This window comes from Bacteroides sp. GM023, assembly GCF_014750685.1.
Taxonomy (GTDB): Bacteria; Bacteroidota; Bacteroidia; order Bacteroidales; family Bacteroidaceae; genus Bacteroides.
The window spans coordinates 1-57,671 of the sequence record NZ_JAAXGE010000019.1; the positions used below are offsets into that span (position 1 = coordinate 1).

General features: G+C 40.5%; 30 protein-coding genes (1 of these 30 running past the window's edge). 28 read left to right on the forward strand and 2 right to left on the reverse strand.

From position 1 onward, the window contains the following. From HC965_RS24985 to HC965_RS25120, 28 genes are all read left to right on the forward strand, one after another. A partial coding sequence (locus HC965_RS24985; RefSeq protein ID WP_223855021.1) for a SusC/RagA family TonB-linked outer membrane protein occupies positions 1-2,791 on the forward strand: 2,791 nt, incomplete at its 5' end. 18 nt (positions 2,792-2,809) lie between these two features. Next, entirely contained in the window at positions 2,810-4,447 is a 1,638-nt protein-coding gene (locus HC965_RS24990) for a SusD/RagB family nutrient-binding outer membrane lipoprotein (protein ID WP_191034006.1), read from the forward strand. A 46-nt stretch (positions 4,448-4,493) separates the two neighbouring features. Then, positions 4,494-5,591 (forward strand): endo-beta-N-acetylglucosaminidase family protein, encoded by a 1,098-nt coding sequence (locus tag HC965_RS24995; RefSeq protein ID WP_191034007.1) that lies wholly within the window; start codon positions 4,494-4,496, stop codon positions 5,589-5,591. 20 nt (positions 5,592-5,611) lie between these two features. Further along, the gene (locus tag HC965_RS25000; RefSeq protein WP_191034008.1) at positions 5,612-6,796 is read left to right on the forward strand and encodes a BT_3987 domain-containing protein; all 1,185 of its coding nucleotides are present in this window, start codon (positions 5,612-5,614) and stop codon (positions 6,794-6,796) included. A 248-nt stretch (positions 6,797-7,044) separates the two neighbouring features. Further along, positions 7,045-9,843 (forward strand): SusC/RagA family TonB-linked outer membrane protein, encoded by a 2,799-nt coding sequence (locus HC965_RS25005; RefSeq protein WP_370539998.1) that lies wholly within the window; start codon positions 7,045-7,047, stop codon positions 9,841-9,843. 23 nt (positions 9,844-9,866) lie between these two features. Further along, entirely contained in the window at positions 9,867-11,429 is a 1,563-nt protein-coding gene (locus HC965_RS25010; protein ID WP_223855022.1) for a SusD/RagB family nutrient-binding outer membrane lipoprotein, read from the forward strand. Positions 11,430-11,453: 24 nt separating this feature from the next. Continuing rightward, positions 11,454-12,476, forward strand: coding sequence for a glycoside hydrolase family 18 (locus HC965_RS25015; protein ID WP_191034011.1), 1,023 nt, complete (start codon positions 11,454-11,456; stop codon positions 12,474-12,476). Positions 12,477-12,496: 20 nt separating this feature from the next. After that, positions 12,497-13,678, forward strand: coding sequence for a DUF1735 and LamG domain-containing protein (locus HC965_RS25020; protein ID WP_223855023.1), 1,182 nt, complete (start codon positions 12,497-12,499; stop codon positions 13,676-13,678). A gap of 16 nt (positions 13,679-13,694) precedes the next feature. Continuing rightward, positions 13,695-15,083, forward strand: a complete 1,389-nt coding sequence (locus HC965_RS25025) for a DUF1735 domain-containing protein (protein ID WP_191034012.1) — start codon at positions 13,695-13,697, stop codon at positions 15,081-15,083. A gap of 195 nt (positions 15,084-15,278) precedes the next feature. Continuing rightward, complete coding sequence (locus tag HC965_RS25030) at positions 15,279-17,477, forward strand: DUF4838 domain-containing protein (RefSeq protein ID WP_191034013.1); 2,199 nt, start codon at positions 15,279-15,281, stop codon at positions 17,475-17,477. 98 nt (positions 17,478-17,575) lie between these two features. Next, positions 17,576-18,904: an MFS transporter gene (locus HC965_RS25035; RefSeq protein WP_191034014.1), complete on the forward strand. Its 1,329-nt coding sequence runs from the start codon at positions 17,576-17,578 to the stop codon at positions 18,902-18,904. A 17-nt stretch (positions 18,905-18,921) separates the two neighbouring features. Further along, entirely contained in the window at positions 18,922-19,890 is a 969-nt protein-coding gene (locus HC965_RS25040) for a 1,4-beta-mannosyl-N-acetylglucosamine phosphorylase (protein ID WP_191034015.1), read from the forward strand. A 7-nt stretch (positions 19,891-19,897) separates the two neighbouring features. Further along, on the forward strand, positions 19,898-22,162 hold the full coding sequence (locus tag HC965_RS25045; RefSeq protein WP_191034016.1) for a GH92 family glycosyl hydrolase: 2,265 nt from the start codon (positions 19,898-19,900) through the stop codon (positions 22,160-22,162). Between the two features lie 302 nt (positions 22,163-22,464). Further along, on the forward strand, positions 22,465-23,352 hold the full coding sequence (locus HC965_RS25050) for a sugar phosphate isomerase/epimerase family protein (RefSeq protein ID WP_191034017.1): 888 nt from the start codon (positions 22,465-22,467) through the stop codon (positions 23,350-23,352). Between the two features lie 311 nt (positions 23,353-23,663). After that, positions 23,664-25,136, forward strand: a complete 1,473-nt coding sequence (locus HC965_RS25055) for a DUF4992 family lipoprotein (protein WP_191034018.1) — start codon at positions 23,664-23,666, stop codon at positions 25,134-25,136. 30 nt (positions 25,137-25,166) lie between these two features. Continuing rightward, positions 25,167-28,475 (forward strand): TonB-dependent receptor, encoded by a 3,309-nt coding sequence (locus tag HC965_RS25060; protein ID WP_191034019.1) that lies wholly within the window; start codon positions 25,167-25,169, stop codon positions 28,473-28,475. Between the two features lie 15 nt (positions 28,476-28,490). Further along, positions 28,491-30,710 (forward strand): RagB/SusD family nutrient uptake outer membrane protein, encoded by a 2,220-nt coding sequence (locus HC965_RS25065; protein WP_191034020.1) that lies wholly within the window; start codon positions 28,491-28,493, stop codon positions 30,708-30,710. A 783-nt stretch (positions 30,711-31,493) separates the two neighbouring features. Beyond that, a complete protein-coding gene (locus tag HC965_RS25070; protein ID WP_191034021.1) occupies positions 31,494-32,909 on the forward strand; it encodes a DUF4992 family lipoprotein in 1,416 nt (471 codons plus the stop codon). A 24-nt stretch (positions 32,910-32,933) separates the two neighbouring features. Beyond that, on the forward strand, positions 32,934-36,257 hold the full coding sequence (locus HC965_RS25075) for a TonB-dependent receptor (RefSeq protein ID WP_191034022.1): 3,324 nt from the start codon (positions 32,934-32,936) through the stop codon (positions 36,255-36,257). Between the two features lie 30 nt (positions 36,258-36,287). After that, a complete protein-coding gene (locus HC965_RS25080; protein WP_191034023.1) occupies positions 36,288-38,471 on the forward strand; it encodes a RagB/SusD family nutrient uptake outer membrane protein in 2,184 nt (727 codons plus the stop codon). A 239-nt stretch (positions 38,472-38,710) separates the two neighbouring features. After that, positions 38,711-40,450, forward strand: a complete 1,740-nt coding sequence (locus tag HC965_RS25085; RefSeq protein WP_191034024.1) for a thrombospondin type 3 repeat-containing protein — start codon at positions 38,711-38,713, stop codon at positions 40,448-40,450. Positions 40,451-40,516: 66 nt separating this feature from the next. Then, entirely contained in the window at positions 40,517-41,185 is a 669-nt protein-coding gene (locus tag HC965_RS25090; RefSeq protein ID WP_191034025.1) for a DUF3826 domain-containing protein, read from the forward strand. 218 nt (positions 41,186-41,403) lie between these two features. Continuing rightward, positions 41,404-42,333: a glycoside hydrolase family 43 protein gene (locus HC965_RS25095; protein ID WP_191034026.1), complete on the forward strand. Its 930-nt coding sequence runs from the start codon at positions 41,404-41,406 to the stop codon at positions 42,331-42,333. Positions 42,334-42,354: 21 nt separating this feature from the next. Further along, positions 42,355-45,675: a glycosyl hydrolase family 65 protein gene (locus HC965_RS25100; RefSeq protein WP_191034027.1), complete on the forward strand. Its 3,321-nt coding sequence runs from the start codon at positions 42,355-42,357 to the stop codon at positions 45,673-45,675. Between the two features lie 179 nt (positions 45,676-45,854). Beyond that, positions 45,855-48,674 carry a glycoside hydrolase family 78 protein gene (locus HC965_RS25105; RefSeq protein ID WP_191034028.1) on the forward strand — a complete coding sequence of 940 codons (2,820 nt, stop codon included), beginning with the start codon at positions 45,855-45,857 and terminating at the stop codon, positions 48,672-48,674. A 175-nt stretch (positions 48,675-48,849) separates the two neighbouring features. Further along, positions 48,850-50,184, forward strand: coding sequence for a glycoside hydrolase family 28 protein (locus HC965_RS25110; protein ID WP_191034029.1), 1,335 nt, complete (start codon positions 48,850-48,852; stop codon positions 50,182-50,184). A 28-nt stretch (positions 50,185-50,212) separates the two neighbouring features. Continuing rightward, entirely contained in the window at positions 50,213-52,177 is a 1,965-nt protein-coding gene (locus HC965_RS25115) for a DUF3826 domain-containing protein (RefSeq protein WP_191034030.1), read from the forward strand. Positions 52,178-52,362: 185 nt separating this feature from the next. Beyond that, positions 52,363-53,154 (forward strand): patatin-like phospholipase family protein, encoded by a 792-nt coding sequence (locus HC965_RS25120; protein WP_191034031.1) that lies wholly within the window; start codon positions 52,363-52,365, stop codon positions 53,152-53,154. Here HC965_RS25120 and HC965_RS25125 read toward each other — a convergent pair. Together HC965_RS25125 and HC965_RS25130 are read right to left on the reverse strand one after the other, a co-directional pair. Continuing rightward, positions 53,129-54,016 (reverse strand): SDR family NAD(P)-dependent oxidoreductase, encoded by an 888-nt coding sequence (locus HC965_RS25125; protein ID WP_191034032.1) that lies wholly within the window; start codon positions 54,014-54,016, stop codon positions 53,129-53,131. The two genes, HC965_RS25120 and HC965_RS25125, sit on opposite strands and share 26 nt — an antisense overlap. 200 nt (positions 54,017-54,216) lie before the next feature. Then, positions 54,217-57,671, reverse strand: the 3' portion of a protein-coding gene (locus HC965_RS25130; RefSeq protein WP_191034033.1) for a family 78 glycoside hydrolase catalytic domain. Its footprint extends 412 nt past the window's final position; only the last 3,455 of its 3,867 coding nucleotides appear in the window; the start codon falls outside the window, past its right edge; the stop codon is at positions 54,217-54,219.

Sequence of the window (57,671 nt, forward strand, 5' to 3'; positions counted from 1 at the left end):
CTCCCAAGCAATCACACTAACCAATGCACAACCTTTAAAAATTAGCATGGGAGAAGATGCCCAAGCTTTGGATGAAGTTGTTGTAACAGCTTTGGGTATCAAGCGTTCTGAAAAAGCATTGAGTTATAATGTACAACAAGTAAAAGGTGATGAGTTGACAACAGTGAAGGACGCTAACTTTATGAATAGCCTGAATGGTAAAGTTGCCGGTGTAAACATCCAACGTAGCGCATCCGGTGTGGGTGGCGGTACTCGTGTTGTGATGCGTGGTAATAAATCCATTGCAGGACAGAACAACGTACTATACGTAGTAGACGGAATTCCAATCGGAAATAAAGCCGATCGTGCAGGAGATGGTACAGGTTTCGGTGGAGCAACTTCTGGCGAAGGTATAGCCAATTTCAATCCGGATGATATCGAAAGCCTATCTGTATTAACAGGCCCGTCGGCTGCCGCATTATACGGTGCAAATGCGGCTAATGGTGTTATCCTGATTAATACAAAGAAAGGCGCCGAAGGTACAATGCGGTTGAACGTATCATCCTCCGTTGAATTTGCCAATCCATTTATAATGCCTGAATTCCAGAACACCTATGGAAATGTTTCAGGTAATTATTTCTCTTGGGGCGATAAAATGGAAAAGCCATCTTCATGGGAACCCAAAGACTTCTTTAATACAGGAGCCACATTCAATAATTCATTCAACCTTTCAATGGGAACGGAAAAGAATCAGACATATATTTCTGCTTCTGCAGTTAATTCTACTGGTATGGTTGAAAACAACAAATATCATCGTTATAATGTAACATTCCGCAATACAGCAAAATTCTTGAATGATAAGTTAACTTTAGATGTATCTGCCAGCTATATTCGTGAATTCTACAATAACATGGTATCTTTCGGTACATATTTTAACCCTATTGTAGGAGCTTACCTATATCCTAGAGGAATGAACTTTGAAAGTGAAAAATATTTCGAACGTTATAATAACGAATTAGGATACAATGCACAGAACTGGCAACCAGGTGGTATGGGTATGGATGTACAAAACCCATATTGGATTGCTTACCGCAATTTGCGTCCTGAAGCAAAAGATCGTTATATGCTATATGCGAGTTTGAAATATGACATCACAAACTATTTGAATGTCGTCGGTCGTGCCCGCATGGACAACACATACTCCGAATCGGAAGACAAACGTTACGCATCTACCATCAGTACTTTCGCTGGAGAAAACGGTCGCTACAAGTACTCAAATGAGTTCTACAAACAGAAATATGCCGATATTATGGTCAACTTTGACAAACAGTTTGCCCAGATATATCATGCTACAGTGAATGCCGGCGTATCTTTTGAGGAGTATGATACGAAAGGACATGGATATGGTGGTGACCTGTTGTTGGTGCCCAATAAATTCACCTATGGAAATGTAAATTCAGCCGTTGCCAATGTTTTCGAAACCGGTGGTGATTCCCGTACACAAAATTTCGCTGCTTTCGCTTCTGCTGAATTTTCATGGAACTCGGCCTTGTATCTGACTCTGACCGGCCGTGCAGATAAACCATCACAATTAGTGAATAGTAAAGAAGAATGGATTTTCTATCCGTCAGTAGGTCTATCAGCTATCGTCACCGAACTTTTGCCAAATAGTCTTCGCGAAAGTATCCAGCCTGTATTAGGTTATTTAAAGGTCAGAGGTTCTTATACAGAAGTAGGCTCTCCAATTCCATTTACAGGCTTGACTCCGGGCACTATTAGCCATAAGCTGGAAGATGGGACTGTAGCTCCTTTCGAATATTATCCATTAAGCGACCTGAAAGCAGAACGTACCCGTTCATATGAATTAGGCCTCGACTCCAGATGGTTTAATAACACCATTACTTTAGGAGTTACAATATATCAATCTAACACTTACAACCAGTTATTGAAAGCCGATATGCCGGGAACCAGTGGATATAAATATATGTATGTTCAGGCCGGTAATGTACAGAATAGGGGTATCGAATTGACATTAGGTTACGACCAGACGTTTGGCGAATTTAATTACAATACAACTTTCACTGCTACTTCCAACAAAAACAAGATCAAGAAACTGGCTTCTAATGTAAAGAATCCTGTTAGCGGTGAATTGATGGATTTAAGTGATATCAAACTAGGTCGTTTCCGTCTCCGTGAAGGTGGTGAAGTAGGTGCTCTGTATGCTGATCGTCGGGTAGAGAAGAATGAAGAGGGATACATTCCCTACAATCCCGGACAGACAATAGCTACGGAAAATACGACACCGTTTAAAATCGGTACAGTCAATCCGAAATGGAATCTGGGCTGGAGACATGGATTCAGCTACAAAGGAATTAATGCTAACGTAATGTTTACTGCAAGAATCGGTGGTAATGTTATTTCCAAAACACAAGCTACCCTTGACCGTTTTGGTGTATCTAAAGCATCCGCTGATGCCCGCGACGCAGGTTACGCTATGTTGGGTAATATTAAGATGCAACCAGAAGATTATTATGGAACTATCTACGATTTGGATTCATATTATGTATATTCTGCCACAAACGTTCGTTTACAAGAAGCCAGCATTGGCTATACCTTACCCAACAAATGGTTTGGTAATGTTGTGAAAAACGTCAATATTTCTGTATATGGTACCAATTTATGGATGATTTACAACAAAGCTCCATATGATCCTGAATTAACAGCTTCAACAGGCACATTTGGTCAAGGTTATGACTATTTCATGTTGCCCAGCAGCCGCACTTACGGGTTTAGTTTGAAATTTGGATTCTAATTATTGATAATTGAAATTATGAAAATTAAGAAATACTTATTATTAATCTTCTCGCTAAGTTTACTAACCGCTTGCGAAGATTATGTGGATATAAATAAAAGTACCACCGGTGTGACGGACGAAGAGCTGGAAGCAGGCGGATTAATTTATGGTACCCAACTAATGGATATGCAGCAGCGTGTTATCCCTATCGGTTCACCGAGTAAGACAACTGGACCAGGTAATGACCTGGCTGTTACAGATATTATGTCTTCTGGAAATTACATTGGTTATTTCGGAATGAATAATAATTGGAAATTTGGTACTGAAGCTACTTGGGATTTTGCCGACAACCGAATGAACTATGCTTATGAACAGCTATATATGAAAGCATATCAACCTTGGGTACAAATATATCAAAAAATAGGAACCAGCGAAGAACCCGAGAAACAAGAGATTATGTCTATATTCAATGTCGTAAAAGTTGCCGGTTGGTTAAGAGCTACTGACTGCTTCGGCCCCATCGTATATTCCAACGCCGGAAATGGTGACATCGCTCCAGCATTAGACAAGCAGGAAGATGTCTATAAAGCTATGCTAAAAGATTTAGAGACTTGTGCAGACATTCTAAACAAAGCGACTTCAAAGATTATGCCGAAATACGATTTGATTTATGATGGAGATCCCATAAAGTGGACAAAATTAGCAAATTCATTAATGTTAAGAATAGCGGTTCGTGTTCACTTTGTCAATGAAGATTTGTCTAAAGAATATATTGAGAAAGCGTTAAATCCTAAGAACGGAGGGGTGATTGAAAGCAAAACTGATGAAGCTAAAATCGGTAACACAAGTAAATACCCATTACTTAATTCTTTAATCGCAACAATTGATTACAAAGAAAATCGTATGGGTGCTACAGCATGGTCTTACCTGACAGGATATGGCGATCCACGTTTGGAAATGTACTACACACAGGGTACATATAACAAAATAGATGGATACTATTGTATAGCTCCGGGTAATACTCAAGGCCAAGGTACAAAAGAAAACAGTGCAGAGTTTGCATCTTGCCCGAAAGCGGAGAATGCAGATCCATTATATTGGTTCAGAGCTTCCGAAACATTCTTCTTAAAAGCCGAAGCAGTATTATATAATCTGACAGAAGGAGATGTGAAAAGTCTGTACGAAGCTGGAGTTAAAATGTCTATGGATGAATGGGGTATCACAGATGCCGTAGCCACTAGCTATTTAAACAAAGGTAATGTGAAACCTGCGATATTAACAACGAGTAATTATCATTATGCTGGTTATTATTCTTACGGTTTTGATATCACCACGGGTAATGTTGCTCCTAAATGGGATGATACAGCTTCTGAAGAAGGCCAACTACAACAGATCATTACTCAAAAATATTTGGCTCTCTATCCTAATGGAGTAGAAGCTTGGACAGAGTATCGTAGAACAGGTTTCCCTTATCTGGCAGATCTTTTCGATGACAATCTACCTAATAAGATTGGTGCAGATGCAAAATCCAGAACGCCTGAACGTTTCAGCTTTTCCACAAAAGAGTATGACGGTAACCCTAATATGTCTTCCATCTCAACTTTGTTAAATGGTCCGGATAAAGGTGGTACTAAACTTTGGTGGGTACGTCCTAACAGACCTGTCCAAAATTAAGAAAATAATCTATTGTTTTAATAATCAATAAACAACAATTAATATTATGAAGTTACGTAATTATTTATACATTGGCATTGCAGCTCTGGGATTCGCAGCATGTTCTGACTGGACAGAAACAGAGCGTGAGATGTTCCCGGAACAGGAGGAAATAACACGTTATATCCCCTTTATTGAGGCTCAGGGCGAAGAGGATTTAATGCCATCGCAACGTGAATATTATCGGGAGCTTAGAGAATATCGTAAAACTCCTCATGTGAAAGGTTTCGGTTGGTATGGCAACTGGACTGGTAAAGGGACAAATGCCCAAAACTATCTGAAGATGTTACCTGATAGTGTAGATTTTGTTTCACTTTGGGGGGCAAGAGGATATTTGTCAAAAGAACAAAAAGCAGATCTGAAATTCTTCCAAGAGGTAAAAGGAGGTAAAGCCTTACTTTGCTGGATTATCCAGGATATTGGTTCCGCCATCACTCCGGAAGGAAAAAATGCACAGCAATATTGGGTAGAAGAGCTAGGAAAGGGAGATCCAGTGCAAGGAAGTATTGCATATGCAAATGCCATCTGCGATACTATTGAGAAATATAATATTGATGGTTTTGATATTGACTACGAACCGGGATATGGGCATTCGGGGACATTGGCTAACGGTCAGACAATTAGCCCAACCGGCAATAAAAAAATGCAAGCCTTTATTGAAACCCTGAGCACCCGTTTACGTCCTGCCGGAAGAATGTTGGTAATGGATGGTCAGCCGGATCTATTGTCTACTGAAACATCCAAGATGATAGACCATTATATTTACCAAGCCTATTGGGAAAGTAGTACAAATTCGGTAATTAACAAAATCAATAATCCACATTTGGATGATTGGGAACGCAAAACGATTATCACTGTTGAATTTGAGCAGGGTTGGAGAACCGGTGGAGTTACCTATTATTCCAGTTCGGTGCGTCCCGAATTCAGATATAGTAACGGAGCTCAGATTTTCGACTATGCAACTATGGATCTGCCTAGTGGTAAACGAATTGGTGGCGTAGGTAGTTATCACATGGAATACGACTTTGCCAACAACCCCTCGTATAAGTGGCTTAGAACCGCACTTTATTATGGTAACCAGGTATATCCGGGTAAATTTGAATAAACATTTTAATCTGAAAGAAAATGAAAAAAATAGTTATGACTCTGTTCGGTACATTGCTTCTAGCAAGCTGCCAGAACGAATTGTATACAGATCCTCAAAAAGATTATGGAAGTGAACAAGGTGCATATATCGCCGCTGACGGCCCTATCCAGATTTTTGTGGAAGAAGGTAGAGAATATTTCATCAAAGACGTCAAAGTTGGATTAACGGTAAAGGAGGATAAAGCATGCGATATACCTCTAATTGTCGGTGACCAGGCACAACTTGACGAATACAATAGAAAGAATAACACATCGTATCTGATGTTGCCAGCCGAAATGTACGAAATACCAACTGTTATGAACTTTAAGCCTAATCTGGCTATGCAGTCCATTCCGGTTTCATTGAAAGACCTGAAATTTTCTTTGAAAGGAGATTATGCATTACCGATTCGTTTGTCTAAGGGATCTGTTGCTCCTATTCCGGGGGAAGAAGATGCATTAATTATCTTGGAAAAACGTACACGTACCAAAGCACTTCTTATGAATAATGCCGGAAGTGAGAGGAGTGATATGTTTCCACAAGACTTTAAAGTTAAACAGTGGACTATGGAAATTATGATTAAACGTTCTGCATATTCAGCTAACAACAGATCTATTGGTGGAACAAAACTGGTTGCCAATGCGGGTCCGCACGATGAGATTTTCACTCGTTTCGGAGACGTAACTATCGACCCGAATCAGTTGCAAATAAAAACGGGCTCTGCACAAATTGATGTACCAAAGAATAAATTTGCGGCGAAAGCCAATGAATGGTATATGCTTACATTCGTTTATGACGGCAAAGATACTTCAGTATTTGTAAACGGTGATTTAGTGGCATCGAGTGAAATCAGAGACGGAGAATATGGTTTGATTGGCTTCTGGTTGGGCGGTGCTAATGAATATGTCCGTGAAGTTCGTTTCTGGGATATCGCTCGTACTGCACAACAAATCAAAGCATATACCTGGAAAATGGTGAATCCTGATGAGAAAGGTTTATTACTTTACTATCCATGTAATGGAAAGAAGCGTAATCTGGAAACAGGTGAAATTACAGAAGATGCAACGAAAATCTGGAACTGGGCTACCTATTATAACGGAGATAAGGATAATCTGAACCTTCCGATGACGGGAAGATTCGATGATAATGGTGGAGAAATGTTTGTCTTCCCTGCTGAGAAATAAAGACAGATAATATAAACTCTGTGAGAAGTGCCCCTGAAAACCAAAATTAAGTTTTCAGGGGCAAATTATTTTTATACATGTTTAAATAGAGTAGAATGTAACTATATCGGAATGTTATTGCTCTTTTATAACATCGCTATAGATAATATTTGTTTTAACAAAAAAACTACATGAAAATTTGAAAGTAGAGATAATTTTTTGAATTAGAATTTAGTCCTCTATTTTCATTCTCACATTTCTCCCAAGCAATCACGCTAGCCAATGCACAACCTTTAAAAGTAGTGATGGGAGAAGATACTCAAACACTGGATGAAGTTGTTGTTACTGCATTGGGTATCAAGCGTGAGCAAAAGGCTTTAAGTTATAATGTTCAGCAAGTGAAAGGAGATGAGTTAACTACTGTGAGAGATGCTAATTTTATAAATGCCCTATCTGGAAAAGTTGCAGGTGTTACTATTAATGCTTCTTCAGCAGGTGCGGGAGCAGCAGCACGTGTGGTGATGCGTGGTACGAAATCGTTGGAAAAAGATGACAATGCTCTCTATGTGATTGATGGTATTCCGATGTTCAATGTCAATGCTGGCGATAATGCTGGTGGTACAATGAATAAACAGCCGGGAACTAATAGTGTAGCTGATATTAATCCTGAAGATATTGAGAGCATGACAATATTGACAGGGCCTTCTGCTGCTGCATTATATGGCTCGGATGCTTCCAATGGCGTTGTTTTAATTACAACGAAAAAAGGAATAGCTGGTAAGGTTAAGATTACATATAGTAATAGCACTAGTTTCTCTTCTCCATTAATGATGCCCAAGTTCCAGAACCTTTATGGTAACCGTGAAGGAGAATCAATGAGTTGGGGTAGATTATTAGATACACCCACTAATTTTGATCCTTCGGATTTCTTCAATACAGGTGTGAATGAGATGAATGGATTCACCATGACAACGGGGACGGAACAAAATCAGACCTATGCTTCCATATCAACTACTAATTCTACTGGTATTTTACCTAATAATGCTTACAATCGATATAATTTTTCTATTCGTAATACTAGTAAGTTCTGCAATGATAAACTAAGTCTTGATTTAGGAGCACAATACATTATTCAGAATAATAAGAACATGGTAGGTAGTGGACAGTATTTCAATCCGTTGGTTTCTCTTTATCTTTTCCCTAGAGGTGAAAATTTTCAGGAAGTACAGATGTATGAACGTTATAGTGAAGCTCGTAATATCATGACCCAATATTGGCCGGAAGCTATTTTTGGTACGGCTTTAGATATGCAAAATCCGTATTGGATAATGAATCGTATGCAAAACCGACTATCAAAACGTCGTTATATGTTTAATGCCAATTTGAAATGGGATATAACAGACTGGATTAATGTTGTGGGACGTGTACGGGTAGATAACTCCGATCAGGATATGTTTGAAGAATATTATGCAAGTACTAGAGGAACTTTTACAGAAAGTAGTTCAAAGGGATTTTATGGACATACAAAACAAAATGACCGTTCCGTATATGCGGATGCAATGGCAAGTATAAATAAGACATTTTGGGATGATAAGATTTCGTTAAATGCTACTGTGGGGGCTTCCATTAATGATATACAGGAAGATGCCATGTATGTAAAAGGTGGTTTGGCGCAAGTTACCAATAAGTTCCATGTTGGTAATATCAATATGAATACTTCAAAACGTAATGAAAGTAAATGGCATGATCAGGTGCAAAGTATCTTTGCCAGTGCTGAGGTAGGTTGGAATCACCAATTGTATCTGACGTTGACCGGACGTAATGATTGGGCTTCGCAATTGGCTTTCACCAGTAAAGATTCTTATTTTTATCCATCAGTAGGTCTGTCATGGGTGATTAGTGAGTCGCTTAAGTTACCGGAAGCTATTTCTTACTTAAAAGTACGTGGCTCATGGGCGGAAGTAGCCTCTTCACCGAGTCGATATTTGACACAGATGCAGTACACGTATAATGAGCAGACTAACACTTATGAATATCCTGCTAACCATTACAACACGGACTTAAAGCCCGAAAATACAAAGTCATGGGAGTTTGGCTTGAATGCCAAGTTCTTGAGAAATCGGATTAATTTCGATATGACGTTATATCGTTCTAACACTTACAATCAAACATTTTATGTAGATGCCTCCGCTTCATCAGGATATAAGAAAAATATAGTTCAAACCGGAAATATTCAGAACCGGGGTATTGAACTGGCAGTCGGTTACTCAGATACATTTAATAAAGTGAAGGTTTCTACCAACTTTACTTATACAATCAATGAAAATGAAATCATTAGTCTGGCCAATGGAGCAATTAATCAGGATACAGGTGAAACCATTCATATGGATTATTATTCAAAAGGTACGTTGGGTATTAGTGGTGGTCCTACTTTGCGGCTATATGAAGGTGGAACAATGGGAGATATCTGTATAAATCAACGTTTACGTCAATCTCCTAACGGATATATATGGAGAGACCCTGCCGATGGAACTGTTGCCATTGAGAATACAGAGTATCGTAAAATAGGCTCGGTGCTTCCTAAGTATCATTTGGGTTGGAATGGAAATGTTGCGTGGAACGGCTTAAGTCTGGGCTTTGCATTTATAGCCCGTGTCGGCGGTCTGGTTGTTTCTGATACACAGGCTATGTTAGATAATTATGGCGTTTCTGAAACGTCTGCAATCGCCCGTCAGAATGGTGGTGTTTGGGTTGGTGACACTCAGGTTGATGCCGAAGATTATTATAAGAAGGTTTCTACTGCTATCGGTACTTATTATACTTATAGTGCTACGAACGTACGTCTTTCTGAATTGAGTTTGAGCTATCAACTGCCTAATAAGTGGTTTCAGAATAAACTGAACATGACAGTAGGTTTGACTGGGAAGAATTTGTGGATGATTTATTGCAAAGCTCCTTTTGATCCGGAAAGCACTTCATCTATTACTAGCAACTTCTATCAGGGAGTGGATTATTTTCAGCAACCAAGTTTGAAGAGCTTTGGATTTAATGTGAGACTTTCATTCTAAATGTAATTATAAGTATGAAAAATATGATGAGAAAGTACGTTAAACTGTCAGCATGTGTTTTGATGGCTTTGCTGATGACCGGATGTACCGGTAAGTTTGAAGAATATAATACGAATCCTTTTGGACCGACCCCGCAAGATATGTTGGGTGATAATGCTGCAACAGGTTCGCTGATTCGAAGTATGTTTCCCGCATTGGTGCAGGGACAACAGAATAATTCGCAAATGCTGGACCAGATGACCGGGTCGGAGTATGGTGGAGAAATAACTTGTATCGCTACGTGGAAGAATGGTGGTAACTATTATACCTATAATCCACGTATCGGATGGTACGGCAATATGTTCGATACGACAATGCCCCAAATCTATACCGGATTTTTCCAGATTAGAGATTTATCAGAAGGAAAAGGTTTGGCATATCAATGGGCGCAAATATTGCGTGTTGCTGCTTCGGTAAGAATCAGTGATTGTTATGGGCCAATTCCTTATTCAAAAATCACAGGTTCTGCTTTTACTGTAGCTTATGATTCGATGGAGGATTTATACAAGAGTATGTTTGCAGACCTGGATGAGGCTATTGTTGCTTTCAAAACTGCTGTTCTTGGTGGTGAGGATATGTCTTCATTAACAGAATATGACCTTGTATATGGTGGCGATTTTAATAAGTGGGTGAAATTTGCCAATACGTTAAAATTGCGTATGGCAATGCGTATTTCTAATGTAGCCCCGGAACTAGCCAGACAGAAGGCGGAAGAAGCGGTTTCTGATGTGATAGGAGTTATGACTACCTCTGCTGATGCTGCATACAGTAGCTTCAATGATGGTATGAATCCTTATTATCGTGTCGCTTTCTCCTGGAATGAAATACGTGTAAGTGCCAATATAACCTCTTATCTAGGCGGATATGCCGATCCCCGTTTGCCTGCTTATGTGAATGACGCACAACTTGATGGTGCTGGTCGCATCGGAGTACGCAATGGTATTTATCAAAGCGATGCTACACAGGCTAAATATGCAACTTTTTCCCGTCCTAATATAGGAGAAACAGACAATTTGCTGATTATGTCGGCTTCTGAAGCCTATTTCTTGCGTGCCGAGGGTGCATTGAAAGGTTGGACCATGAATGGAAAGGCAAAAGATCTCTATGAACAGGGAGTACAAGTTTCTATGGAAGAACGCAAGGTAACTATCGGTGATTATTTGGCGAGTACCAAAAAACCTAATGATTACGTAGATCCGACTGACTCTGGTAAGAATAAAACAGCAGTGTCTGAAGTCACTCCGAAATATGATGAAACAGCAGATCCGTCAGTTAATTTAGAACGCATTCTCGTTCAGAAATGGATTGCTAATTTTCCTAATGGTTGGGAAACATGGGCTGATATTCGTCGTACAGGTTATCCGAAACATTTTCCTGTTGTCAATAATCTGAATACAGATGGCGTGACAGTTGAACGTGGTATGCGTCGTTTGCCTTTCCCGCAGTCGGAGTATAATACAAACAATGCCAATGTGCGGGCGGCTGTATCCATCATGGGTGGTTCGGATAATTCCGCTACTGACATTTGGTGGGCAAAAAAGAATTAATAAATACTATAAAATTGATTATTTATGAAAATGAGTAAATTGAAAAAAATAATATATGGAATAGGCATTAGCTTATTCTTTTCGCAGGGATTCCTGAACTCGGCCTGTAGTGATTGGACGGAGATTGAGGCGAAAGATTATTTTGTACCCGTATCAGACGGATATAAGAATAACCTGAAGGATTATTTTAATTCTCCTCATAAAGTTATGTTTGGCTGGTTTGGTAACTGGACAGGAGTTACCATGTCATCTTCTCTGTGTGGGCTTCCTGACAGTGTGGATTTTGTGAGTCTTTGGCTGTGTTGGGGGAATTTAACAGCAGAACAGCAGAAAGACTTGAAGAAATTTCAGGAAAAAGGTTCAAAAGCCGTACTTTGCTGGCGTGCTGGTGATATTGGAGACAATTTAACTCCGGGTGGTAATGCAACTGATGTAAAGAATGCTTTTTGGGGGATTGACCCAAATGATGAAGATACTTATATAGAAGCGGCTAAAAAATATGCTCTCGCTATTGTTGATACATGCAATAAATATAATGTGGATGGATTCGATTATGATATTGAAGACAATGGAACATTAATGTCTTCAGCTTACCCGGAAAGAGCTAATACATTTATGCGCACTTTACGTGAAGAGTTTAATAAGACGGGAAAGATGCTTGTTGCCGATATCCCAGGTGGTAAATCATGGCTCCGTTTTTACGATATTCTAGCTGATGATGTAGTACAAAGTCTGGACTATATTGCTTGGCAAACTTATGAACTGGGACATTCCGGGCTAGACGATTTCTTTACTGGTTATGGGGGAGTCAGCAGTTATCATCCGGAAATATTTGAAGAGGTACTGAAAAAATCTATTGTTACGGCTACTTTTGAAAGAGCCATAGATAAACATTATTTTTCTGAACAGCAAGATTATCATCCTTCATGTGGAATAGAACATGGAGGTATGGGAGCTTATCATATTGAATATGATTATCCTGGAAATCCGGATTATCCAACTGTACGAGCAGCTATTAGTGCCCAAAATCCTCCTATCAATAATTAAAAGAAGAAAGGAAGTATGATATGAATAGAAAAACATTATTAAAACTGATGGTACTAGGGATGCTCCCCATTGTACAAACTGCTTGTGAAAATGCGCAAAATGCAGCTATTGAGAATTTGGTGTATATCAATGAAGCCGTTAGTGCTAAAACTAAAGAGGTAACTATGCAAGATGAGATGACTCGTACATCTGTAACTATTCGTTTGGCTAGGGCTATGAATCAAGACGTGACTGCTGAATTGTTTTTAGACAAGGATGCATTGGAATCTTATAATAGGAAGAACGAAACAAGTTATAAACTACCTGAGGCGGAATATGTTAGTTTTCCTGAAAAGGTAACAATAGCGGCTGGTTCTGTCAGTGCTGATCCTGTTAATATTGATATTAAATCTTTTGAGACGGAAGGTGCTCAGTATGCTATTCCTATCAGTATAAAGAAAGCTGATGGAATAGACAAAGCAGAAGGTTCTTCGAACTTTATGGTTGTTTTAGTGAAGCCGTTAAAACAATTAGTTCCCAAATTTCACCGTTATAATGCTATGCAGGCTGCACCGGAAGGAAGTTGGGGAATGAGTTTACCCAATTATACATTGGAATGGTGGTGCAAAATGAGTGCTTTTTCTACCAATAATCAGGCTATCTTTAACTCTGGTGGTAGTACGGAACTATATATACGTTTTGGTGATTTAGTTTATTCCAGTGGTGGACGATATGTGTATAATTTCTTGCAGATTAAAACAATGGGGTCACAGTTTGATACAGGTGATCCGACTGCTGGAAATGGATTAGAAGCAAATGAATGGTATCATTTTGCTATTACTTATGACGCTGCCACAGGTACTTCATTACTTTACAAAAATGGAATGCAAATAGCTTCTTTAGTTGGTGCTACTGGACAGCCAATGATTATCGACAAGCTTCAAATGCTTTCTTCTGCTGAGTTTATAGATGCTTGTGAAATGTGTCAGGTTCGATTGTGGAAAGTAACTCGTTCGGCTAATCAGATAAAGAAAGGTATGTATTCTGAAGTAGAATATACAAATCAAGATTTGATATTGTATTTACCGATGAATGATGGTGAAGGGGCTACTACTTTGCATGATGTAACAGGCAATGGGCATGATGTAGAAATAGGTAATTTGAAGCCTAGTTCTCCGAACCATGCCGATGTGACTTGGGAAACTTATACGTTTGCTCAATAATTAAATTTGAAAATTTATGAAAACATTGTTTAAATATTTATTGATGTGTATGCCGTTAGCAGTATCACTTCTGCTTATAACTGCTTGTAGCGACGATGAATCGGTAGATCCTTATGATATTAATTATGTGTATATTTATTCTCCGGTAAGTACAGAGAATACGTTAGAATATAAAGGAAACGGGACATTCTTAGTTGACATTGCACCGGAATGTATTGTAAATCCGGTGAGATGTACGAAGCCTGCTCCAACCGACTTGACAATTCATTTTGATGTCAATCCGTCTTTGGTGGATAGTTATAATCAAGCCAATGGCACTAATTATGCTTTATTGAAAAGTGTTCAGTTAGAGAATGCAACTTTACATATAAAGAAAGGAGAGTATATATCGGCAGATTCACTAAAAGTACATTACACTGATATGACAGAGTTTCAAAGTGGAGCGGAAAATTATCTTCTTCCTATTGCTGTCACTTCTATTGAAGGCTCAGGAGCCTCAATTAGTGAGAATAGCAAAATATATCTAACTTTTAGCTCTATTTATAAAGTAAATACTGTTACTATGGGCGCTTCTAAAAGCATGAACTTAGAGTATGAGAATGGCGGATTTACGAATTTGACAGAACGACTGGAGTTAGAGAATATGTTGACTGCTGACTGGGCTGCCGACGATGATGTCAACATATCACTGGAGATAGATCCTAGTTTAATAGGAGCATATAATGCAGTAAATGGAACAAATTATGTGCTTATGCCTAATACGGCTTTTGAGCACTCTACGGTAACTATTAAAAAAGGCGCCCGGACACCGGAGGAGAAAGTGGTATTAACATTTTCGGATGTTATGGCAGCCGTGAATTTAGGTGAGAACTATGTTTTGCCGATTGTTATCAGTGAGGTGAACGGAGGTGGTGCGGAGATAGGAGAAGTATCAACAACATATATCATATTCAATACTGTAAGAAAATTGACACTATCTGTTGAAAAAGCTCCTATCGGCATCCCTATTAATGATTTCACGGATTGGATTATGACTGTGGATGGAGAAAGTGAAAGTCGTTATGGAATCAGTTGGATGAATTTATTTAAGGAACCCGGCCGAGGGATAGATACTTTGACACCTACTAATGTGATTGACATTAATATGGGTAAGTTAGTAAATCTTTCTTCCATCCGAATAGGATATAATATGGGGAAATATAATTCAGCTTTATTAGCTTCTGTGGCAATTAGCATGGATGGCATGAATTACAGTATAGGAGAATGTGCATTGACGGCTGGAAATACACACAATTTGGTATTAAAACATCCTACAGAAACACAATACATAAGACTAATGTTCCCAAAGAGTGTTAGTCCCGGTGGATCATTCCCTTCTGCTTTATATATTTATACGAATGATTGACCAGTAATAATATACCTCAAGAACACATTTTTCATAAAGTGATAAAGTGAATTTAGTCCCGTCTTTTTCGTTACTACGGATAAGACGGGATTCCTTCTATAAGTTAATAAATAACAAAAGAGAAAGTTTGAATGCTTAATAATATCGTATTGATTGTATTACTAATAAATAATAACTTTAAATGGAAAGGAAAACATGAAACGAACTATCTTGAAATTCTGTTTATTTTTTATTGGAATATGTGTAACGATTCCATGTGTTTCTCAAATAGTATTAGTCACAAATGGAAATACAAAATCTAAAATCATTATAGAATCGGATGAGCAAATATCATGGACAGCTGCTAATTTATTGCAAACTTTTATTCAAAAAGTAAGTGGCTGTAAACTGCCTATTATTATCAATCAGTTTCCTAAAAAGGGGGATATTTTGATTGGTGGAGAAGCTCCTTATGAAGTGACAGAAGATGGATTCTCCATTTCTACTACAGACGGAATCTTAAGAATCTCAGGAAAAGATAATGGAGTTGTTTATGGAGTTGTAACTCTGCTGGAACAATACTTAGGTATTGACTACTGGGGAGAGAATGAATACTCTTTTATACCGCAGAAAACGATAAATTTGCCCTTAATCAATATGATAGATAATCCGGCTTTCCGTTATCGTCAAACACAGTGCTATGCCATTCGAACGGATTCTATCTATAAATGGTGGAATCGGCTGGAAGAACCCAATGAAGTGTTTGCTGCCGGTTATTGGGTACATACTTTTGATAAATTGTTGCCTTCTTCTGTTTACGGGAAAGAACATCCTGAATATTATTCTTATTTTAAAGGCAAACGTCATCCGGGGAAAGCCAGTCAGTGGTGTTTGAGTAATCCTGAAGTTTTTGAAATTGTAGCACAGCGTGTTGATTCTATATTTAGAGCCAATCCTGATAAACATATTATGTCTGTTAGTCAGAATGATGGTAATTATACGAATTGTACATGTGATGCTTGTAAGGCAATTGATGATCGGGAAGGGGCATTGTCGGGAAGTATAATAACCTTTTTGAATAAATTGGCTGCCCGTTTCCCGGATAAAGAGTTTTCTACATTGGCTTATTTATATACAATGAATCCACCAAAGCATGTGAAACCTTTGCCTAATGTGAATATAATGCTTTGTGATATTGATTGTGATCGTGAAGTGACTTTAACAGAAAATGCTTCAGGCAAACAATTTGTGAAAGCAATGGAAGGATGGTCTGCTATAACTGATAATATCTTTGTTTGGGATTATGGTATTAACTTTGATAATTATCTGGCTCCATTCCCTAACTTTCATATTTTGCAGGACAATATCCGTCTTTTTAAAAAGAATCATGCCACTATGCATTTCTCTCAGATTGCGGGAAGCAGGGGAGGTGACTTTGCAGAATTGCGTGCTTACTTGGTATCGAAGTTGATGTGGAACCCGGAAGCTAATGTAGATTCATTAATGCAACATTTTCTGCATGGGTATTATGGTGAAGCTGCCCCTTATCTTTATCAATATATAAAAGTGATGGAGGGAGCATTGATTGGCAGTGGACAAAGACTATGGATTTATGATTCACCTGTATCTCATAAATATGGAATGTTGAAACCGGCTTTGATGCGTCGTTATAATGATTTATTTGATCGGGCAGAGAAAGCGGCTGAAGCAGATGATCTATTTTTGAAAAGAGTTCAACGTGCCCGTTTGCCGCTTCAATATTCTGAATTGGAAATAGCACGTACAGAAACAGTAAAAGACCTGTCTGATATAGATAATAAGTTAACACTTTTTGCGGAGAGGGTAAAAGAGTTTAATGTTCCTACTTTGAATGAACGTGCAAATTCACCGATAGAATACTGTGAATTGTATCGTAAACGCTATATGCCACAGGCTGAACAAAGTTTGGCATTGGGAGCCAAAGTTTCTTATATTATTCCGCCTACGGGGAAATATGTAGAAATAGGAAAGACAGCATTAGTGGATGGTCTATTTGGCGGAGCTACTTTTGTAGATAGCTGGGTCGGTTGGGAAGGAACCGATGGTGCATTCATCATAGATTTGGGAGAAGAAAAAGATATTCATAGTATAGAAACTGATTTTTTACATCAGATAGGGGCTTGGATTCTCTTTCCTTTGAAAGTCACTTATTCTTATTCGGCGGATGGAGAACAATATACACTTTGGGGAACGACAGATTTACCCGAAGAACGTTCCGGTAAGGTCGGATTTCGTGGAGTAAAGACGGAATCTGCAACACCTATAAAGACGCGTTATGTAAAAGTTGAGGTCACAGGAACAAAAGAATGTCCAACTTGGCATTATGGTTTAGGGCATCCTTCATGGTTTTTCATAGACGAAGTGATAATAAAATAAAAAAAGTAGGGGGGAGACGTTAGTAGTTTCCCCCTTTTAGTTGTATTATATATAGATGGGTTAGAAAAATGAATTTTTTCATCTATATACTATGATTTATGCAACAGAATAAAACTGCTTCTCAACGAAACACTATTAATCCGGCTCGCTGGGTTCCTACCGCTTATTTTGCAATGGGGCTTCCCTTTATTGCTATTAACTTGGTTTCCGTATTCATGTTTAAGGATTTGGGGATTTCAGATACGCAAATTGCGTTTTGGACTTCTCTTATTATGATGCCTTGGACTTTGAAATTCTTGTGGAGTCCTTTCCTTGAAATGTACCGGACAAAGAAGTTCTTTGTATTGTTCACAGAATTGCTGAGTGGAGTCTTGTTTGGAGTAGTAGCTTTTTCTTTATTCTTTGATTACTTTTTTGCCATTAGTATTTCCACAATGGCAGTAATTGCCTTTAGTGGAGCGACACACGATATTGCTTGTGACGGTGTGTATATGGCAGAACTGAATAAAGAAGACCAAGCAAAATATATTGGAGTGCAAGGTGCTTTCTATAATGTTGCCAAATTAGTTGCTAATGGTGGATTGGTTGCTATGGCGGGTGCGTTGGCCGAGCATTTTGGAGCAATAGAAGGAGCTTCTATCGAAGCGAATAAAGGAGCTTATTCGTCTGCATGGATGATAATTTTTGCGGTGATTGCAGCGATTATGGTGCTGATAGGTATTTACCATATAAAAGCTTTACCTTCTTCGCAAGTACCATCGACAACGAAAAAGACAGCATCAGAAGTTGAAAAGGAATTAATGGCGGTAATTGCTGATTTCTTTACCAAGAAACATATTTTCTATTATATCTGCTTTATTATTTTATATCGCCTGGCAGAAGGATTTATCATGAAGATTGCTCCGTTGTTTTTACGTGCTTCGAGAGATGTCGGTGGTTTAGGATTGTCCTTGACTGAGATTGGTACGTTAAATGGAGTTTTTGGGTCTGCAGCTTTTGTGCTAGGCTCTTTGTTGGCAGGTATTTATGTGTCCAGGTTTGGATTGAAAAGGACACTTTTTACTCTTTGTTGCATATTTAATCTTCCATTTGTCGCCTACACTTTCCTGGCGGTCGTACAGCCTACTAATGTGTATTTGATAGGAACATGCATAACAATGGAATATTTCGGTTATGGTTTTGGTTTTGTCGGATTGACACTGTTTATGATGCAGCAGATTGCTCCGGGAAAACATCAGATGTCGCATTATGCATTTGCATCGGGAATCATGAACCTGGGAGTAATGCTTCCGGGAATGGCTAGTGGTTACCTTAGTGATTTATTGGGATATGAGAATTTCTTTATTTATGTCCTGATTGCGACTATTCCGGCTCTTCTGATTACATATTTCATACCTTTTACGTATGATGATTCAAAAAATAAATAATATAAAAAAGATTGATTATGAATAAGATTCAAATTCCTTGGGAAGATCGTCCTGTCGGATGTGCGGACGTTATGTGGCGTTATTCACAAAATCCTGTTATCGGACGTTATCATATTCCTTCATCCAATAGTATTTTCAATAGTGCTGTTGTTCCTTTCGGAGATGGTTTTGCAGGTGTATTTCGCTGTGATAATAAAGCAGTGCAGATGAATATCTTTGTAGGGTTCAGTAAAGACGGTATTAATTGGGATATAAATCACGAGCCTATTCAGTTCAAAGCCGGTAACACAGAGATGATTGAATCGGAATATAAATATGACCCTCGTGTTACATGGATTGAAGACCGCTATTGGGTAACCTGGTGTAATGGCTATCATGGTCCTACTATTGGTATCGCTTATACTTTTGATTTTAAAGAATTCTTCCAATGTGAAAATGCTTTCCTGCCATTCAATCGTAACGGTGTACTTTTCCCACAGAAGATAGATGGCAAATATGCTATGTTGAGCCGTCCTAGTGATAATGGTCATACACCATTTGGTGATATATATATCAGCTACAGTCCGGACATGAAATATTGGGGTGAACATCGTTGTGTAATGAAAGTGACTCCATTTCCGGAAAGTGCATGGCAGTGCACTAAGATTGGTGCAGGTTCAGTACCTTTCCTGACAGATGAAGGTTGGTTGCTTTTCTATCACGGTGTTATCACTACTTGTAATGGTTTCCGCTATGCAATGGGATCTGCTATACTCGATAAAGATCATCCGGAAAAGGTTCTTTACCGTACCCGCGAATATTTGATAGGTCCGGCTGCTCCTTATGAACTTCAAGGCGATGTGCCCAATGTAGTATTCCCCTGTGCTGCTTTGCAAGATGGCGAACGTGTAGCTGTTTATTATGGTGCGGCAGACACAGTTGTAGGCATGGCCTTTGGATATATTAAAGAGATTATCGACTTTACTAAACGAACAAGTATCATTTAATAAAGGTATGAGACGTATTTTATTAACTTACACACTTGCTTTCGCTCTTCTTCCCGTTTATGCGGGAGAAGGGGGAAGCCCTCCCACTAATAAGAATCTTTTGATAGATTATGTAGATCCCTTTATCGGGACTACAAATTTCGGAACTACCAATCCTGGTGCAATCTGTCCGAATGGTATGATGTCTGTGGTTCCTTTCAACGTGATGGGTTCTTCAGAGAATACATACGACAAAGATGCCCGATGGTGGTCTACACCTTATGAACATACAAACTGCTTCTTTACCGGATATGCTCATGTGAATTTGAGCGGAGTCGGTTGTCCTGAATTAGGCTCCTTATTATTGATGCCTACTACCGGAGAATTGAATGTAGATTATAAAGAATACGGTAGTAAATATAAGGATGAACAGGCTTCACCGGGTTATTACTCCAATTATCTCACTAAGTATAATGTAAAGACAGAAGTGTCCGCTACTCCACGTACAAGCATTGCACGTTTTACTTTCCCTAAAGGTAAAAGTCATTTATTATTGAATTTGGGAGAAGGATTAACGAATGAAAGCGGTGCCATGCTCCGTCGTGTAAGCGACAGTGAAGTGGAAGGAGTGAAATTACTTGGCACATTCTGCTATAATCCCCAAGCTGTATTTCCTATTTATTTTGTGATGCGGGTTAAAAAGACTCCTACTGCGACTGGATATTGGAAGAAACAACGTCCAATGACAGGTGTGGAGGCAGAATGGGATCCGGATCAGGGAAAGTACAAACTTTATACCCGCTATGGAAAAGAAATAGCAGGTGATGATGTCGGTGCCTATTTCTCTTTCGAAACAGAAGAGGGAGAGCAGGTAGAAGTGCAAATGGGAGTTTCTTTTGTCAGTATAGAGAATGCGCGATTGAATTTGGATCGTGAACAAGAAGGAAAGAATTTTGAACAGATCCATGCTGAAGCACGTGCTAAATGGAATGATGACTTATCACGTATAACTGTAGAAGGCGGAACGGATGCGCAGAAAACAGTATTTTATACAGCACTTTATCATTTACTGATTCATCCGAATATTCTACAGGATGTCAATGGAGAATATCCGGCAATGGAAAGTGATAAGATTATGACAACAAAGGGGGAACGTTACACAGTATTCTCTCTTTGGGACACCTATCGTAATGTTCACCAGTTATTAACTCTTGTCTATCCGGAACGTCAAATGGAGATGGTTCGTACCATGCTTGATATGTACCGGGAACATGGATGGTTACCTAAGTGGGAACTGTATGGAAGAGAGACATTAACAATGGAAGGTGATCCTAGTATTCCGGTAATTGTGGATACATGGATGAAAGGATTACGTGATTTTGATGTTGACCTGGCTTATGAAGCAATGTATAAATCTGCGACATTGCCGGGAGCAGAAAACCTGATGCGTCCGGATAATGATGATTATATGTCAAAGGGATATGTGCCTCTTCGTGAACAGTATGACAATTCCGTATCCCATGCATTGGAATATTATATTGCAGACTTTGCATTATCCCGTTTTGCAGAGGCTTTAGGTAAAAAGAAAGATGCGGAGATGTTCTATAAACGTTCTTTAGGCTATAAACATTATTATAGTAAAGAATTTGGTACATTCCGTCCGATTCTTCCTGATGGAACTTTTTATAGTCCGTTTAATCCCAGACAGGGTGAGAACTTTGAACCGAACCCTGGTTTCCATGAAGGAAATTCCTGGAACTATACATTCTATGTACCGCACGATGTGTATGGGCTGGCTAAGTTGATGGGAGGAAAGAAACCTTTTATTGATAAGCTGCAAATGGTTTTCGACGAAGGTCTTTATGATCCGGCAAATGAACCGGATATTGCCTATCCCCATCTATTTTCATACTTCAAAGGTGAAGAATGGCGTACGCAGAAAGAGACACAACGTTTATTGGATAAGTATTTTACAACGAAACCGGATGGTATTCCTGGAAATGATGATACGGGAACAATGTCTTCCTGGGCTATTTTCAACATGATTGGTTTCTATCCAGATTGTCCGGGACTACCTGAATATACATTGACGACTCCAGTATTTGACAAAGTGATTATTCGCCTGGATCCGAAATGGTATAAAGAAAAAGAGTTGGTAATTGAGAGTAACCGTACTCAACCGGGAACTCTATATATTAATAAGGTGTTATTGAATGGAAAGAAGTTCAATAAATATCATATCACACATGATGAACTTGTTCATGGTCAACGCATATATTTTGATTTGAAGTAACACACAGTGTTTCATAGGTATCGTTTTTGGGTTGACAGGGCTGTCGGACTTTTCAGGGTTCGGCAGCCCATTTTTTTACATTAATATTCTTTATTGCTACTCCTGAAAATGGTGACGGTATGTGCTTGGGATAGTGACGGTATAACAATGGGATAGCGTCACTATCCATTCAGTATAATGTCACTATTTAGTTTTTATCAGAACCTGCTTTATTGTCTTTTTGTTTATTCTCTGTTCAACAAGCGATTACAAAAGTTTATTCCATCCGTCTACTACATAAATAAGTATATAATAAGACTGATATGAAAAAGAAATTATTAGGACATATCCTTTGGATATTGCTCATGGTGGAGTGTTTCCCTTTAATGGCTGTTGCTGCACCGAAGCAGAATGAACAACGGTATAAGATAGCCGTATGTGATTGGATGATTTTGAAGCGGCAGAAGATTGGTTCATTTCAATTAGTACATGAGCTGAATGGAGATGGTGTAGAATTGGATATGGGAGGTCTTGGCAAAAGAGAAATGTTTGATAATAAATTGCGTGAACCCCATTTTCAGGAATTGTTCCGTGAGACTGCCCGGAAATATCAACTGGAGGTTCCCTCTATTGCTATGTCCGGTTTTTATGGTCAGTCTTTTTTAGAACGGGTTAATTATAAAGAATTGGTTCAGGATTGTTTGGGCGCAATGAAAGTGATGAATGCCAAAGTTGCTTTTCTTCCTTTAGGTGGAATTAAAGCCGGATGGGAAAAAGAGCCTGTACTTCGGGCACAAGTAGTGAAACGTCTAAAAGAGGTAGGGGATATGGCTGCTTCTGAAAAGGTAGTTATTGGCATTGAAACCCAATTGGATGCCAAAGGGGATGTGAAGTTACTAAAAGAAATAAACTCTCCCGGCATCAAGATTTATTTCAAATTTCAAAATGCTTTGGAGAATGGTAGGGACTTGTGCAAAGAACTGAAAATTCTCGGGAAAAACAGAATTTGCCAGATTCACTGTACAGATACAGATGGAGTGACTCTTCCTTTCAATGAGCGACTGGATATGAATAAGGTAAAAAAGACACTTGACAAGATGGGGTGGAGTGGATGGTTAGTCGTAGAACGTTCGCGTGATAAGGATGATGTGAGAAATGTGAAAAAGAATTATGGAACAAATATCAGATATTTAAAAGAGATATTCCAGTAATGAATATGCTTTTTATCATATTAGAAATCCGAACTTAAAAACAGGTTCGGATTTTTTTTGTCTTCCCAAACGAAGTTCTCTGCCTGTAATCATTCTATTTTCTATAAAATCCATTATTTCCATTATGGTATTAATCAGGCGCTTTTTGGTGGATTACAATAAATATATATATCCGTCCTTAATATAAATCGGATAAAAGTAGGATTTAAAATAAAAATAGGAGGGAAATTATGATATTGTTAATATGATAGAGAAAGAAAGTTGATTATGAAAATGTTATATATTATTTTGTTTAAATTAAAATTTAATCTATGAAGAGTAAACATTTATTCTTACGGGTAAAAAGGAATAGTCTGGCGTTTGGGGCGGCTATACTTCTTTTTAGTTCTTGTGTCGATGGATACAAAGATGATAGAACCTTTTCTCCGGGAGTTCAGGGAGTAACACTGGAATCACCCTCAACTGAAGGTTGGACTTTTACAAGAAATGTAGATATTACATCTCTTGAAATTACATGGCCGGTAGTGCTTGGAGCTGGAGGATATCAGGTGACATTCTATAATGCGGATGATCCGGATAATCTGATTGCTATTGGTGAGGAGAACGAGATTGTGGACAAATGCAAGATTGCCCGTGATATCACCGTAGATACGAGGTATAAAGTGGTGGTTAAAGCGTTAGGGAATGAAAAGTATAATAATAGTGATGCCGTTACAGCTACGGAGATGACTTATAATACTTTAGTGCCGTTGCGTGAAATAATTCCGTCCGGAACGAATCTGACTACTTATTTCACTGATAATCCAATAGCACCTCTTGAGGAAGGTGAAGAAGAAGTTGCTTTTGAGTTAGTGGCAGGCGGTAGCTATGAAATGGATGGAAACATTGATTTGGGTACGACAACATTGACTATTCGTGGTGATAAAGTAAACCATGCAAAAATAAATATGAAAGGAAATGCTTCTTTTATTAATCACGGAGCAGGGTTCAAGGTTAAGTTCATCGATTTTGATTTTGATGAAAATACCTATACCGTTTCCAATAGTAGAGGTGTGGTAATGTTTAACAGTACAGAAGCAGGTATAGTGCAGCAGCCTTATGTTTTCCAGTCTTGCAATTTGAACAATATTCCTGTGCCGTTATATTATTGTAACAGTGGTTATGCTTTGGCAGCCTTGTCCGTTGATGATTGCCTGGTTGGTATCAAAGACGGCAGCACTACTTTTATTGCGTTTAATGGCCAAGGTTGGATTAAGGATTTATCTTTTACGAATAGTACGATTTATTATCCGGTTGCCGGAAATGGTTATTTAGTGCAAATGAGAGGACGTACTCCGTCGAACTTTAGTGGTTCCGGTTGGAGCGCATCACTTAGAAAAATGAATAATTGTACTTTTTATCGTGTCGGTAACAATCGTTTCTTTAATAATGTAATTGGCAGTAATAACGCAGTATTTACTCTGGAGATGCAGAATACGATTTTCGCAGATTGCGTTGTAAGCTCGTCAACAGGAACTGAAGGTGTTTTCAGACGTATATGTAATGCCGGAAATTATGGAAACGTGAATTATATACTTGGCTATAACACCTATTATTATAGTGCTGTTCCCGGCGGATTCCTTGATTATGATACTAGCGATGATGCCGGCCGCGACCACTCTGGAACTGCCATCAAGGTAGCACCAAGTTTTGCCGATGCTACTAATGGCGATTTTACTTTAAGTAGTTCAGAGCATATTGCGAATCGTTGCGGCGACCCGCGTTGGCTTCCGGCAACAGAATGAATAACAATGTATAAACAATAACAGAATACTATGAGTAAAAGATATTTTATTTTAGGCTTATGTCTGCTTTTCATACAAGCCTTCACGCAAATCGTCTATGCCCAGAACTCGCGTACAGTGAATGGTTCTGTGGTGGATGAATTTGGAGACCCTATTATTGGAGCTGCAATTAAAATTGTAGACACTACAGTGGGTACGATAAGTGATATTGACGGAAAATTCACTCTTTCCGTTCCGGAGGGAGGACGATTGACCATTTCATTCGTCGGTTATATAACCCAGACTATCACAAATCTGAATAATCCGAAAGTCATTCTGCTGGAAGACGTTTCAAAGTTGGATGAAGTAGTGGTCGTAGGTTATGGGACGCAAAAGATGAAAAACATTACGGGTTCTATCGAAACCATTTCCACAGAAGAGATAAAAGACCTTTCTGTTGGTAATTTAGGAGATGCGTTGAGTGGAATGATGACCGGTCTGCATGTCAGTGCGGGTGGTGGCCGTCCGGGTAGTACGCCGAGTTTACAAATTCGTCAAAGTAATATCAATACCAGTGTGACTCCTAATTCAACACGAGGTGGAGATGCAAATCCTAGCCCTCTATATGTAATTGACGATTTCATTTCTACAGAAGATGCATTTAATAATTTGGATGTGAATGAAGTAGAGAACATAACAGTGTTGAAAGATGCATCAGCGGCAGTATATGGAGCCCGTGCAGCTTATGGTGTAGTGTTGGTGAAAACAAAACGTGGTAAAGTAGGTGCACCCAGTATTTCATATACAGGCCAATTCGGTTTTACTGACGCTTTGAAACTGCCTAAAATGCTTAATGCTTATGATTACGGACGTCTCTATAATGCAGCCCGTGCAGCAGGTACTTCTACTGGTGAGTCTGAATCGGACAATCGCAGAACACAATATTTTCAGGCTGACGAATTGGAAGCTATGAGAGGACTGAATTACGATTTACTCGATCAGGAATGGAGTGCAGCCTGGACTCAACGTCATGGCATCAATATCAATGGTGGTACGGAGAAGGCTACTTACTTTGCAGGTGTTTCTTATTATAGCCAAGAAGGAAATATCGGACGTTTAGATTATGACCGTTGGAATTTCCGTGCAGGTGTGAATGCGAATATCGGTAAGTGGGCTAAGGCTACCTTACAGGTATCGGGTGATATGAGTGAACAGAATAGTGCCCGTAACGGTATCACCAGCGGTGGAACAGATGCTGACTTCAACTCTTTAATGACTCACATTCCGTTTGTGCCCGCTTATATAAATGGTCTTCCTGTTGTATATACAGGTATGGAAAACGCATCTTCGGGCCTTACTGCCGTACAATTATTCCATTATGGAGCTGTGCAGAATTCACCGGATAACACAGAGAAACAATCAAACAATATGTCCATCAACGGTTCGTTTGAGTACGATTTCGGTTGGAACAAATGGCTGAAGGGGTTGAAAGTGAAAGCGTCTTATTCAAGAAACATCATGAATAATAAAGGCAACGAAATTGGTACCAAAATGTCTGTTTACAGATTGCTGAACCGTGGCGGTAGTGGGAATCACCTTTATACAGGCAGTGATATAGATATAGCCGACAGTAATTTCGGTACTTTCACTCTGGATAATGGTAACTTGTTGGCTCGTTCAATGAACAAGACGGACAATTATCAGATGAACTTGACAGTCAGCTATGCACGCCAGTTCGGATTACACAATGTTAGCGGTTTATTCTCAATCGAAAAGGCTGAATCAGAATATGAATATCTGACAGGTACTGTTGCCGATCCTTATAGCTTTACTGACGGACAGTCTACTTCTGCTGCTACCGGAGCAGATCAAACGACAACATTCGGTCGTACCGAATCGGGTATGCTTTCTTATATTGGTCGCTTGAACTATTCGTATGCAGATAAGTATCTGTTTGAGTTCCTGCTGCGTTCGGATGCTTCTACTAAATTTGCTCCCAGCAATTATTGGGGAGTATTTCCTTCCTGGTCGGCAGGTTGGGTTTTATCAGAAGAGAACTGGTTCAATAAAGAGAAACTCGGTATTGACTTCTTCAAAATCCGTGCTTCATTTGGTATTTTGGGAAGAGATAATATACAACCTTGGTTGTGGACTCAGCTCTATGCCCGTAACCAGGACGGGGGACCTATATTCGGAACAGCTAGCAATACATATGCTGGTGCAACTTTCCAAATGCCTCAAAGAGGTGTGAATAAAGATGTGCATTGGGACAAGACCTACAAAACCAACGTTGGTATTGATATCAGAACACTGAACAACAGATTGGGTATCACGCTGGATGCTTACTATGATATGGGACGTGAGTTGTTTACAACCTTTACGGGAACTTCTTTCTATCCGACGACTGTTGGTACACAAGCTACCCCTGAAAACTTCGGAGAGATTGATACCTATGGTATGGAACTTACTTTGAACTGGAAAGATAAAATCGGCAAAGATTTCTCTTATTGGGTGAAGTTGAGTACAGGTTACAGTGATAATAAAATTAAGGAAGCTGGTTTCCAAGCTACACCTTTCTTTGATGACATAGTTCGTGGTGAACGCTCCGACCGTGGAGTATGGGGATACGAATGTCTCGGTATGTTCCGTAGTTATCAGGAAATTGATGAATATTTCACAGTCAATAATATCACTTCTTATCTTGGATATTCAAAGGATAATGTTCATCCGGGTATGTTGATTTATAGCGACCAGCGTGGACAACGTAATGCTGATGGAAGTTATGGTGAAAAAGACGGAGTAATCGACAAGAATGACTATGTGAAGATTTCTAATCGTGCCAACAACCCTTGGGGATTTACAATGAACTTTGGTGCTTCTTATAAGAACTTCTCGTTTAGTGCGCAGTTTGGTGCAAATTGGGGTTCTTACGCTCTTGTTCAAACCAACTTACGTCAGGAAAGTTACAATGATATGGAGTATAAAAATCTCTCTGCTATGTGGAAAGATATGTATGTGTACGAAGATGTACTGGACGCTAATGGCAATGTTGTGGCAGCAATGAACCGGAATGCTAAATATCCGAATCTACGATATAAAGAGGTGAATAGCCAAGCTTCTACATTCTGGAAAGTTAGTGCAGCCAACGTCAGATTGCGCAATCTGACAGTAGCTTACAATCTTCCGAAAGAATGGTTGAAACCTGTTGGTATCAGCAGTTGTCGCTTGAACCTGACTTGCCAAAACCTTTTCAGTTTCTACAATCCATATGAAAATGGTGTATGGGATACATGGGGAGGTACGTATGGAAATTATCCGAACCTGCGTAAATTTACCTTGGGTGTGAATGTTTCATTCTAATATTAAAAGAAGATTATGAAAGAAAAGATAAATATATTTAGTTTGAAGGCGTTGACGGTAGCAGCAGTAATTTGCTTTACCGGATGTAGCGATGACTTTCTGAAAGACAAGAAAGTATACGGAAGCTTTGACGGTTCAGTCGTATATGAATATTATGAAACAGCCAAAAGCCGTATAGATTATTTATATCGCTGTTTGCTGCCTAATGCAACCGGAGGCTCCAATGCTCTGTCTGATATAGTCAGTGCGGGAATCAACGACGACTTCTCCAAATGTACAGAAGAATATGGTGAATACTCACTTTTTAACAATCCGTCAGAGATTCTTACCATTCAGAGTGTGCCTGACTATTTTTATGTTATCAACGGAGAAACAAGTCCTTGGGGACGTATTCGTGAATGTAATGACGTAATTGAAGGAGTAACAGGAAGTGAGACTCTCACACAGACAGAAAAAGAAGAATTGCTGGGACAGGCTTACTTTTTCCGTGCATGGCGTTATTATCTGTTAGTGAAAATGTATGGTGGTGTACCTATCGTAGACCATGTTCAGAATCCGGTGATTGGTGATGGAAATGGTGAGAATTTGGTAATTCCCCGTTCTTCAACCAAAGATTGTGTCAATTTTATATGTGATGATTTGGATTTGGCATCTCGATACCTTCCTGTGCGATGGCCGAATGAAAGTGATTACGGACGTATCACTTCAGGTGCCGCACTTGCCTTGAAAGGGCGTATGTTATTGCTTTATGCCAGCCCGCTTTTCAATCGCGCTGACGACCAATCACGCTGGAAAGCTGCTTATGATGCAAATTCTGCTGCAATCACTGCACTAAAGGCAGGTAACTTCGGACTTGCTTATGAAAGTAATGGGGGAGATAACAATGCAAAGAACTGGGCTAAAATGTTTGCTGACTATACAGGAGGAAGTGAAGCTGTATTTGTAACTTTATACAATAATGTTTCTCCTATTGCCGGTCAGAATATAAATAAGTATAACCTGTGGGAACAAGGAATCCGTCCGGGTAATATAAACGGAGGTGGAGGTAGAACGGCTACATCAGAAATGGTAGATCTATTCCCTATGGCCGACGGTAAAAGACCCGGAGAATCAACGTACACGTACAGCAAAGAAGATAGTAAAATCTTCATGAACCGCGATCCGCGTTTCTATCGTACGTTCACATTTCCGGGTGTAGAATGGAAGTTTAATAGTGGAGATGTAGATTTCTCAGATGATACAATGAATGGTCTTTGTCCGAGCTATTACACAAGTGGTGCTGACTATGAGCTTTGGAACTACTGTTGGTATGTATCGGCTACTGATCTTGCAGATCCAAGTAGAAGCGGTTATGCGGCTGATAAGCTAGGTACTAAAAACAGAAGTGTCTATGTACGTAAGCGTTCGAATGATGATCCGTCTTCCAGTCTCAATGTGTTTACAGATAATAGTTCCGGCGATCAGCAGGGTTTCAGACGTTCGGCGGCTCCTTATATGGAAATACGTTATGCAGAAGTGTTGTTAAACCTGGCGGAATCTGCTTGTGGTGCTGGTGGTACATACCATGCTGAAGGAGTTCAGGCATTGAAAGATGTGCGTGCCCGTGTAGGCTACACGGCGGCTAACAATTACGGACTGAATACCGATATTGAAAGTGACCGTGCCAAATTGTTTGCAGCTGTACTATATGAGCGTCAGGTAGAATTAGCTTATGAAGGCAAACGGGCTTATGATATGCGTCGCTGGATGCTTTTTGATGGTGGTGCAGGACAAGGTGCCTTGAATGCAAGTTGGGCGTTATCCGGATTTAGTGGCAATACTTGTAACTATCTGGGTGTAACACCGATGAATGCTCGTGGCAAAAGACATCGTATTGAAATTCATGTGGATGGGACTGGAGCTGCTAATGACAATAGTGACCCTCTTAAAAATGTAACTCGTCCGACTGCATTAACATTGAGCGAGAATATCGTATCTGAAATGAATGGGGATGATGAGATAATTGCTGACCCGGTTGTCCAGGCGATGTGCAAGTTCTATAATGATAACTTTACGCGTAAGGATATCAGTCTTGACGGTAATACGCTTGGTATTGATCCTGTTTTCCAACCCAGATATTATTTCTTCGGATTGCGTCAAAGTGCGCAGCAAACCAATGCTACATTGTATCAGACTATTGGTTGGGAAGATCACTCTCATGGTGGTATGGGAACTTTCGATCCGCTGGCAGAATAATAGTTTTCCTGATTTTCAGGAAAAGGTAATTTGCTGAAACTGGAAGAAAAGCAATTTACTGTAGAAAATGAGTTCAAATCATTTCTCCTTTCAAAGGGAGAGTGGTTTGGACTCATTTTTTTTAGAAATATGGCTCTCTAAGTAAAAGTTGATAAAGTAGTTTCAGCTTTCAGTTTCTTCTGTAAGTCCCTGTTTTTTGATGTTCCGACTGAAAGCGCCTACTTTCAGCCGGATTGTCAATTATTAATAGTCGAGATGTTGGCTATATATAACTGACGCATCGGCTCTATATGTCCAACAACCGGGCTTATCTCCTCTGCCCCCAGGACATATTATATTACTCCCTGGGATTGGAGCCTCTAACTCATGGGTATAGAGGCTCCAATCAAGGGAAACAGAGGCTGTATTTTACTCAAACAGACCTTCTGTTTTGCAAAATCGAGTGGCTGAAAGCGGGAGAGTGAATCAAAAATTAGAAGCTTATTATAAAAGCAATTCATTACACTTTAACAATAGACATAAAATTTTCAACTAATTATTTTTTTTATCCTTATGTGTGATTACATATTTTCTACCTATTCGTCCTGTTTGTGTATGAGAATGAAGAAGTATGAATTATATATTTTAATTCTATTTAAGTGATTACATATTTCTTAGTCATACGTCTTTTATTTGAATATCCTTAGAATTGGGAAGATAATATATTAATTTTGTTTAATACGAGATTTGCTCTATTAAGTGGTGTATGCTTTTGATAATTTATTAATTTAAATATATTACATGATGAAAAACAATTTTCAATTTTTGCATAAAAGGAGTAGAGGTGTGGCTTTTATGGCTTTGCTGGCTCTTTTTACTACTTGTGACAGAGGAAATGACGCAGATGAAGCTTTTGTCTCAAATGTGACAAATTCTACTTTGGAGTCACCCAAGACCGATGATGTTATGACGACATTGTCACCCGATGGAACTAAGCTTGTGGTTACATGGCCGGTAGTATATGGTGCAGGTGGCTATGAATTTACGCTTTACAATGTGGATGACGTTGAAAAACCAGTTGCAGTAGGTACTGAAAAGGAAGTGATAGATGGCTGCAGTGCGACCAGGACGGTAGATTCAGATACTCAATATAAGATACAGATTCGTACTTTAGGCAATGAAAAGTATAACAATAAAGAGTCTGAGATTGCATCTGAAGTAGCTTACTCTACTTTGGCTTCTTCTGATGCCGCCATAGAAGGTGGTAATATCAACGCATGGTTGGCTGCCAATCCTATTCCTTCGGATAAGATTGGGCAAGAGTATACTATCGACCTTGTGGGAGGAGAGGAATATACGATTAACGATATTATTGACTTTGCTAATCAACAAGTTACTATTCGTGGTAATAAAGTGAATCATGCTAAGATAAAGGTAACCGGTAATGCATCGTTTCTTACGAATAACGGTTTCAAATTGAAATTTGTAGATATTGACTGTGCGGATTTAACGGGTGAAACGTTGTTGGGTACCAGCACTACTCCCGACGAAAATTCTAAAGTTGCAACGGGCGAATATGTTGTAAGTAATCCCATTATGTTGCAAGGATGCAATGTGACTAATTTAAAGAGTCATCTGTTTTATGATATGAATAAGGTAAAATATTGTATCGATTATTTGGGTTTTAGTGATTGTAATATTCAGGTACATCAAAGTCAAATATTGATACGTGCGGCTCAGAGTTCAATTATTCGTATGGACATAGTAAAATCTACTTTATGGAGCACACTGCAAGCCGGTTCTTATTTTATGCAAATCAGTGGTCAACGTCCAAATAAGATTACAGGTCGCACAGGTGCTGAATTCAACTTCCTTAATACTACGTTCTTTAACATTGCTTACAAGAAGGATTTTGTTAACTGGAACAATTACCGTGGACAATCTTGTGTGTTTTTAAATTTTCAGAATACTCTTTTTGCAGATTGTGGTAATGGTGATATTACCAACAAGATGCAGGGTAATGCTAACATGAAGCATGATTACAAGAATAATGCTTATTGGTACAATAATGTCGAAGGTAAAGATAAATATGATACTTCAGCTACTTTTAGCGATCCTCAGATGGCAGATCCTAAAAATGGTGATTTTACCCTGAGTGGTACCGAGCATATAGCCAAACGAATTGGTGACCCCCGTTGGCTTCCTGAAGTAGCAGAATAAAGACTTATTTAGAATTATATACACATGAATAAAAAACAATTCATAATAAAGATGTGCTTAGGCGCAATGCTTTCAATGGCTACGCTTACAGTTTCAGCACAGAATCGTGTCGTAAAAGGGAAAGTAGTCGATGAAACCGGTGATCCGGTAATGGGTGCTACGGTTGTGGTAGAAGGTTCGATTGAAAATGGTGTTATCACCGATATTGATGGAAACTATACTATTACTATATCAGGTAAAAAGAATTTGGTGATTTCTTTTATTGGATACACTACGCAGACTATCACTGATTTGAACCAAAAGAAAGTTGTGTTGAAAGAAGATGCTCAGCAGCTTGATGAGGTTGTGGTAGTAGGTTATGGTGTGCAGAAAAAAGCTCATCTGACAGGTGCTATCGCTACCGTGACTATGGATGATATTCAGGATTTATCAGGTGCCGGGTTAGCTTCTTCGCTGGGTGGTATGGTCAATGGTATGAGTGTGAGCGGCGGTCAGAGCCGTCCGGGTGAGAATGCCAAAATCTATATACGCGATACCAATTCATTTGGTGAAGTGGGTAGTGTAGCGCAAGAACCTTTGTATGTAATAGACGGTTATATTTACCCTGATGATATCAAGATAGGTAATACACGTGAAAATCTGGGTGCGCAGGCATTCAATAACCTTGATCCTTCGGTCATTGAGAGCATTTCTGTATTGAAAGATGCGGCAGCTGCTGTGTATGGTGCGCGTGCAGCCAATGGCGTAATTTTGGTAACTACCAAAAAGGGTAAAGCGGGTGCTCCTCAAATTTCTTATGGTGGCAGCTTTGGTTTTACTGACGAGATTTCGCGTCCTAAGATGTTGAGTGCTTATGATTACGGACGACTTTATAATACTTGGTCAGCGGGTGATCCTATCAATACTTCACTTAACTTAAAAACAGACCTCTATCAAGCTGATGAATTGGAAGCAATGAAAGGATTGAACTACGATTTGCTTGACAAATATTGGAAAACAGGTTTCACTCAGAAACATAGTATCAATATCAGTGGTGGTTCAGAAAAAGCCAATTACTTTGCCGGTGTTTCGTACTTCGACCAAGACGGTAACTTGGGAGATCTCGAATACAATCGCTGGAACTATCGTGCTGGCGTAGATGTAAAGATAAGCAAGTGGTTGAAAGCAAACCTTACTGTATCAGGTGACTATGGTAAGAAGAATAAACCCAATGTAAAGGTGGGAGGATCGAGTGATGAAAAAGACTACAACCTGTTACTCACTCGTCCAGGGTATATTCCCGAAACTGTAAATGGTCTGCCTATTTCAGCTTTGGGTATCACTAACTCAGCGCATCACGATAACCAAACTTATTCTTTCTCTGTCCTTCAAAACAACGGTGACTATAACCGCAATATGAATTCTAACATGTCTATTAATAGTAGCCTAAGCTTAGACATGGGATTTGTGAAATCTCTGAAAGGCTTGGAACTGAGATTTAGTTATGGTAAGAGTATCAGTACTGATAAGAATAACCAGTATGGATCTAATTATTCTATTTATCGTATGGTAAATCGTACGGGTAGTGGTAACCACCTTTATACACCTGTGGAAGGGCAGGCTTACGATGACTTGATGACAGAAGATAATTTCATTGTCTCTACTATCGCTAATGGAAGTCCCTCTTACTTGCAACGCAGTACTACTCGTTCAGATAGTTATCAGATGAACTTTAGTATGAATTATTCCCGTTCTTTCGGAGATCATACCGTAGGTGGTTTGTTTTCTATCGAACGTTCGGAAGCTGAGAGTGAATATCTCATGGGAAAGGTGAATGAACCCTACGAGTTTACTACCGGACAGTCTAACTCGGCTGTCGGTGAAAAGAATACTGTATTCTCTCGTTCAGAATCGGGTTCTTTGTCATACATCGGTCGTGTGAATTATGCTTATCAAGATAAGTATTTGGCAGAGGTGCTATTTCGTAGCGATTCTTCTACTAAGTTCGCTCCCGAAAACTATTGGGGATTTTTCCCATCCATGTCTTTGGGTTGGATTGTATCACAAGAGAAATTCATGCGTCTGAAATGGGTGGAATATTTAAAGATTCGTGGCTCATTCGGTTTGACCGGTCGTGATAATACCGCCCCTTGGCAGTGGATGCAGATTTACTCTACCGAGGCGGGTAAAGGTCCCGTATTTGGAACTACAGGTAATATTGACGCTTCGAAGCCTATCTCTATTAATAAAAACAATTCGGCTGTAAACCGTAATGTGCATTGGGACAAGTCGTATAAAGCAAATTTTGGTATTGATTTTACTACACTTAGCAACCGTTTGGCTTTCAATATAGATGCTTACTATACTTGGAACCGGGAGATGTTGATGAACATTGAACAGACAGTTCCTACCACTGTCGGTACACAATCGGCTGCAGTTAATCTAGGTGAGATGAATAACTATGGTATCGAAATTTCGGCTACTTGGCGCGACCGTATCGGTAAGGATTTTAAATATAAAATCGGTATCAACACCAGTTATAGCGATAACAAAGTGTTGGTGATGGACTTTGAAAAAGAGTATCTATATCGTCAAATCACTAAGGGTAGTCGTTCCGATATTGGTGCTTGGGGAATGCAGTGCATGGGTATGTTCCGTAGTTTTCAAGATATTGAAGAATTCTTCAATAAATATAATATTACCGATTACATGGGTTTGACTAAAGATAAAGTTCGCCCTGGAATGTTGATTTATAAAGATGTGCGTGGAGCTCAGCAACCCGATGGTACTTATGCAGCCCCCGATGGTATAGTAGATAAAGATAATGATCAAGTACATCTCTCTAATCGTAGCAATCCTTGGGGATTCACTACCAACCTCAGTGCTGAGTGGAAAGGTATCTCAATCTCGGCTCAACTCAGTGCCAGTTGGGGCGGTTATAGTTTTATTCCCGGTCAGGCACTGAAACCCGGTAACAGTATTGAATATACCAATATGCCTTCGTTCTGGAAACCTGACAATGTATATGTTTACGAGGATATTTACGATGCCTCTGGCAATTTGGTAATGTCGCAGAACAGAGAAGCCTCACTTCCCAACTTGAAATATTCAGATATTAACGCTGTCACTTCGTCTTTTTGGAGAGTCAATGGTACGCGTGTAACTCTGAATCGTATCACTTTGGCTTATGCGTTGCCTAAGCAGTGGATAAAGAAGATTGGTTTGAGCAGCTGCCGATTCAATATTACAGGTCAGAATTTGTTGAGTCTCTACAATCCTTATCCTGATAACTTTATGGATCCTCAATGTAGCTATGGCTCATATCCCAAACTGAGAAAGTTCACTATTGGTGTGAATGTAGGTTTCTAAGTTTTATAATGCTAAGTGAAAAAGAAAATAATGAAAAGAATAATATTTAGCGCTGCACTGATTGCAGCATTAAGCTTCTCTTCTTGTAGCGATCAGTTTCTGGAGGATAAGCAGAATTTTGATAACGTTACCAGTGAAGTGTATAACAACTATGCAGGTGCTAGCGGGCGTGTACTTGACCTCTACTGGTGGATTTTGCCCGACCCAAACTCGGATGCAAATTGGAAGTATCCGTGTACTGGTAAAGCTGACGGGATCTCTAAATCAACTGAAGAGTATAGTGGATTTGGTTTATTTGTAAATCCACAGGCCGAACTCTCGGTTTTGGGCAGCAACAAAGTCCCCGATTATTTTCATAATCAGAGTAACAACATCCGCGAATCGGTATGGGGGCGAATCCGCAACTGTAATGATGTGATTGCTGGTATCAGTGGCAGTAGTCTTACCGAAGAACAAAAAAGTGAACTGTTAGGTCAGGCGTACTTCCTCCGTGCATGGTGTTACTATAATATGGTGAAATGGTATGGTGGTGTACCTATTATCACTGAAGTGCAAGATCCTGTTGAGGACTCTTTCGTTCCCCGCTCTACTACGAAGAAGTGTATTGAGTTTATCTGTAAAGACCTGGACCTCTCTGCTGATATGCTACGTGCAAAGACAACCAATGGTGGTTGGGACGGTACAAATTACGGTCGTGCCACTACTGCTTCGGCCATGGCGTTAAAGGGACGTGTATTGCTGTTGTGGGCAAGCCCGCTCTTCAATCGTGGCAACGATGAAAGCCGTTGGACTGCAGCTTACGAATACATCAAAGCATCTATTAAAGATATCAATGCTTGCGGTAATCACCTTTATACTGCAGGTAATAATATCAATGGTTCGGACTTTGCCAAGATGTTTACTGTCATTCAGAATCCTGAGATGGTATTTGGTACCCTGCATAATATGAAGCAAGAAGATGATACAAAGAAGAATAATAACTGGGAACGTTTCATCCGTCCGAAGAATACCACCGGTCAAGGTTTAGAGGCATCAGCTATGTTGGTAGATATGTTCCCCATGAAAGACGGTAAGCGTCCTCGTGGTTTGAGTACCTACTTAAAGTTGGATGAGAGTGAAGATGGGGCGAACATTAAAGACTATCCTTTCATGAATCGTGACCCGCGTTTTTACCGTACGTTTGCTATGCCCGGTTTCCGTTGGGCTTATACTGGTGACCCTGTTCCGGCAGATGCATTCAATCCCAGTTATAGCAATGGTAAGGATTATGTATTGTGGAACTATGTATGGTATGCCGATGCGCAAGATGTGGATGATGTGGAAAGTGGTAACGCTTATGGTGCCGACAACCTGTTGAAAAATAGAAAAGGTGTATATGTGCGTAAACGTAGTAACGATGGTGATATTTCAGATCCACTTTACTCATTCAATGCTACTTATGATAATGGTGGTTTTGCATATTCTGCAGCTCCTTGGATGGAGATCCGTTATGCAGAAGTGTTGCTCAATTATGCCGAAGCCGCTTGCGGTGCCGGACATATGAGTGAAGCGGTAGACCAGTTGAAGTTGATTCGCCAGCGTGTCGGATACTCTGGGGATTGTGGCTTGCAAGGAAATCTTTCTACTGATCAAGCGGCTTGTATGTCGGCTGTACTCTATGAACGTCAGATTGAGTTGGCTTACGAAGGTAAACGTTTCGATGATCTTCGTCGTTGGATGCTCTTTGATGGCGGTATGGGTAAAATAGAAGGTGCGCCGGCATCATGGACGCTCACCGGTTGGGGGGGGAACACTTGCAGATGGCTTGGTTTTACTGAACTTAATAACCAGCGTCGTGAAAATATGGAGTTTCGTCTCAATAATAATTATGGTATAGGTGGTACTACTGGAGATGTAAGTAGTGACCCCTTGCTGAAAAAAGGTGTAGAACGTCCGAATGGTATTGACTTACGTAAGGAAATCAGCGATGAAGAGGGAAACCAGTTGGCAGAACTTCAAGAATTTTACAATGAACACTTCACTCGCAAGCTGAAAAAAGGTGACGCTTACGATTCAAATAAGCAACCTCTAAAAATGAGATTCTCGCCTCGCTACTACTTTCTCGGCTTCAGCCAAGGCGCTTTAAATAATTGCTTAGGCATTGAGCAATGCATTGGTTGGGAAGATTCAAACAACGGTGGTAGCCTCGGAACATTTGACCCGTTAGCTGAATGATATTATTTCGTTATCTTTTTTGAAATGGTATGAAATGAAGTCACCATTTTCCAAGTCTTTTATAAAAAGATGATAGAAAATGGTGACTTTCTGTCTCCTTCTACTTTATATGTTTTATTTTGCGCACTATTTTTTGCATTTTATCACCCATGTTTTTCATTATTACTGATTACAAATCCTTTTCTCTTTCGTCTTATTATTGTATTTTTGAATTAACAACTTCACAAAACCAAATAAAAATGAAGAAGAAGCATGTACTTTTAGCAGCTTTTGCTGCAACAATGTTGACTCCGACCATTGCATGGGCGCAATACCCGCAAATAACCGGCGAAGCCAAAGATAATTATACGAAAATGATGACTGAAGAGCGGAAGCGCTCTGACGAAGCATGGGCAAAAGCATTGCCGATAGTCCAGAAAGAAGCGAGAGAGGGACGTCCTTATATCCCTTGGGCTGGTCGTCCATATGATTTGCCACAGGCTGATATTCCTTCATTTCCTGGTGCAGAAGGTGGTGGTATGTACAGCTTCGGTGGTCGTGGTGGCAAAGTGATAACTGTTACTAATCTGAACGACCGTGGACCAGGTTCTTTCCGTGAAGCTTGCGAAACAGGTGGGGCACGTATTATCGTGTTCAATGTAGCCGGTATCATTCGTTTGGAATCTCCGATTATTGTTCGTGCTCCCTACGTAACTATTGCCGGACAAACAGCTCCTGGAGATGGTGTTTGTATTGCCGGAGAATCATTTTGGGTAGATACACATGATGTCGTGGTACGTCATATGCGTTTCCGTCGTGGAGAAACAAAGGTTTGGCATCGTGATGACTCTTTTGGAGGTAATCCGGTAGGTAATATTATGATTGACCACTGTTCATGTACATGGGGATTGGATGAGAATATATCTTTCTATCGCCATATGTATGATCCAAGCGAAGGACAGTATGAAAGCAAGGACTTGAAACTTCCTACTGTAAACGTGACTATTCAAAACACCATCTCTGCGAAAGCATTGGATACATACAATCATGCATTCGGTAGTACATTAGGTGGTGAAAATTGTGCATTTACACGTAATCTTTGGGCTAGTAATGCCGGACGTAACCCTTCTATTGGATGGAATGGTATATTTAATTTCGTAAATAATATCGTATTCAACTGGGTTCACCGTTCTTCTGATGGTGGCGATTATACTGCCATGTTCAATATGATTAATAACTACTACAAACCGGGACCTGCTACTCCTAAAGATTCCAATGTAGGACATCGTATATTGAAGCCGGAAGCTGGTCGCAGTAAGCTGGATCACAAAGAATATGGACGTGTATATGCTGACGGAAATATCATGGAAGGTTATCCTGAAATCACAAAAGACAACTGGAATGGTGGTATTCAGATTGAGACTCAACCGAATACTGACGGATATACTGAATACATGAGAAGCTACCAACCTTTCGCGATGCCGTATATCAATATTATGGGTGCTAACGATGCTTATGATTATGTATTGAAACACGTAGGTGCGAATATTCCTTGCCGTGATATTGTAGACGAACGTGTTATCGAAGAAGTAAGAACAGGTATTCCTTATTACGAAAAGAAACTTCCGAAAGACGCTTACGGTGATTTGACAGGTTTGTCTCCTAAGTCAATGGGTGAAGACGGACAGTTTAAATACCGTCGTTTACCTAAAGATTCCTATAAACAAGGTATCATTACTGATATTCGCCAAATGGGTGGTTATCCTGAATACAAAGGTACTCCTTATGTAGACACAGATGGCGATGGTATGCCGGATGAATGGGAAATAGCTAACGGACTGAATCCGAATGACCCAAGTGATGCCAATAAAGATTGCACAGGAGACGGATACACCAACATTGAAAAATATATCAATGGCATCAGTACGAAGCATAAAGTAGATTGGAGAGATATGAAGAACAACTACGATACATTAGCTGAAAAAGGAAAATTAATGTAACCGCCGGCAAGGTGCCGGAGCCAGGTTTCCCTTCGGCATCTTATTAAAAAAACAAAAACAAAATCAATGAAAAAGATACTAATAATTTCTCTGTTACTGTTTTCCGGCTGGATGTCTGCACAGACAGTCAACTTACACAAAGAGAACCGTAACCCGGAATATGTAAGCTCTATCATCAATCGTTCACAAAAGATTGTCGATAAACTTGGAGTTACAGATGCAAAAGTTGCCGAAGATGTTCGTAATGTCATTGCCAATCGTTATTTCGAATTGAACGATATCTATGAAGTGCGCGACGCTAAAGTAAAGAAAGTAAAAGAATCTGGATTGACAGGTGAAGCCAAGACAGGAGCATTAAAAGCGGCAGAAGATGAAAAAGATGCGGCGTTGTATCGTTCTCATTTCGCATTTCCTGCCAATTTATCTCTTTTCCTTGACGAGAAGCAGATAGAAGCTGTGAAAGATGGTATGACGTATGGGGTTGTGAAAGTAACTTATGACTCACATCTTGATATGATTCCTACTTTGAAAGAAGAAGAAAAAGCACAAATTTATGCCTGGCTGGTAGAAGCACGCGAATTTGCTTTGGATGCTGAAAATTCAAATAAGAAACATGCAGCTTTCGGAAAGTATAAAGGACGTATCAATAATTATCTGGCAAAACGCGGATATGACTTGAAGAAAGAACGCGAAGAATGGTATAAACGTGTAAAAGCACGTGGAGGCACATTATAAAGAGGTACACTATAAAATAGTATACTGCAAAAAGAAGTGGAATTCTTTCCCATAATTAAATGGTTAGTTTGTTTGATGATGGAAAGGGTGGCTCGGAGAGTCGCCCTTTTATCGTATATAAATTTTGAATCTGATGAATCTTCGAGTATATTTGAGTACAAATTAGGGCTTTTATCGTCTTTTCTGTATAAAGGATACAATTATAAATTATAATAGAAATGAAAAAGTTAAGAAATACATTAGCTGCAATAGGTATTTTGTTTTTAGTTTCTTGTGGGGGAAGCAAAGACTATTATATGTTCACTTCATTTCACGAACCGGCTGACGAAGGTTTGAGATACTTATATAGTGAAGACGGAATGCATTGGGACAGTATTCCCGGAGTTTGGCTGAAGCCGGAACTGGGACAACATAAACTGATGCGGGATCCTTCGATGGTACGCACTCCTGACGGAACTTTTCATTTAGTCTGGACGACAAGCTGGAAAGGTGATTTAGGATTCGGTTATGCAAACTCCAAAGATTTGGTTCACTGGTCGGAACAGCAGATGATTCCTGTCATGGCAGATGAACCGACTACCGTTAACGTATGGGCACCGGAAATTTTTTATGATGACGATAGTGAACAGTTTATGGTAGTATGGGCTTCTTGTGTTCCCGGTCGGTTCGAGAAAGGAATAGAAGAAGAAAATAATAATCATCGTTTATATTATATCACAACAAAGGACTTTAAGACAGTTTCAAAAGCCAGGGTTCTATATGATCCGGGCTTTAGCACGATTGATGCTGTCCTCGTGAAACGGGCGAAGAATGACTATGTAATGGTGCTTAAAGATAATACACGCCCCGAACGTAATTTGAAGATTGCTTTTGCGGATTCTCTGACAGGTCCTTATTCCCCGGCGTCGCAGCCGTTCACTGAATCGTTTGTAGAAGGTCCGACCGTAGAAAAAATAGGAGAGGACTATCTTATTTATTTTGATGTCTATAAGAAGAAAATATACGGCGCCATGCGTACAAAAGACTTTCAGAATTTTACCGATGCAACAGATGAAGTAAGCGTACCTGTCGGACATAAACACGGAACAATTTTTAAAGCTTCGGAATCAGTGGTAAAAAAACTGTTGAAAGAGAGCAAAAAGAAGTAAATTAAAAATCAGAAATAAACCATGAACAACTCTACAAAGATTCTCCTTGCACTGGCTGCCGGATGGCTGACAGCTACAGTTTCAGCACAAGACAGAATCCATTACACAGGAAAAGAACTTTCAAATCCTACTTATCATGACGGACAACTGTCACCGGTAGTAGGAGTACATAATATTCAATTGGTGCGCGCCAACCGCGAACATCTGGATGCATCGAACGGCAATGGATGGACTTACAATCATCAACCGATGTTGGCTTATTGGAATGGACAATTCTATTATCAATACCTGGCCGATCCTTCGGACGAACACATACCACCTTCCCAAACATTCCTGATGACATCAAAAGACGGTTACCAATGGACAAATCCCGAAATCGTATTTCCGCCTTATAAAGTACCGGATGGATATACTAAAGAATCCCGTCCGGGTATGCAAGCTAAAGACCTGATTGCTATCATGCACCAACGTGTAGGTTTCTATGGCTCTAAATCCGGCCGATTGATAACGATGGGGAATTACGGAGTTGCTTTAGATAAGAAAGACGACCCGAATGATGGAAACGGCATTGGTCGCGTAGTGCGTGAGATAAAGAAGGACGGTTCGTTCGGCCCTATTTATTTTATTTATTACAATCACGGATTTAACGAAAAGAACACTGACTATCCATATTTCAAGAAAAGTAAAGACCGCGAGTTTGTGAAAGCCTGTCAGGAGATTCTCGACAATCCCCTGTATATGATGCAATGGGTAGAGGAAGCTGATCGTGAAGACCCTATTATTCCATTAAAAAAAGGATATAAAGCATTCAACTGCTACACACTTCCTGACGGCAGAATAGCCAGCCTTTGGAAACACGCACTGACTTCTATCAGTGAAGATGGCGGACATACTTGGGCAGAACCCGTACTTCGTGCCAAAGGCTTTGTTAATAGTAACGCGAAAATATGGGGGCAACGTTTGAGTGACGGTACATATGCTACAGTATACAACCCTTCAGAATTCCGTTGGCCATTGGCTATCTCATTAAGCAAAGACGGATTGGAATATACAACGTTAAATCTGGTACATGGTGAAATCACCCCAATGCGTTACGGAGGCAATTATAAATCCTATGGCCCCCAATATCCTCGTGGCATACAAGAGGGAAACGGAATCCCCGCAGATGGTGATTTATGGATTTCTTATAGTGTGAACAAGGAAGACATGTGGATTTCCCGTATCCCGGTACCGGTAGAACTCAATGCTTTTGCACATGCCAATGATGACTTCTCAAAATCGAAAACGATGGCAGAACTTACCGACTGGAATATTTATTCTCCAGTTTGGGCTCCGGTTTCCTTAGATGGACAATGGTTGAAGCTGCAAGATAAAGATCCGTTTGATTATGCGAAAGTGGAACGTAAAATTCCGGCTTCTAAAGAACTGAAAGTTTCTTTCGATTTGCAGGCCGGACAGAATGATAAAGGCACGCTTCAAATCGAATTTCTGGATGAGAATAGCGTTGCCTGTTCCCGCATGGAATTGACAAATGACGGCGATTTTCGTATGAAAGGCGGTTCCCGATTTGCAAATATGATGAAGTATGAAGCTGGAAAAACTTATCATGTAGAAGCTGTTCTTTCAACTACAGACCGTAATATTCAGGTATATGTAGATGGCAAGAGGGTAGGATTGCGTATGTTCTATGCCCCGGTAGCGAGTATCGAAAGAATAGCTTTCCGCACAGGTGTGCCACGCACATTCCCGACGGTGGATACTCCCGCCGATCAGACGTATGACTTGCCAAATGCCGGAGAACAGGAACCTTTGGCTGAATATCGCATAGCTAATGTAAAAACAACTTCAACGGATAAAGATGCATCTTCCGCCTTTCTGAAATATTCGGATTTCAGTCATTATGTAGATTACTTTAATGGGATGGAAGATGAAAATATCGCGCAGGCCATTCCTAATGCCAAGGCTTCGGAATGGATGGAAGAAAACATTCCTTTGTTTGAATGTCCGCAACGCAATTTCGAAGAAATGTATTATTACCGTTGGTGGTCATTGCGCAAGCATATCAAGGAAACTCCAGTCGGATATGGCATGACGGAATTTTTGGTTCAACGTTCCTATTCGGATAAATATAATCTGATAGCCTGCGCTATCGGGCATCATATTTATGAAAGCCGTTGGCTGCGCGACCCGAAATATTTGGATCAGATAATCCATACTTGGTATCGCGGTAATGAAGGCGGGCCGATGAAGAAAATGGATAAGTTCAGTTCATGGAATGCAGATGCGGTATTGGCACGATATATGGTAGATGGTGATAAAGACTTCATGCTGGATATGAAGAGAGATTTGGAAACCGAATATCAACGCTGGGAGCGTACTAATCGTTTGAAAAACGGACTCTATTGGCAAGGTGACGTGCAAGATGGCATGGAAGAATCCATCAGTGGCGGTCGTAAAAAGAAATATGCCCGTCCGACAATTAATAGTTATATGTATGGCAACGCGAAAGCACTTTCATTGATGGGAATCCTTTCCGGTGATGAGGGGATGGCTATGAGATATGGAATGAAGGCAGATACACTGAAAACTTTAGTGGATACTGAATTGTGGAATACACGTCATCAGTTCTTTGAGACAATGCGTACTGATTCTTCAGCTAATGTACGTGAAGCTATCGGTTATATTCCATGGTACTTCAATTTACCTGATACGGCGAAGAAATATGAAGTTGCCTGGAAAGAGATAATGGATGAGAAAGGCTTTTCAGCTCCTTACGGTCTGACTACCGCCGAACGTCGTCATCCTGAATTCCGTACACGTGGAGTTGGCAAATGTGAATGGGATGGAGCCATTTGGCCGTTCGCTTCTGCACAGACATTGACAGCAATGGCTAACTTTATCAATAATTATCCGCAGACTATGCTATCCGACAGTGTATATTTCCGTCAAATGGAACTGTATGTAGAATCACAGTATCATCGTGGTCGTCCATATATCGGCGAATACTTGGACGAAGTGACCGGTTATTGGCTGAAAGGAGATCAAGAGCGTAGTCGCTACTATAATCACTCCACTTTCAATGACTTGATGATTACAGGATTAATCGGGTTGCGTCCGCGCCTGGATAATACAATAGAAGTGAATCCACTGATTCCGTCAGATAAATGGGACTGGTTCTGTTTGGACAATGTATCCTATCATGGTCATAATCTGACAATCCTTTGGGATAAGAATGGAGACCGTTATCATTGCGGAAAAGGATTGCGAATTTTTGTTGATGGCAAAGAAGTAGGACATGCGGATACATTGACAAGAATCGTTTGCGAGAATGCACTTAAATGATAATTTTAATTAAGGCATGGATTACGCGGATTTCACGGTTTTTAGAAATATGATTGTATAAAGCAATAGCGTAATCCGTGTAATCCACGCCTAAAATACCAATATTCCGCATGGAAACCTTGCCGGGGCGCTACGCCCCTAAATTCCCATTTATCAAATAGATAAAAGATACTTGAGATATGAATTTAAGAAAATATTATTTTTTGATGCTACTTTGCCTGCCATGTTTTGTACAGGCAAAGAATATAACAGTCACCCGCCTTACCTGTGAAATGCAGGAAGGATTGGTGGTAGTTGAAGGTACACCTCGTTTGGGATGGGTGATGGAATCGCCGGAAAATGGGACGCGACAATCTGCTTATGAGATTGATATCCAAGAGGCTTTTACAGGACGTTCTATTTGGAATAGTGGAAAGGTTAATTCTTCGCAGAGTCAGTTAGTCCCAATAGAGGGAACCAATATACGCCCTGATAATTCATACAATTATATTTGGCGTGTGCGTGTTTGGGATGAAACCGGCAATCCTTCTGAATGGAGCTCTGAAGCGAAGTTTCGTTCCGCTCCCCAAACGCTCTCTGAAGGCAAATGGATTGGAGCGATTACCCGTCAAAATGCACACCTTCCGGAAGGACGCAAATTTCACGGTGGCGAGTTGAAGAAGCCGGAAGTGAAGGCAGCATGGGAAGCGGTGGATACTTTGGCAAAGAAAAGTATCTGTTTGCGGAGAACATTCCAATTGGATGACATAAAGAAAGAAAAAAGTAACCATAAATCCGGTAAGAAAATAGTCGAGGCAACCGCCTATGTTTGTGGATTGGGATTCTATGAGTTTTCTTTGAATGGCAAGAAAGTCGGTAATAGTGAGTTTGCTCCACTTTGGAGTGATTATGATAAAAGTGTTTATTATAACACATACGATGTAACGAAACAATTGCGGCAGGGTGAGAATGCTGTTGGAATCTTATTGGGGAATGGATTCTATAATGTGCAGGGAGGACGTTATCGCAAGTTGCAGATAAGTTTTGGTCCTCCCACACTTTTATTTGAATTAGTTATCAACTATGAAGACGGAACAAGTACAACGATTCATTCTGATAATGAATGGAAATACGATTTGAGCCCGGTGACATTCAACTGCATTTACGGAGGTGAAGATTATGATGCCCGTCGTGAACAGAAAGGATGGAATCAGGTAGGCTTTGACGATAGCCAGTGGCGTCCGGTAGTAATGCAGGAAGCTCCCAAAGGAATACTTCGTCCACAGATGGCACCACCTGTGAAGATCATGGAACGGTATGATATCCAAAAGGTAACCAAACTAAATACAGAACAAATAACGTCTGCTTCTAAATCAACAAAAAGAACAGTAGACCCATCCGCTTTTGTACTGGATATGGGGCAGAACTTAGCCGGTTTCCCGGAAATAACAGTCCGTGGAAAACGTGGACAGAAAGTTACTTTGCTGGTTGCCGAAGCATTGACGGATGAAGGTGCCTGTAATCAACGTCAGACGGGGCGTCAGCATTATTATGAATATACCCTGAAAGGTGAAGGTGATGAAACCTGGCATCCTCGTTTCTCCTATTATGGTTTCAGATATATTCAGGTGGAAGGCGCTGTACTGAAAGGACAAAAGAATCCGCAGAAGTTACCCGTACTGAAGAATATCCAATCCTGTTTTGTCTATAATTCGGCAAAGAAAGTTTCTACGTTCGAATCATCCAACCCGATATTTAATGCCGCTCATCGTCTGATAGAGAAAGCCGTTCGTAGCAATATGCAATCGGTATTTACAGATTGCCCTCACCGGGAAAAACTGGGATGGTTGGAACAGGTACATCTGAATGGACCGGGACTGCTATACAATTATGACCTGACAGCCTACGCTCCACAGATTATGCAGAATATGGCGGATGCGCAACACTCCAATGGAGCAATGCCAACCACAGCCCCGGAATACGTAGTTTTTGAAGGTCCGGGAATGGACGCCTTTGCCGAATCTCCTGAGTGGGGCGGCTCTTTGGTTATTTTCCCATTTATGTATTATGAGACGTATGGAGATGATTCGTTAATCAGAAAGTATTATTCGAATATGCGCCGTTATGTTGATTACCTGAAAACACGTGCGGATAATCATATTCTCTCTTTCGGGCTGGGCGACTGGTATGATTATGGAGATTTCCGTGCCGGATTCTCACGAAATACACCTGTGCCACTGGTAGCTACTGCACATTATTATATGACTGTCATGTATTTGATAGAAGCTGCGAAGATGGTAGGCAATGACTTTGATGTCCGTTATTATAGCTCTTTGGTACAGGATATCAGCATCGCGTTTAATAAGCGTTTCTTTGATAAGAATACGGCACAATATGGTACAGGAAGCCAGTGTAGCAATGCACTTCCCTTGTTCCTTCATATGACGCAGGATGAAAAAGTCTTTATGAATCTGATTAAAGATGTGGAAGCACATGGCAATCGTTTGACTACCGGAGATGTGGGGAATCGCTACCTGATTCAGACATTAGCCCGTCATGGTCAGCATGAATTGATTTATAAAATGTTCAACCATGAAGAAGCGCCCGGTTATGGATTCCAGTTAAAATTTGGCGCGACAACCTTGACAGAACAATGGGACCCGCGTCAAGGCTCTTCCTGGAATCATTTTATGATGGGACAGATTGATGAATGGTTCTTTAATTCATTGGTCGGCATTCGTCCATATGCTGCGTCTGCATTGGAGAATCAACAAAATAAATCCCAGCAGGGTTATCAGAAATTTATTATTGCTCCGCAACCCGTAGGAGATTTGAAATTCATCAAGTCATCCTATGAAACCTTATATGGTGCAATTGTTGTGGATTGGACTCGTCAGGACGGTACTTTCACTTTGAATGTATCTGTTCCGGTCAACACAACTGCTGTTGTTTATCTTCCGGGCGAGAAAGAACCCAAGGAAGTGCAAAGTGGAACGTACAAGTTTGTATGTGCAGAATAAGGAAATCTTTGCATATATTTGTAGCATATAAAAACAATGCATATGTTTAAAAAATCATGTAGCGTGTTTGAAAAAAACATTGCAATGAATTTAAAAAACATTGGGAAGAAAAAATAAATCTATTAGCATGATTTTTTAGAAAGTAACGACGAAATCTTTTTTAATAATATAGACTATGAATTTACGAATAACTCTTATTTCTTTTCTTTGCTTCTGTGCTGCAACTGTTCTTCGTGCTGAACGCGTAGATATGTTGAAAGCCGGTGCAAAAGCAAACGGTAAGACTCTTAATACAAAGTTAATCAATACTACAATCGACCGCCTCAATCGTGGTGGTGGCGGTACGCTTTTCTTTCCTGCCGGAACTTACCTGACGGGAAGCATCCACCTGAAAAGTAATATCACACTGGAACTGGAAGCCGGAGCAACTCTACTCTTTTCCGATAACTTTGATGATTATCTCCCCTTTGTGGAAGTTCGTCACGAAGGAGTGATGATGAAAAGTTTCCAACCCTTGATATATGCGGTAGATGCCGAGAATATAACCATTAAAGGAGAGGGGACATTGGACGGGCAAGGCAAGAAATGGTGGATGGAATTTTTCCGTGTCATGATTGACCTGAAAGATAATGGTATGCGTGATATTAATAAATATCAGTCGATGTGGGACGCCCAAAACGATACGACAGCGATTTATGCCGAAACAAACAAGGATTATGTGAATACATTGCAACGCCGTTTTTTCCGTCCGCCCTTTATACAGCCGGTTCGCTGTAAGAAAGTAAAGATTGAAGGAGTGAAAATCATCAATTCTCCTTTTTGGACGGTAAATCCGGAATTTTGTGAAAATGTGACTATAAAAGGTGTTACGATAAATAATGTTCCTTCGCCCAATACGGATGGTATCAATCCCGAATCATGTCGTAATGTACATATCAGTGATTGCCATATTTCAGTCGGCGATGATTGTATAACCATTAAATCAGGAAGAGATGCGCAAGCCCGCCGTTTGGGAGTACCTTGTGAGAATATTACCATAACGAACTGTACGATGCTTTCCGGTCACGGTGGCGTTGTGATAGGTAGCGAGATGAGTGGAAGCGTGCGTAAGGTCACTATCTCTAATTGTGTGTTTGATGGAACAGATCGTGGAATACGTATCAAGTCAACCCGTGGAAGGGGCGGAGTAGTTGAAGATATTCGTGTCAGTAATATTGTGATGAGTAATATCAAGCAGGAAGCGGTCGTGCTGAATCTGAAATACAGCAAGATGCCGGCAGAGCCAAAGAGCGAACGTACTCCGATATTCCGCAATGTGCATATCAGCGGAATGACTGTGACAAACGTAAAGACTCCCATCAAAATCGTAGGGCTGGAAGAAGCTCCTATCTCTGATATCGTATTGCGCGACATCCATATCCAGGGGGGAAAACAGAAGTGTATCTTTGAAGATTGCGAACGTATCACCATGGATGATGTAATCGTCAATGGAGAGGAGATTAAATTATAATATAGATAGAAATCAAATTAATCAGAAAATGAAACGAATCCTTTTCACAATGCTTCTTGCCGCATCCCTTTCGGCAGAAGCGCAAACACAAACATATGAGACGGAATTTGCCCGTCCCTTGAACGAAGTCCTGACAGATATTCAGAACCGTTTTGGAGTACGATTGAAGTACGATATTGATACGGTAGGCAAGGTGTTGACCTATGCTGATTTCCGTATCCGCCCTTATTCGGTGGAAGAGTCCCTGACAAACGTACTGGCACCTTTTGATTATAAGTTTGTCAAGCAGAAAGGAAATATGTATAAGCTAAAAGCATATGAGTATCCACGCCGTACAGATGCGGATGGAGAAAAGATGCTGGCTTATCTCAATACGTTATATGCAGACCAACAAACATTCGGACTTCGTGCCGATTCTTTGAAAAAGGAAGTTCGTCAACGTTTGGGAATGGATACTTTACTGGCTCAATGTGTGAAGTCAAAACCTATCCTTTCAAAGATACGCAAGTTCGATGGCTATACGGTACAGAATTTTGCCCTTGAAACACTTCCCGGATTATATGTCTGCGGTTCCATATATACTCCCCAATCAAAAGGAAAACATGCATTGATAATCTGTCCGAACGGACATTTTGGTGGTGGTCGTTATCGTGAAGATCAGCAGCAGCGTATGGGCACTTTGGCACGTATGGGAGCGGTCTGTGTAGATTATGACTTGTTTGGATGGGGAGAATCCATTCTGCAAGTTGGAAGTGCGGCACATCGCAGCAGTGCGGCACACACTATCCAGGCCATGAACGGTTTGTTGATTCTTAACTATATGCTTGCTTCCCGCAAAGATATTGATACCAACCGTATCGGAGCGAATGGTGGCTCAGGTGGCGGCACGCATACTGTTTTATTAAGCGTATTGGATGACCGTTTTACTGCTTCTGCTCCGGTGGTAAGTCTGGCTTCCCATTTCGATGGCGGATGTCCTTGTGAAAGCGGAATGCCGATTCAGCTTTCTGCGGGAGGAACTTGCAACGCAGAATTGGCAGCTACTTTTGCCCCTCGTCCGCAATTGATTGTTTCGGATGGCGGAGACTGGACAGCAAGCGTTCCTGCTTTGGAATTTCCTTATTTGCAGCGAATATACGGGTTCTATCATGCAAAAGATAAAGTAACCAATGTACATCTCCCGAAAGAAAAGCATGACTTCGGCCCTAATAAGAGAAATGCAGTCTATGACTTTTTCGCGGACGTATTCAATTTGAATAAGAAGATGTTGGATGAAAGTAAAGTTACCATTGAACCGGAATCTGCCATGTATAGCTTCGGAGAAAACGGTGAATTACTTCCTGAAGGTGCCATCCGTTCATTTGATAAGGTAGCGGCTTACTTTGATAAGAAAGCGTTTGCCAAACTAAAATCGGATGCTTCTCTTGAGAAAAAAGCGATGGACTGGGTAGCTTCACTGAATTTGAATGACGATAAGAAAGCCGGATTTGCCGTAACAACTATTTATAATCATTTGCGCCAGGTACGTGATTGGCACAATGACCATCCTTATACAACAATTCCTGCCGGTATCAATCCATTGACAGGTAAACCATTAAGCAAACTCGACCGCGAAATGATAGCCGATTCTGCCATGCCGAAAGAAGTACATGAGAGACTGATGAAGGGGTTGCGCAGAGTGCTGACAGAAGAACAAATAGAGCAAATACTTGATAAATATACGGTTGGCAAGGTAGCATTTACTTTGAAAGGTTATCAGGCGATTGTTCCTGAAATGACAGAAGAAGAAACAGCTTTTGTCCTGGAACAATTAAAACTGGCTCGTGAGCAAGCTGTTGATTATAAAAATATGAAGCAGATTTCTGCTATCTTTGAAATCTATAAAACCAAGTGCGAACAGTACTTCAATGAACATGGTCGCAATTGGCGTCAGATGTTTAAGGACTATGTAAACAAGCGAAACGCAGAAAAGAAAGCTCAAGGAAAGAAGTAGAATCACTTTATCCGAATCCGAATAAAAGACTATAAAGGAAAGGCAATAACCCGCTGAAAAAATGGGTTATTGCCTTTCTTCTGTTATTGGTTTTCAATCAGTCAATCCGATTATTAATCGGAATTAAACATCTTTTTTGTGAAAAATGTGTTATCTTGTAAACGACTAACAGAATAGTATATTATATGAGTAAGCAAAAAGTAGCATTGGTGCTTTCTATGGGTGGAGCACGTGGAATAGCACATATTGGAGTAATTGAAGAATTACTGCGGCATGATTTTGAGATAACCTCTATTTCAGGAAGCTCGATGGGAGCAATGGTAGGAGCGATGTACGCTTCGGGAAAAATGGAAGAGTGTAAGGAGTGGCTATACCATTGGGATAAACGTAAGATGTGGGAATTGGCAGACCTCACATTGAGCAGGGACGGACTTGTGAAAGGTGATCGCTTTATCAAGGAATTAAAGCAGATTATTCCCGATATGAATATTGAGGATTTGCCGATTCCCTATGTGGCGATGGCTACGGATATTGTCCGTGACCAGGAAGTGCGATTCGACCGGGGAAGTCTGCATGAAGCGATTCGTGCTTCTATTTCCATACCCATGGTTTTCCGTCCTTTACGGAAAGACGGTATGGTTTTAATTGATGGAGGTATTTTGAATCCTCTCCCGTTAAGCCATGTGCAGCGCACGGAAGGGGATATTCTGATAGCAGTCGATGTGAATGCTCCGGTCGATTGTGGCAAGAAAAAGAAGATGAGTCCATACAATCTGTTGACGGAATCTTCAAGGATGATGATGCAGCAAATCACCCGTTACCAGGTAGACCGTTGTCAACCCGACCTGTTAATTCAAATGTCCGGCAATGCTTATGATATGATGGAATTTCATCATGCGGCCGCTATTGTGGAAACAGGAGTTAAAGTCGCCCGACAGGCATTACAGGACTTTACTCAACATAAATCATCTTTTTAGTCATTCCACCGTCAATGGTCATGTTTTCTCCATTGATAAAGTCATTCTCTTCCTGGCAGAGGAATAAACACATACGGGCAATATCTTCCGGTTTTCCTACTCGTCGGGAAGGATGCTGTGAATGGTCTTCCGGGCGAAGCTGGTCGTAATCATGGTTTTGTATCCATCCCGGTGCGATGGAGTTAACCGTAATGTTATATTCGGAGAGTGATAAGGCCAAAGCGTGAGTCAACGAAAAGATTCCACCCTTGGAAGCAGCATAACCTTCACTTCCTGGCTCGCTCATCAAATAGCGTGTAGAGCAGATATTAATAATTCTTCCATATGGGTTGGGAGAGAATTGTGCTTTACGATGAATGGCAAGTAATCGTGAGGTGATAAATGCAGGGCGCAGATTCACAGAAAGAATCTTATCAAAATCCTCCACACTTGTCTCCGTGATAGGAGAGAACTTGCTGATTCCTACATTGTTGATGATAATGTCAATGTCTTCCCAATCCTTCAGAATTTGCAGCATACAGTTCTCAAGCGTATCTTTATCACTGGCATCTACCTGGTAGAATATGGCTCCGGTTTCTTTAGCAGTCTGTTGCCCCGCTACTTCGTTTATATCGCAAAAAACTACTCGATTTCCAGCCTGACAGAAAGCTTCTACTATTGCTTTGCCTATACCTTCCGCACCACCGGTGACGAATACTCTTCTTTGCGAATTCTCCGCCTTTGATTTGGTTTCAGTTGCCTGCTCTGATTTTACCGTGTGAGTTGTTGTGGATTTCTTTTTGCCATACTTTTGCGCCTGTTTCCAGGCAGCTTTCCTGGCTTCATATAGTTCCTGTTGTTTTTCTATATAATTATCTGCCATTGTTTCTTTTTTTATTGGCAAATGTAAAACATAAAAAGGAAAAATACAAAGAATCGACCGCTTGATTGGATAGAAACGACTGCTCAATTCATAAGAAATGACCGTTCGATTTGTAAGGAACGACCGTATGATTATAACAAAACGACCGCTCGTTTCTGTTAAAACGGGCGGTCGATTTTATTCAAATGACAGTTCGAATCTTAAAAGCTCTTTGGGTCTATTTCTGCATATTTGACTCGTTGGCGACGCCAGGTATAAACAGCATGTAGTTTCCCGTCCTTCCCCTGAATAATACTCGGATAAGAATATTGGCTGATTGGGCTGTCTTCCAATGTGAGAACAGGCTTCCAACTGATTCCATCTTCTGATACAGCTAGGCAGAGCGGAGTACGAGGCCCTTTCGGAGTTCCGGGTAGCGTAGAGAAGTTGTTATAGATAAGCACATGTCTGCCATCTTTCATAGTCACAGCATCTGTTCCTGAATTATTATTCGGAACATCCAGCAATGTAACTTTGCTCCATGTATCTCCGTTATCGCTGCTCCAGGCAGTCGCTATCTGTGCGTTACGTGTACGGCAAAGCACTTGCAATCTTCCGTCCCTATGCTTCAGAATACTGGGTTGTATGGCATAAATCGGTTTTGCGCCTTCTTCTTTGATAGCTTCTCCACCTTCCTGGTCATCTGTATTTATCCCTCCCTTTTTACGGTTTTGAGTAGGTACGGATAATTCTGCATCCAACGGGTCTACCATCCTCCAGGTTTTACCCTTGTCATCGGAAATCTCAAAGTGAACACGCCAGCCATTACTGCCTTCCGTACTGGAAGGACAGATAATACGTCCGTTGATATATTCCGGTTTATTCTTGATAGGACCTAGAAAACCTTTCGGCAGAGGTTCGCGTTTGCTCCATGTCTTTCCACCGTCACGTGAACGAACCAACCAGCCTGTCCAGTCACTTACTTTCAGACCTATTTTGTAGAACAGAATCAAGTCACCACCGGGAACCTGAAAAAGTACCGGATTCCAGCAGGCTTTCCGACGGGCAATCAGTTTTCCCTTTGCATCCTTTACAGGTGTACAGGTAGAGTCAATTCCCGCTAAAATAGCTTGTGAATCTTTGAGTGAAAATACCCCGTCAGCAGCAAGTTGGGGGGCGGTCCATTCTTTAGCGCCTTTCGGCTTGCGGCATACCCATATACAACAGTCGGGATTACGCTCTTTCGTTCCACCGAAGAAGGAAGCAACAAGGTCGCCGTTCTTTGTCTCTACAATAGTAGCTCCATGACATTCGGGAAAAGAAGCCTTTTCGTATAGAAATTCATCACTTAGAATAGCTGTATTCTTAGTCGGTATATCCACGCTGAAATGATATTTTCCTGAGCCTATTTTCTCTTTTCGGCCATCCGGCAAATGTACTTCTCCTGTTGTATTTGCAGGAAGCTCAATATCCCATTCCAGATGCATGGGCGTTTTGCTCCATCGGCTGGTTATTTTTCCGTAGATACTCATATAAGACGCATCCACTTTACCCAATTCTTGAACTTCAAAAGCCGGTTGGAAAACAATATGTTTATAACCGGATTTCCAACGGTCTGCCCGAATACCTGCGAGATTATTGAAACACCAGGGTAATAAGTCCCCTAAAAGCATCACGTGGTTACCACTATTCATTTCAGGATTTGCCGTATCACCGTTCCATAATTCCCAAATAGTAGTAGCGCCTTTTTCAACCATGTATCCCCAGGAAGGATATGTGTTGTTAGTAGCAAGCAAGTAAGCTACATCGGCATGCCCGCGACGGCTTAATTCGCGCAACAACCATTGTACACCTATTACTCCGGTGCTGATATGTCCTTTGTTAGTTGTAATGATCGAGGTAACGGCATTCTTGGCTACTTCCTTGATGTGATTTTTAGGAACCAAACCGAAAGCAAGCGGCAGAATATTTGCAGTAACCGTATTATTTCCATAGTAGATACTATCCGGATATAGCGTATGTCCCGGAACGGGGGAAGTTCCCTCTTTTATATGCAGGAAACGGGCATTGAATGCATCTTTCATACGATGTTCCAAGTCTTCCCACTCTTCCGCATCCTCTTTCAGCCCTTGCAGACTTGCAAAACGATGCATCAGTTGCAGCACTTTCAGATAATAGGCAGTAGCGATTAACGAACCGTCTGTTTTGCGGGAAGGGTCTTTACTATGAATCAGTTCCAATGATTCGGGCGGAACACACCAGTCACCATATTTGTCTTTGGTAATGATAAATTCCTCTGTCATGTAGTATTCACGAATATGGGACACCCACTTCTTGATAGCCGGATAATTCGTTTCTATCGGACGTTTGTCTCCGAAATTGGTGAAAAGCATATCACATGCCATAGGTAAGGCAGTAGGCCAGGTCACATTGTCCGAGTAATAGTTCCAGTAAGCCGGAGCTACATCGGGAATACAGCCATCCTCACGTTGTGCTTCGCAGATGTCACGTGCCCATTTGGTGTACATGGCATGATTATCGAAAAGCATACTTTCTCCCCAACAACCCATAGTGCGGTCGCCTAGCCAGGGCTGACGTTCATTACGTTGCGGACAGTCTACCGGCATACCTTTATAATTGCTCCGGATTCCCCAAAATGCGTTACGGACAATCTTATTCAGCGTCTCATCGGAACAACTGAAAGAACCCGTATGTTCCATTTCATCTTCTACAACTTCAGCCACGAAATCTTCCGCCTTTGCGTCAGGATAATTGCTGACTTCTACATAGCGGAAACCATGATAAATAAAACGGGGTGCCCAGGTAGCATCTTTACCTTCCCGTCCGTTTACAATGTATACATCTGTAGAACGGGCGTCACGCAGATTCCTGGTATAGAGTTCTCCATTGGCCTGCAAGGTTTCTGCGAAGCGGAGACGAATACTATCACCTGTCTGCCCTTTTATATGGAAACGTACCCAGCCTGCCATATTCTGACCGAAGTCCAGGATATATTTATCACCCAGCTTTTTGATAGAAACAGGCTTCAATGTTTCCATTACTTTCATACCCGGCATCATTTGGGCGCGTAATGTGCCCGAAGGAATACTTACCCGTTGTGCCGGCATCCAGTTCTTGTCATCATATCCGTTTTGCGTCCAGTTTCCCAGTTCTTTGCGGGCATCATATTCTTCACCGTCATATTCGTTGTTGCTACGAATAGGACCTTCGGTAGTCAATTTCCATGAAGTGTTTGTAGAAATTGTTTCTTTGCTGCCATCCGTATATTCAACAATCAGATTCAGACGAAGTTTGGGATAACCGAATGTTGGTATCTTGTATGGTTTGTAATTCTGACGCATCGTATAGAAACGACCGTTTCCCAAAGTAACGCCAATGGCGTTCTCTTTCTGAAGTTGCGAAGTAACATCGTAGGTATTATACAGAATTGTTTTCCGGTAATCGGTAGGAGCGGGCGCCAATACCTGGTTACCGATACGCTGTCCGTTGATAAACAATTCGTAAAGTCCCATTCCGGCAATGTGTATCGTTGCACGTTTCACTCCTTTGTTTAAAGCAAATTCTTTGCGAAGGTAACGGGCTGCCAGGCGACTCCATTGAGTCTCACTATCACCGGGCGCGGCACGGTCCAAACCAATCCACTGACCTTGCCAGT

Bases quoted from the DNA above. Each gene is read 5' to 3' on its own strand.
- HC965_RS24990 (WP_191034006.1), top strand. From the start codon at position 2,810: ATGAAAATTAAGAAATACTTATTATTAATCTTCTCGCTAAGTTTACTA.
- HC965_RS24995 (WP_191034007.1), top strand. From the start codon at position 4,494: ATGAAGTTACGTAATTATTTATACATTGGCATTGCAGCTCTGGGATTC.
- HC965_RS25000 (WP_191034008.1), top strand. From the start codon at position 5,612: ATGAAAAAAATAGTTATGACTCTGTTCGGTACATTGCTTCTAGCAAGC.
- HC965_RS25010 (WP_223855022.1), top strand. From the start codon at position 9,867: ATGATGAGAAAGTACGTTAAACTGTCAGCATGTGTTTTGATGGCTTTG.
- HC965_RS25015 (WP_191034011.1), top strand. From the start codon at position 11,454: ATGAAAATGAGTAAATTGAAAAAAATAATATATGGAATAGGCATTAGC.
- HC965_RS25020 (WP_223855023.1), top strand. From the start codon at position 12,497: ATGAATAGAAAAACATTATTAAAACTGATGGTACTAGGGATGCTCCCC.
- HC965_RS25025 (WP_191034012.1), top strand. From the start codon at position 13,695: ATGAAAACATTGTTTAAATATTTATTGATGTGTATGCCGTTAGCAGTA.
- HC965_RS25030 (WP_191034013.1), top strand. From the start codon at position 15,279: ATGAAACGAACTATCTTGAAATTCTGTTTATTTTTTATTGGAATATGT.
- HC965_RS25035 (WP_191034014.1), top strand. From the start codon at position 17,576: ATGCAACAGAATAAAACTGCTTCTCAACGAAACACTATTAATCCGGCT.
- HC965_RS25040 (WP_191034015.1), top strand. From the start codon at position 18,922: ATGAATAAGATTCAAATTCCTTGGGAAGATCGTCCTGTCGGATGTGCG.
- HC965_RS25045 (WP_191034016.1), top strand. From the start codon at position 19,898: ATGAGACGTATTTTATTAACTTACACACTTGCTTTCGCTCTTCTTCCC.
- HC965_RS25050 (WP_191034017.1), top strand. From the start codon at position 22,465: ATGAAAAAGAAATTATTAGGACATATCCTTTGGATATTGCTCATGGTG.
- HC965_RS25055 (WP_191034018.1), top strand. From the start codon at position 23,664: ATGAAGAGTAAACATTTATTCTTACGGGTAAAAAGGAATAGTCTGGCG.
- HC965_RS25060 (WP_191034019.1), top strand. From the start codon at position 25,167: ATGAGTAAAAGATATTTTATTTTAGGCTTATGTCTGCTTTTCATACAA.
- HC965_RS25065 (WP_191034020.1), top strand. From the start codon at position 28,491: ATGAAAGAAAAGATAAATATATTTAGTTTGAAGGCGTTGACGGTAGCA.
- HC965_RS25070 (WP_191034021.1), top strand. From the start codon at position 31,494: ATGAAAAACAATTTTCAATTTTTGCATAAAAGGAGTAGAGGTGTGGCT.
- HC965_RS25075 (WP_191034022.1), top strand. From the start codon at position 32,934: ATGAATAAAAAACAATTCATAATAAAGATGTGCTTAGGCGCAATGCTT.
- HC965_RS25080 (WP_191034023.1), top strand. From the start codon at position 36,288: ATGAAAAGAATAATATTTAGCGCTGCACTGATTGCAGCATTAAGCTTC.
- HC965_RS25085 (WP_191034024.1), top strand. From the start codon at position 38,711: ATGAAGAAGAAGCATGTACTTTTAGCAGCTTTTGCTGCAACAATGTTG.
- HC965_RS25090 (WP_191034025.1), top strand. From the start codon at position 40,517: ATGAAAAAGATACTAATAATTTCTCTGTTACTGTTTTCCGGCTGGATG.
- HC965_RS25095 (WP_191034026.1), top strand. From the start codon at position 41,404: ATGAAAAAGTTAAGAAATACATTAGCTGCAATAGGTATTTTGTTTTTA.
- HC965_RS25100 (WP_191034027.1), top strand. From the start codon at position 42,355: ATGAACAACTCTACAAAGATTCTCCTTGCACTGGCTGCCGGATGGCTG.
- HC965_RS25105 (WP_191034028.1), top strand. From the start codon at position 45,855: ATGAATTTAAGAAAATATTATTTTTTGATGCTACTTTGCCTGCCATGT.
- HC965_RS25110 (WP_191034029.1), top strand. From the start codon at position 48,850: ATGAATTTACGAATAACTCTTATTTCTTTTCTTTGCTTCTGTGCTGCA.
- HC965_RS25115 (WP_191034030.1), top strand. From the start codon at position 50,213: ATGAAACGAATCCTTTTCACAATGCTTCTTGCCGCATCCCTTTCGGCA.
- HC965_RS25120 (WP_191034031.1), top strand. From the start codon at position 52,363: ATGAGTAAGCAAAAAGTAGCATTGGTGCTTTCTATGGGTGGAGCACGT.
- HC965_RS25125 (WP_191034032.1), bottom strand. From the start codon at position 54,016: ATGGCAGATAATTATATAGAAAAACAACAGGAACTATATGAAGCCAGG.